This window comes from Nocardia sp. NPDC004168, from assembly GCF_040610355.1.
Taxonomy (GTDB): Bacteria; Actinomycetota; Actinomycetes; order Mycobacteriales; family Mycobacteriaceae; genus Nocardia; species Nocardia sichangensis.
This window is the reverse complement of the sequence record NZ_JBEXME010000017.1, coordinates 111,575-155,172: the sequence shown is the minus strand read 5'-3', so window position 1 is coordinate 155,172 and position 43,598 is coordinate 111,575. Positions and strand designations below refer to the sequence as shown.

General features: G+C 68.2%; 43 protein-coding genes (1 of these 43 cut by a window edge). 21 read left to right on the top strand and 22 right to left on the bottom strand.

Going from position 1 to position 43,598, the window contains the following annotated elements; all coding sequences use genetic code 11:
* From ABZW96_RS26585 to ABZW96_RS26555, 7 genes are all read right to left on the bottom strand, one after another.
* On the bottom strand, positions 1 to 730 hold a 730-nt coding region (locus ABZW96_RS26585; RefSeq protein ID WP_355078339.1), incomplete at its 3' end, for an AMP-binding protein.
* 51 nt (positions 731 to 781) lie between these two features.
* The gene (locus ABZW96_RS26580) at positions 782 to 2,419 is read right to left on the bottom strand and encodes a cation acetate symporter (protein ID WP_355078338.1); all 1,638 of its coding nucleotides are present in this window, start codon (positions 2,417 to 2,419) and stop codon (positions 782 to 784) included.
* Entirely contained in the window at positions 2,416 to 2,772 is a 357-nt protein-coding gene (locus ABZW96_RS26575; protein WP_355078337.1) for a DUF485 domain-containing protein, read from the bottom strand. The genes ABZW96_RS26580 and ABZW96_RS26575 overlap by 4 nt, the downstream gene beginning before the upstream one ends.
* Positions 2,773 to 2,925: 153 nt before the next feature.
* Positions 2,926 to 4,680: a cation acetate symporter gene (locus tag ABZW96_RS26570; RefSeq protein ID WP_355078336.1), complete on the bottom strand. Its 1,755-nt coding sequence runs from the start codon at positions 4,678 to 4,680 to the stop codon at positions 2,926 to 2,928.
* 139 nt (positions 4,681 to 4,819) lie between these two features.
* Entirely contained in the window at positions 4,820 to 5,185 is a 366-nt protein-coding gene (locus tag ABZW96_RS26565; RefSeq protein ID WP_355078335.1) for a hypothetical protein, read from the bottom strand.
* On the bottom strand, positions 5,182 to 5,979 hold the full coding sequence (locus ABZW96_RS26560; protein WP_355078334.1) for a LytTR family DNA-binding domain-containing protein: 798 nt from the start codon (positions 5,977 to 5,979) through the stop codon (positions 5,182 to 5,184). The genes ABZW96_RS26565 and ABZW96_RS26560 overlap by 4 nt, the downstream gene beginning before the upstream one ends.
* Positions 5,980 to 6,216: 237 nt before the next feature.
* On the bottom strand, positions 6,217 to 7,413 hold the full coding sequence (locus ABZW96_RS26555; RefSeq protein WP_355078333.1) for a histidine kinase: 1,197 nt from the start codon (positions 7,411 to 7,413) through the stop codon (positions 6,217 to 6,219).
* Positions 7,414 to 7,902: 489 nt separating this feature from the next.
* Here ABZW96_RS26555 and dnaE point away from each other — a divergent pair, with 489 nt between their 5' ends.
* The 6 genes from dnaE (at position 7,903) to ABZW96_RS26525 (ending at position 14,881) form a co-directional block, all read left to right on the top strand.
* Positions 7,903 to 11,451 (top strand): DNA polymerase III subunit alpha, encoded by a 3,549-nt coding sequence (dnaE, locus tag ABZW96_RS26550; RefSeq protein ID WP_355078332.1) that lies wholly within the window; start codon positions 7,903 to 7,905, stop codon positions 11,449 to 11,451.
* Positions 11,452 to 12,265: 814 nt separating this feature from the next.
* Positions 12,266 to 12,709: a hypothetical protein gene (locus ABZW96_RS26545; protein WP_355078331.1), complete on the top strand. Its 444-nt coding sequence runs from the start codon at positions 12,266 to 12,268 to the stop codon at positions 12,707 to 12,709.
* Positions 12,709 to 13,020, top strand: coding sequence for a hypothetical protein (locus ABZW96_RS26540; protein ID WP_355078330.1), 312 nt, complete (start codon positions 12,709 to 12,711; stop codon positions 13,018 to 13,020). The genes ABZW96_RS26545 and ABZW96_RS26540 overlap by 1 nt, the downstream gene beginning before the upstream one ends.
* 8 nt (positions 13,021 to 13,028) lie before the next feature.
* On the top strand, positions 13,029 to 13,922 hold the full coding sequence (locus ABZW96_RS26535; RefSeq protein WP_355078329.1) for a hypothetical protein: 894 nt from the start codon (positions 13,029 to 13,031) through the stop codon (positions 13,920 to 13,922).
* A 116-nt stretch (positions 13,923 to 14,038) separates the two neighbouring features.
* Positions 14,039 to 14,494: a hypothetical protein gene (locus ABZW96_RS26530; RefSeq protein ID WP_355078328.1), complete on the top strand. Its 456-nt coding sequence runs from the start codon at positions 14,039 to 14,041 to the stop codon at positions 14,492 to 14,494.
* 234 nt (positions 14,495 to 14,728) lie between these two features.
* On the top strand, positions 14,729 to 14,881 hold the full coding sequence (locus tag ABZW96_RS26525; protein WP_355078327.1) for a hypothetical protein: 153 nt from the start codon (positions 14,729 to 14,731) through the stop codon (positions 14,879 to 14,881).
* A 344-nt stretch (positions 14,882 to 15,225) separates the two neighbouring features.
* Here the strand turns inward: ABZW96_RS26525 and ABZW96_RS26520 are convergent, their stop codons facing one another.
* Both ABZW96_RS26520 and ABZW96_RS26515 read right to left on the bottom strand, forming a co-directional pair.
* The gene (locus ABZW96_RS26520; RefSeq protein WP_355078326.1) at positions 15,226 to 16,395 is read right to left on the bottom strand and encodes an epoxide hydrolase family protein; all 1,170 of its coding nucleotides are present in this window, start codon (positions 16,393 to 16,395) and stop codon (positions 15,226 to 15,228) included.
* A gap of 285 nt (positions 16,396 to 16,680) precedes the next feature.
* Entirely contained in the window at positions 16,681 to 17,004 is a 324-nt protein-coding gene (locus ABZW96_RS26515) for a rhodanese-like domain-containing protein (RefSeq protein WP_355078325.1), read from the bottom strand.
* Positions 17,005 to 17,089: 85 nt separating this feature from the next.
* Here ABZW96_RS26515 and ABZW96_RS26510 point away from each other — a divergent pair, with 85 nt between their 5' ends.
* A complete protein-coding gene (locus tag ABZW96_RS26510) occupies positions 17,090 to 17,551 on the top strand; it encodes a MarR family transcriptional regulator (protein ID WP_355078324.1) in 462 nt (153 codons plus the stop codon).
* 308 nt (positions 17,552 to 17,859) lie between these two features.
* On the opposite strand, the gene ABZW96_RS26505 is transcribed toward ABZW96_RS26510, so the two are convergent.
* From ABZW96_RS26505 to ABZW96_RS26495, 3 genes are all read right to left on the bottom strand, one after another.
* Positions 17,860 to 18,060, bottom strand: a complete 201-nt coding sequence (locus ABZW96_RS26505; RefSeq protein WP_355078323.1) for a hypothetical protein — start codon at positions 18,058 to 18,060, stop codon at positions 17,860 to 17,862.
* Positions 18,061 to 18,409: 349 nt separating this feature from the next.
* Positions 18,410 to 18,766: a hypothetical protein gene (locus tag ABZW96_RS26500; protein WP_355078322.1), complete on the bottom strand. Its 357-nt coding sequence runs from the start codon at positions 18,764 to 18,766 to the stop codon at positions 18,410 to 18,412.
* Between the two features lie 118 nt (positions 18,767 to 18,884).
* Positions 18,885 to 19,127, bottom strand: a complete 243-nt coding sequence (locus ABZW96_RS26495) for a hypothetical protein (RefSeq protein WP_355078321.1) — start codon at positions 19,125 to 19,127, stop codon at positions 18,885 to 18,887.
* Between the two features lie 161 nt (positions 19,128 to 19,288).
* On the opposite strand from ABZW96_RS26495, the gene ABZW96_RS26490 reads away from it, so the two are divergent.
* Both ABZW96_RS26490 and ABZW96_RS26485 read left to right on the top strand, forming a co-directional pair.
* The gene (locus ABZW96_RS26490) at positions 19,289 to 20,176 is read left to right on the top strand and encodes a helix-turn-helix transcriptional regulator (protein WP_355078320.1); all 888 of its coding nucleotides are present in this window, start codon (positions 19,289 to 19,291) and stop codon (positions 20,174 to 20,176) included.
* The gene (locus ABZW96_RS26485; RefSeq protein WP_355078319.1) at positions 20,173 to 20,382 is read left to right on the top strand and encodes a DUF397 domain-containing protein; all 210 of its coding nucleotides are present in this window, start codon (positions 20,173 to 20,175) and stop codon (positions 20,380 to 20,382) included. Before ABZW96_RS26490 ends, ABZW96_RS26485 begins: the two co-directional genes overlap by 4 nt.
* A 77-nt stretch (positions 20,383 to 20,459) precedes the next feature.
* On the opposite strand, the gene ABZW96_RS26480 is transcribed toward ABZW96_RS26485, so the two are convergent.
* Together ABZW96_RS26480 and ABZW96_RS26475 are read right to left on the bottom strand one after the other, a co-directional pair.
* The gene (locus tag ABZW96_RS26480) at positions 20,460 to 21,656 is read right to left on the bottom strand and encodes a Cmx/CmrA family chloramphenicol efflux MFS transporter (protein ID WP_355078318.1); all 1,197 of its coding nucleotides are present in this window, start codon (positions 21,654 to 21,656) and stop codon (positions 20,460 to 20,462) included.
* A gap of 73 nt (positions 21,657 to 21,729) precedes the next feature.
* Positions 21,730 to 22,302 (bottom strand): TetR/AcrR family transcriptional regulator, encoded by a 573-nt coding sequence (locus tag ABZW96_RS26475; protein ID WP_355078317.1) that lies wholly within the window; start codon positions 22,300 to 22,302, stop codon positions 21,730 to 21,732.
* A 156-nt stretch (positions 22,303 to 22,458) separates the two neighbouring features.
* On the opposite strand from ABZW96_RS26475, the gene ABZW96_RS26470 reads away from it, so the two are divergent.
* Positions 22,459 to 22,860, top strand: coding sequence for a hypothetical protein (locus ABZW96_RS26470; RefSeq protein WP_355078316.1), 402 nt, complete (start codon positions 22,459 to 22,461; stop codon positions 22,858 to 22,860).
* A 4-nt stretch (positions 22,861 to 22,864) separates the two neighbouring features.
* Here the strand turns inward: ABZW96_RS26470 and ABZW96_RS26465 are convergent, their stop codons facing one another.
* Complete coding sequence (locus ABZW96_RS26465; protein ID WP_355078315.1) at positions 22,865 to 23,482, bottom strand: class I SAM-dependent methyltransferase; 618 nt, start codon at positions 23,480 to 23,482, stop codon at positions 22,865 to 22,867.
* A 228-nt stretch (positions 23,483 to 23,710) separates the two neighbouring features.
* On the opposite strand from ABZW96_RS26465, the gene treZ reads away from it, so the two are divergent.
* Together treZ and ABZW96_RS26455 are read left to right on the top strand one after the other, a co-directional pair.
* Complete coding sequence (treZ, locus tag ABZW96_RS26460) at positions 23,711 to 25,450, top strand: malto-oligosyltrehalose trehalohydrolase (RefSeq protein ID WP_355078314.1); 1,740 nt, start codon at positions 23,711 to 23,713, stop codon at positions 25,448 to 25,450.
* Positions 25,451 to 25,563: 113 nt separating this feature from the next.
* Positions 25,564 to 26,814 carry a serine hydrolase domain-containing protein gene (locus ABZW96_RS26455; protein WP_355078313.1) on the top strand — a complete coding sequence of 417 codons (1,251 nt, stop codon included), beginning with the start codon at positions 25,564 to 25,566 and terminating at the stop codon, positions 26,812 to 26,814.
* 342 nt (positions 26,815 to 27,156) lie between these two features.
* Here ABZW96_RS26455 and ilvA read toward each other — a convergent pair whose 3' ends face one another.
* Together ilvA and ABZW96_RS26445 are read right to left on the bottom strand one after the other, a co-directional pair.
* Positions 27,157 to 28,512, bottom strand: coding sequence for a threonine ammonia-lyase IlvA (ilvA, locus tag ABZW96_RS26450; RefSeq protein ID WP_355078312.1), 1,356 nt, complete (start codon positions 28,510 to 28,512; stop codon positions 27,157 to 27,159).
* Positions 28,513 to 28,587: 75 nt separating this feature from the next.
* Complete coding sequence (locus ABZW96_RS26445; RefSeq protein ID WP_355078311.1) at positions 28,588 to 29,022, bottom strand: nitroreductase family deazaflavin-dependent oxidoreductase; 435 nt, start codon at positions 29,020 to 29,022, stop codon at positions 28,588 to 28,590.
* Positions 29,023 to 29,110: 88 nt separating this feature from the next.
* Here ABZW96_RS26445 and ABZW96_RS26440 point away from each other — a divergent pair, with 88 nt between their 5' ends.
* Positions 29,111 to 29,344 (top strand): hypothetical protein, encoded by a 234-nt coding sequence (locus ABZW96_RS26440; protein ID WP_355078310.1) that lies wholly within the window; start codon positions 29,111 to 29,113, stop codon positions 29,342 to 29,344.
* A 93-nt stretch (positions 29,345 to 29,437) separates the two neighbouring features.
* On the top strand, positions 29,438 to 30,730 hold the full coding sequence (locus ABZW96_RS26435) for a DUF2235 domain-containing protein (protein ID WP_355078309.1): 1,293 nt from the start codon (positions 29,438 to 29,440) through the stop codon (positions 30,728 to 30,730).
* Here the strand turns inward: ABZW96_RS26435 and treY are convergent.
* The 3 genes from treY to ABZW96_RS26420 form a co-directional block, all read right to left on the bottom strand.
* Entirely contained in the window at positions 30,623 to 33,031 is a 2,409-nt protein-coding gene (treY, locus tag ABZW96_RS26430; RefSeq protein ID WP_355078349.1) for a malto-oligosyltrehalose synthase, read from the bottom strand. The genes ABZW96_RS26435 and treY overlap by 108 nt on opposite strands.
* Before the next feature lie 35 nt (positions 33,032 to 33,066).
* Positions 33,067 to 35,187 (bottom strand): glycogen debranching protein GlgX, encoded by a 2,121-nt coding sequence (gene glgX / locus ABZW96_RS26425; RefSeq protein ID WP_355078308.1) that lies wholly within the window; start codon positions 35,185 to 35,187, stop codon positions 33,067 to 33,069.
* 394 nt (positions 35,188 to 35,581) lie between these two features.
* Complete coding sequence (locus ABZW96_RS26420) at positions 35,582 to 36,517, bottom strand: helix-turn-helix domain-containing GNAT family N-acetyltransferase (protein WP_355078307.1); 936 nt, start codon at positions 36,515 to 36,517, stop codon at positions 35,582 to 35,584.
* 166 nt (positions 36,518 to 36,683) lie between these two features.
* On the opposite strand from ABZW96_RS26420, the gene ABZW96_RS26415 reads away from it, so the two are divergent.
* Positions 36,684 to 37,964, top strand: a complete 1,281-nt coding sequence (locus ABZW96_RS26415; RefSeq protein ID WP_355078306.1) for an adenosylmethionine--8-amino-7-oxononanoate transaminase — start codon at positions 36,684 to 36,686, stop codon at positions 37,962 to 37,964.
* A gap of 4 nt (positions 37,965 to 37,968) precedes the next feature.
* On the opposite strand, the gene ABZW96_RS26410 is transcribed toward ABZW96_RS26415, so the two are convergent.
* Positions 37,969 to 38,340, bottom strand: a complete 372-nt coding sequence (locus ABZW96_RS26410; RefSeq protein WP_355078305.1) for a cupin domain-containing protein — start codon at positions 38,338 to 38,340, stop codon at positions 37,969 to 37,971.
* Between the two features lie 61 nt (positions 38,341 to 38,401).
* Here ABZW96_RS26410 and ABZW96_RS26405 point away from each other — a divergent pair, with 61 nt between their 5' ends.
* Positions 38,402 to 38,884, top strand: a complete 483-nt coding sequence (locus ABZW96_RS26405) for a MarR family winged helix-turn-helix transcriptional regulator (protein WP_355078304.1) — start codon at positions 38,402 to 38,404, stop codon at positions 38,882 to 38,884.
* Here the strand turns inward: ABZW96_RS26405 and ABZW96_RS26400 are convergent.
* Complete coding sequence (locus ABZW96_RS26400; RefSeq protein ID WP_355078303.1) at positions 38,871 to 39,266, bottom strand: hypothetical protein; 396 nt, start codon at positions 39,264 to 39,266, stop codon at positions 38,871 to 38,873. The genes ABZW96_RS26405 and ABZW96_RS26400 overlap by 14 nt on opposite strands.
* Positions 39,267 to 39,325: 59 nt before the next feature.
* Between ABZW96_RS26400 and ABZW96_RS26395 the strand changes: the two genes are divergently transcribed.
* The 5 genes from ABZW96_RS26395 to ABZW96_RS26375 all read left to right on the top strand — a co-directional run.
* Positions 39,326 to 40,474: an 8-amino-7-oxononanoate synthase gene (locus ABZW96_RS26395; RefSeq protein WP_355078302.1), complete on the top strand. Its 1,149-nt coding sequence runs from the start codon at positions 39,326 to 39,328 to the stop codon at positions 40,472 to 40,474.
* Entirely contained in the window at positions 40,471 to 41,145 is a 675-nt protein-coding gene (bioD, locus tag ABZW96_RS26390; RefSeq protein WP_355078301.1) for a dethiobiotin synthase, read from the top strand. Before ABZW96_RS26395 ends, bioD begins: the two co-directional genes overlap by 4 nt.
* A gap of 261 nt (positions 41,146 to 41,406) precedes the next feature.
* Complete coding sequence (locus tag ABZW96_RS26385) at positions 41,407 to 41,607, top strand: hypothetical protein (RefSeq protein WP_355078300.1); 201 nt, start codon at positions 41,407 to 41,409, stop codon at positions 41,605 to 41,607.
* A gap of 51 nt (positions 41,608 to 41,658) precedes the next feature.
* A complete protein-coding gene (locus tag ABZW96_RS26380; RefSeq protein ID WP_355078299.1) occupies positions 41,659 to 42,822 on the top strand; it encodes an alpha/beta hydrolase in 1,164 nt (387 codons plus the stop codon).
* 64 nt (positions 42,823 to 42,886) lie between these two features.
* Positions 42,887 to 43,598: the 5' portion of an ABC transporter substrate-binding protein gene (locus tag ABZW96_RS26375; protein WP_355078298.1), read on the top strand. Its footprint extends 380 nt past the window's final position; the window shows 712 of its 1,092 coding nt (coding positions 1-712); the start codon lies at positions 42,887 to 42,889; its stop codon lies beyond the right edge, outside the window.

Below are 43,598 nucleotides of genomic sequence, written 5' to 3'. Positions count from 1 at the left end.
CGGCGGTGGTGACGGTGTCGTGCCACCACAGGTCGCGGCCTTCGGTCCAGGGGACTTCGATGCCGGTGCGGCGCACCACCAGCACATGCTCGACGGTCGATGGCCCGTCACCCAATGCCTCGTCCACCCCGGCCTTGAGCGGCGCTGCCGTGCCGCGCCGCCACTGCCCGTCGGTGGTGATCACCAGGCGGGCTCGGGCGTCGTCGACGCGCTGGCGCAACGCGGTGGGGGAGAATCCGGCGAAGACGACGGAGTGGGTCAGCCCGAGGCGAGCGCAGGCGAGCATGGCGACGATGGCTTCCGGCACCATCGGCATGTAGATCGCCACCCGGTCGCCCGCGACCAGGCCCAGTTCGGTGAACGCGTTGGCGGCCCGGCAGACCTCGTCCCGCAGTTGTTCGTAGGTGATGGCGCGTGAGTCGCCGGGTTCGCCTTCCCAGTGGATGGCGACCTGGTCGCCGTGTCCGTCCAGGACGTGGCGGTCCACGCAGTTGTAGGCGACGTTGAGCTTTCCGCCGACGAACCATTTCGCCACCGGAGCCCCGCTCCAGTCCAGCACCTGGGTCCACGGCTGCTCCCAGTGCAGCCTGCGAGTCTGTTCGGCCCAGAACTCCAGCCGATCGGACCGCGCCCGGTCGTACAGCGCCTCGCTCGCGTTCGCCTGGGCGGCGAACTCCGCGGCGGGCGGGTAGGCGGTGGTGTCGCGGTCATCGGTGGTTGCGCTGGTCACGCGAGATCTCCTAACGAAAGAACAGAGGGGACGAGGAATGCCGGGCAGTGCTCAGTGCACCACCGCCTTCTCGGCGCCGACGCCGGTGAGCGAGCGGACTTCCATCTCCGCGGCCTTGGCCGGGTCCTCGGTCTTGCCTCCCACGAAGGTGCCGATGATGCCGAGCAGGAACGCCAACGGGATGGAAACGATGCCCGGGTTGGACAGCGGGAACCAGTCGAAGTCCGAACCGGGCAGCATGGCGGTCTTGCTGCCGGATACCGCGGGGGAGAACACGATCAGCACGATCGTCGAGATCAGGCCGCCGTACATGCTCCACAGCGCGCCGGTGGTGTTGAACCGCCGCCAGAACAGCGAGTACAGGATGGTCGGCAGGTTCGCCGACGCCGCGACCGCGAACGCCAGCGCCACCAGGAAGGCGACGTTCTGGCCGTTGGCCAGGATGCCCAGCGCGATGGCCAGTATGCCGATCACCACGGCGGTGATCCGGGAGACCCGGACCTGTTCGCGCTCACCGGCTTTCCCGCGCTTGATGACATTCGCGTAGATGTCGTGGGCGAACGACGCCGACGCCGTGATGGTCAGGCCCGCGACCACCGCGAGGATGGTGGCGAAGGCGACCGCGGAGATCACCCCGAGCAGCACCACGCCGCCGAGTTCGAAGGCCAGCAGCGGCGCGGCCGAGTTCTGCCCGCCCGCGGCCGCGAGGATGCGATCGGGCCCGACGATCGCCGCCGCGCCGTAGCCCAGGACCAGGGTGAACAGGTAGAACGCGCCGATCAGGCCGATGGCCCAGACCACCGAGCGTCGCGCCTCTTTGGCGGTGGGCACGGTGTAGAAGCGCATCAGCACGTGCGGCAGGCCCGCGGTGCCGAGCACCAACGCCAGGCCCAGCGAGAGGAAGTTGAGCTTCGAGGTCTCGCTGCCGCCGTACTGCGCGCCGGGTGCGAGCACGTCGCGTGCGGCGACGGCCTTGTTCGCCGAACCGGAGACCGCTTTCTGCGCGGAGCCGAGGATCTCGGAGAAGTCGAAACCGAACTTGGCGAAGACCATGACGGTCATCAGCGCCGCGCCCACGATCAGCAGCACGGCCTTGATGATCTGCACCCATGTGGTGCCCTTCATGCCGCCGACCAGGACGTACACGATCATCAGCACGCCGACGACGGCGATCACGATGGACTGCCCGGTCTTGTCGGTGACATCCAGCAGCAGCGCGACCAGCCCGCCCGCGCCCGCCATCTGCGCGAGCAGGTAGAACAGCGACACCGTCAGCGTGGACAATGCCGCGGCGGTGCGCACCGGGCCTTCCTTCAGCCGGAAGCTCAGCACATCGGCCATGGTGAATTTGCCGGTGTTGCGGAGCATCTCGGCGACCAGCAGCAGCGCGACCAGCCAGGCGACCAGGAATCCGATCGAGTAGAGGAATCCGTCGTAGCCGTAGACCGCGATGGCGCCCGCGATGCCGAGGAAGCTGGCGGCCGAGAGGTAGTCGCCCGCGATGGCGACGCCGTTCTGCGGACCGGAGAAGCCGCGCCCGCCGGTGAAGTAGTCGGCGGCGGTGGCGTTGTTCCGGCTGGCGCGGATCACCACGATCATCGTGATCGCGACGAAGACGCCGAAGATGGCGATATTGGCGACCGGGTTGCCGACGGTCGCCGCCGCGGCGTAGGTGTGCACGGTGTTCATGCCCGGTCTCCCTCGAGGTAGCCGCGGATTTTCGCTGCGCGCGGATCGAGTTCCCGGTTGGCGAACCGGACGTACAGCGCGGTGATGGCGAAGGTGGAGACGAATTGGCCGAGGCCGAGCAGCAATCCGGCGTTGATCTCGCCGAAGACGGGGCGGCTCATGAAGTCGTGCGCGTAGGCGCCGAGCAGGACATAACCGAGGTACCAGAGCAGGAACAGCGCGGTCATCGGAAATACGAAGCGGCGCAATCGCGTTCGCAGTTCCTGGAATTGGGGGCTCGCCTGGACTTCGGCGAATTCTGCTGCGCTCGGCGCTCGCCGCCCTGCGGTGTCGTCGAGTTCGGTACTGGTCATGATGGTCCTACCAAGTGACGTGGCTTACTTCTCGAGGACGGTAAGCCAGGGATAGGGGCCACCAGTAGGCTGTGGTGTGGGTCACTCCGTGAAGGTGTCCGAATCTGCGGTGAGCGGTCGGTACGGCGCGACGAACGGTCGGCGCGGGCCCGCTCAGTCCGAACGCAGGCTGCGCTCGCGGTCAGCGCCCATGCCCAAGCGCTCCGGCGCGTGCATCCGGACGAAGATCCGGCTCACCGTCCTCGCGCCGAGCCCACGGGTGAACGAACTCACCAGCACCATGGTGGCGAACGCCAGCGGCACGCTGATCGCCGCGGGATAGCTCAGCAACGCGGCGGGCCAGCCGCCCGCCACGTCGTCGGAGAAGCCGCCGGTGACCGAGACGGCGGTCGCGGCGCCCGCCGCGAGCCCGCCCGCGACCAGACCGGCCGCCGCGCCCGTCGCGGTCAGCCCGCGCCACCAGATGCCAAGGACCAGCAGCGGGCACAGCGTGGAGGCGGCCACGGCGAAGGCCAGGCCGACGGTGCGGGACAGATCCAGCGACACCACCGTCAGCGACAACGCCAGCGGTACCGAGCCCGCGACCAGTGCGGCCGTGCGGAAGTCCCGGATGCGCCCGCGCAGCATGTCGGTGCTGAGCACGCCCGCGATGCTCACCAGCAGTCCCGACGAGGTGGACAGGAACGCGGCGATCGCGCCCGCCGCGGCCAGCGCCGCGAGCAGCTGACCAGGCAGCCCCGCGACCACCGACCCGGGCAGCAGCACCACCGCGGCGTCGGAGGTTCCGGTGATCAGCAGTTGCGGCACGTACAGCCGGGCGAAAACGCCCAGTAGGACGGGGAACAGATAGAAGAGGCCGACCAGGCCGATCACCGCGAGCGCGGTCGTGCGCGCGGCCCGCCCGTCGGGGTTGGTGTAGAAGCGCACCAGCACGTGCGGAAGGCCCATGGTGCCGAGGAAGGTCGCCAGGATCAGCGAATAGACCTGGTAGCTGGGATGCGGACCGCCGAGTCCGCCGCCCGGCGTCAGCCAGCCCGCGCCGTCGGCGGGGGCGCCGGCCACCACCGGCACCGCCGCTCCGGCCTCGAGCACCAATCGCGTCCCCGCCGCCAGTTCGTGCGTGCCGGGCGTCAGCGGCACCGTGCCGTCGACGGCGTGCTCGTCGATGGTTCCCGTGATCGAAACCTGTTGCGGTGCACCGACCCGCACCACCACGTCGGTGGTCACGTCGACGGTCGTACGTTCGGACACCACCGGCGGTGCGGGCGCGCCGAGCTCCCGTTGGTCGGCGAGGAAGTGCCCGAGCAGCACCAGCGCGGGCAGTGCCACCGCGGTCAGCTTCAACCAGTACTGGAACGCCTGGACCAAGGTGATCGAGCGCATCCCGCCACCCACCACATTGGCGATCACGATCGCGCCCACCGCCACCGCGCCCACCCAGTCCGGCACCCCGAGCAGGATGTGCAGCGTGAGTCCCGCTCCCTGGAATTGCGGGATCAGGTACACCGCGCAGATGAGCACCACGACGGTGGCCGCGAGCCTGCGCAAACGCACCGAGCCCAAACGGAATTCGGCGAAGTCGGGCACCGTGTACGCGCCGGAGCGGCGCAGCGGCGCGGCGACGAACAGCAGCAGCGCCAGGTATCCGGCGGTGAAGCCGACCGGGTACCACAGCGCGTCCGCGCCGTATTTCGCGATCAACCCGGCGACCCCGAGAAACGAGGCGGCCGAAAGGTATTCGCCGGAGATCGCGGCCGCGTTCCAGCGCGGCCCCACGCTGCGGGAGGCGACGAGGAAGTCCGAGGTGGTGCGCGCGAGCCGCACGCCGTACGCGCCGATCGCGACGGTCGCCAGGGCCGCGAGGATCAGCGCCGCGACCGTCAGCGCGGGGGCCGTGCCGGAGGTCATGACATACCGATCTCGAACGCGGCGCGCGTGTTCTCGGACCAGGTGCACCGATACGCCGAGCGACGAACGAAGCCCGTCGGACCGGAGCGCATCGATACCGTGGTCCGCGCCGCGGCAGGCATTCGGGCCGGTCGCACCGTCAGTCCTCGGCCAGTTCGAGGAAGTCCTGTTCGTTGCGTTCGGCCAGGCGCACGTACGTCCGGCCGATCAGGAACAGCAGCGGGTACACCGCGCCGCCGAGCAGCAGCCAGGGCAGCCGGATGCCAAGCACTGTGAACGAGCCGATCGAACCGATGCCGAACAGTATGGGCAGCGCGCACAGCAGCGCGATCGTCACCAGGCCCACGCGCAGCGCGAGCCCGAGTTGCGCGCGGATGAGGCCGCCGATGAGCGCCTCGCCGAACTCCGTCTGCTCGGCGACCTCGACTCTCGTGCGCACTCGCCGCGCGCCGCGTCGTTCGGAGAGCACCACGCGCTCGCGCGCCGGACGCTGCGGCGCGGTCACTGATTGCCCCAGTGTTGCCGGGGCCTGTGCACCAGCCGCTGTTTCAGTTCACGCACCTGCCTTCGGCTCACCGGCAGTTCGACCGCTTGCGCGTCGCCCTCGGCCCGCAGGCACACCACCGTGCCGGAACCTATCGTGCGCAGCCCGGTGACCAGCCGCAACGCCACCAGATACGAGCGGTGCACCCGCAGGAATCCCGCGTCGTGCCAGCGTGCTTCCAACGCCGACAACGGGATCCGCACCAGATGCGATCCGGCGCTCGTGTGCAGCCGCGCGTAATCCCCGTCGGCTTCCACCCAACTCACGCTCGACCTCGGTACCAGCGTGGTCACTCCGCCCAGTTCCACCGGGATGACCTCGCTCGGATCGGCGCGCTCGTCGGCGGCAGGCCGGTGCGGCGCGCTGCGGGACGCCGCGATCCGCCGCACCGCCTCGGCGAGCCGCGCTTCGCGCAGCGGCTTGAGCAGGTAGTCCACCGCGCCCAGATCGAATGCGGCGATCGCCCGGTCGTCGTGGGCGGTCACGAACACCACGGCGGGCGGATTGGCGAACTCCGACAGGATGCCCGCCAGCTCCATACCGTCCAGGCCGGGCATGTTGATGTCCAAAAACACCGCGTCCACGGGATGAGCGCGCAGCACCCGCAACGCGCTGGTGGCATCGCCCGCCGCGTGGATCTCCCCGATCTCGGCCCGTGCGCGCAGCAGATACACCAGCTCGTCCAGAGCGGGCTTCTCGTCGTCCACGGCGAGCACGCGCAGCGCGCCCGCCGGCTTGCCGGTAACGCGGGTCACAATCGCTCCATCGTAAGGGGCTCGCGCTGGGCAGCCGAGCCGGTGCTGTCGGCGTGATGCTGCCTACTCGTGTGCGTCCGCGTTCGAGCCGGGATGCCTGGTGGGCACGGGCCCGTACTTCTGGGCGTTGCATGGGTGGTCTCGTGCCTGAGTCCGGGCATTGCGTGCGCCGGTTTCGTGGCCCGATGTGCGTTGTGGGCGCGAGCTGTCCTGCTTAGGGCGCGTCGCGCGCCGGTTTCACGGCCGGATGCCCGCGCGGAATTTGGGAACCCGCAGGCTGACCTTCGTGCCCGCGCCCGGCGCGGTCTCCACGACCAAGCCGTAGTCGTCGCCGAAGGCCGCGCGCAATCGGTCGTCGACGTTGGCCAGGCCGACGTGCGCGGCCTCTCCGGAGCCCGCGGGGCCGGTCCCGGTGTCGACGGCGTCCAGCGCGCCGGAGCGTAAGAGGTCCGGGTCCATGCCGACGCCGTCGTCCTCGACGCTGATCACACAGTCGGTGCCCGCGTCGGTGGCGACGATGCTGACGGTGCCGCCGTGGGCGGCGCCCGCCAGTCCGTGCCGCACCGCGTTCTCCACCAGCGGCTGGAGCGCGAGGAAGGGGAGGACCACGCCGAGCACCTCGGGCGCGATCCGCAGCCGGACCTGGAGGGCGTCGCCGAAGCGGGCGCGTTCCAACGCGAGGTAGCGCTCGATGTTGCGCAGCTCGTCCGACAGCACCGTGAACTCGCCCGCGGCGCGGAAGGAGTAGCGGGTGAAGTCGGCGAACTCGAGGATCAGCTCGCGGGCCCGCGCGGGATCGGTGCGGACGAACGAGGCGATGGTGTTCAGCGCGTTGTAGATGAAGTGCGGGCTGATCTGCGCCCGCAGCGCGCGCACCTCGGCCCGGTCCAGCCGGGCCCGCGACGCGTCCAGTTCGGCCAATTCGAGCTGCCCGCAGGCGTACCGCGCCACTTCGGCGACCGCACCCAGCCGCCCCGGCCCCGGCTGCCCGGTGTTCACGACGCCGAGCACACCGGCCACGCCGTTGGATTCGATCAGCAACGGTTGCGCGATCAGCGTGCGCCCGGCGTGTTCGCCGCGGCCGGGTCCGGCGACGAGTACCGGACGCTGGCCCGCGACGGCGCGTTCGGCGGCTTCGCCGAAGTACTCGGCCAGTTCGGCGTGCGGCCCGTCCCAGGCGAGCACCGTGCCGTCGGCGTCGGCCAGCGCGAGCGCCTCGGCGCCGGTGAGCGCGCGCAGATGGGGCGCGGCTTCCCGCGCGGACTCCTCGGTCAGCCCGCGCCGCAGCGGAACCGCCGCCAGCGACGCGGTGTGCAGCGCCGAATGCACCGCCCGCTCGGCGGGGGTGGTCACCACTCTGCGGGTGCGCGACCAGATCAGCAACGCACCGGCGATCAACGCGGCCGCGGCCACGACGGCCAGCGCGGTGGTCATGGCGGGCAGCGGCGCGGGGACTTCATGGGCCGATTATCGCGGTGCTCCGATCGCGCGCGGCAGGTGGCGGCCATGTGGTGCGGACGCGGTGCGCATCCGATCCAGACAGCGCTTGCGCGAACGGGCCGAATCCGGCAACGGGGGCGCGCCGAGGGCGCTGTGCGGCTTGCCGGGAGATCGTGTGCGGCATGGTGGCGGCCGTGGGCGTGAATACGGGCGGGCCACCGAGCGCGGGCGCTCGCGCCAGCCGATCGACACGGCGGTCGCCCGAACGGGCCGAGTCATCGGGGTGTTCCGGCATTCGGCACGATCGCGACACTCGCGGAAATCGGCCGCTCAGACGGCGAGTCGCCAGGACGCGCCGGTGATCTTCCCCACCGACACGCCGGGTGCCCGAGGAGCGCCCGCGAGCCGTTCCGAACCAGTCGGTGCGCCCGCCTAGAATCGGTCCAGCCAACCCCCGTCGAGACCTTGGGAGGAAGGACCGTCTTGGCCGCCTCGTCCGGATCGTTCGTCCATCTGCACAACCACACCGAGTACTCCATGCTCGATGGGGCGGCGAAGATCTCGCCACTGTTCACGGAGGCGAAACGGCTGGGGATGAACGCGGTCGGGATGACCGACCACGGCAACATGTACGGCGCCTCGGAGTTCTACAACTCGGCCAAGAAGCACGACATCAAGCCGATCATCGGCATCGAGGCCTACATCGCGCCCGCCTCGCGGTTCGACACCAAGCGCGTGCAGTGGGGCGATCCGAGCCAGAAGGGCGACGACGTCTCCGGCTCCGGCGCCTACACGCACATGACCATGGTCGCCGAGAACGCGACCGGCCTGCGCAACCTGTTCAAGCTCTCCTCGCTGGCCTCCATCGAGGGTCAGCTCGGCAAGTGGGCGCGCATGGACGCGGAGATCATCGCCCAGTACGCCGAGGGCATCATCGCCACGACCGGCTGCCCCTCCGGCGAGGTGCAGACCCGTCTGCGTCTCGGCCACGACCGTGAGGCGCTGGAGGCCGCCGCGAAGTGGCAGGAGATCTTCGGCAAGGACAATTTCTTCCTCGAGGTCATGGACCACGGCCTGTCCATCGAGCGCCGGGTGCGTGAGGGGTTGCTGAACGTCGGCAAGCAGCTGGGCATTCCGCCGCTGGCCACGAACGACTGCCACTACGTCACCAAGGACCAGTCGAGCAACCACGAGGCGTTGCTGTGTGTGCAGACCGGCAAGACGCTGTCGGACCCCACCCGGTTCAAATTCGACGGTGACGGCTACTACCTGAAGTCCGCCGAGGAGATGCGCGCGCTCTGGGAAGCCGAGGTGCCCGGCGCGTGCGACAACACGGTGCTGATCGGCGAGCGGGTCCAGTCCTACGACGACGTGTGGGCCTTCAAGGACCGCATGCCGGTCTTCCCGGTGCCCGAGGGCGAAGACCAGGATTCCTGGTTGCGCAAAGAGGTCGACCGTGGCCTGGCGCGCCGGTTCCCCGGCGGCGTGCCCGAGGAGTACTACACCCGCGCCTACTTCGAACTCGACGTCATCAAGCAGAAGGGCTTCCCCGCCTACTTCCTCGTCGTCGGCGACCTCGTCAAGCACGCGCGGGAGGTCGGCATCCGGGTCGGTCCCGGCCGTGGTTCGGCGGCCGGTTCGCTGGTGGCCTACGCGCTCGGCATCACCAATATCGACCCGCTGCCGCACGGCCTGCTGTTCGAGCGGTTCCTCAACCCGGAGCGCCCGTCCGCGCCCGATATCGATATCGACTTCGACGATCGCCGCCGCGGTGAGATGGTCCGCTACGCCACCGAGAAGTGGGGCACCGACCGCGTCGCCCAGGTGATCACCTTCGGCACGATTAAAACCAAGGCCGCGATCAAGGACTCGGCGCGCGTCCAGTTCGGCCAGCCCGGTTTCGCCATCGCCGACCAGATCTCCAAGGCGCTGCCGCCGCCGATCATGGCAAAGGACATCCCGCTGTCGGGCATCATGGACCCCGATCACGAGCGGTACAAGGAGGCAGCCGAGGTCCGCGAGCTCATCGGCAGCAACCCGGATGTGGCCAAGATCTACGAGACCGCGCGCGGTCTGGAGGGCCTGATCCGCAACGCCGGTGTGCACGCCTGCGCGGTGATCATGTCCTCCGAGCCGTTGATGGACGCGATCCCGGTGTGGAAGCGGCCCCAGGACGGGGCGATCATCACCGGTTGGGACTACCCGTCCTGCGAGGCCATCGGCCTGCTGAAGATGGACTTCCTCGGCCTGCGCAACCTCACCGTCATCGGTGACGCGCTGGACAACATCAAGGCCAACCGCGGCATCGACCTGGACATGGACAACCTGCCGCTGGACGATCCCGCGACCTACGAATTGCTCTCGCGCGGTGACACGCTCGGCGTCTTCCAGCTCGACGGCGGCCCCATGCGCGACCTGCTGCGCCGCATGCAGCCGACCGGCTTCAACGACATCGTCGCCGTGCTCGCGCTGTACCGGCCCGGCCCGATGGGCATGAACGCGCACAACGACTACGCCGACCGCAAGAACGGGCGGCAGCCGATCAAGCCGATCCATCCCGAGCTGGAGGAGCCGCTCAAGGACATCCTCGCCGAGACCTACGGCCTGATCGTCTACCAAGAGCAGATCATGTTCATCGCGCAGAAGGTCGCCTCCTACTCGATGGGCAAGGCCGACGCGCTGCGCAAGGCCATGGGTAAGAAGAAGCTCGAGGTGCTCGAGGCCGAATACAAGGGCTTCCACGAGGGCATGACCGCCAACGGCTTCTCCGAGGCCGCGGTGAAGGCGCTGTGGGACACCATCCTTCCGTTCGCCGGCTACGCGTTCAACAAGTCGCACGCCGCGGGCTACGGCCTCGTCTCGTTCTGGACCGCCTACCTCAAGGCCAACTATCCGGCCGAGTACATGGCGGGCCTGCTCACCTCCGTCGGTGACGACAAGGACAAGGCCGCGGTCTACCTGTCCGACTGCCGCCGTCTCGGCATCACCGTGCTGCCGCCGGACGTCAACGAGTCCGAGCAGAACTTCGCCTCGGTCGGCAAGGACATCCGCTTCGGTCTCGGCGCGGTGCGCAACGTCGGCGCGAACGTCGTCGCCTCGATCATCCAGGCACGCAAGGAGAAGTCGAAGTTCACCGACTTCTCCGACTACCTGAACAAGATCGACGCGATCGCCGCGAGCAAGAAGGTCACCGAATCGCTCATCAAGGCGGGCGGTTTCGACTCCCTCGGGCATCCGCGCAAGGGTCTGATGCTGATCCACTCGGATGCCATCGATGCCGTGATGGCCACCAAGAAGGCCGAGGCGATGGGTCAATTCGACCTGTTCGGCGGCTTGGACGCGGACGAGTCGGTGACCTCGGTGTTCAACGTGAAGGTGCCCGAGGACGAGTGGGAGTCCAAGCACCGGCTCGCGCTGGAGCGGGAGATGCTCGGGCTGTACGTATCCGGGCATCCGCTCAACGGCGTCGAGCACGTGCTCGCCGCGCAGGCCGACACGCAGATTCCCGCCATCCTGGAAGGCGACATCAAGGACGGCACTCAGGTGACCGTCGGCGGCATCCTGGCCTCGGTGAACCGGCGCATCAACAAGAACGGTCTGGCCTGGGCCTCGGCGCAGCTGGAAGACCTCACCGGTGGCATCGAGGTGTTGTTCTTCCCGCAGTCGTACTCGGTGTACGGCATGGACGTCGTCGAGGACGCCGTGGTGCTGGTCAAGGCGCGCGTCTCGGTCCGCGACGACCGAATCTCGTTGATCGCCAACGATCTCGCCGTGCCCGACCTCTCCGCCGTCGGCGTGGCCAAGCCGCTCGCGGTCACCGTCACCACCCGCATGTGCACACCGGACAAGATCGGCGAACTCAAGCGCGTCTTGTCCAGGCACCCCGGCACGTCGGATGTCCATATCCGGCACGTCGGCGCCCGAGACAAGACCACACTGCTGAAACTCGATGAGCGCCTGCGCGTCTCACCGTCGTCGGCACTGATGGGTGACCTGAAGGCGCTGCTCGGCCCGGGCTGCCTGGCCAGCTGATCGGCGGGTCCGTGAAGCGGGCCTGACCGAATTCAACCTGTTCTTGACCGGTCTCGACCAAGACCACGATGCTGTCGTCGCCGGTTCGCCCCTGCGTTACAGCAACGGACCCGGCGAAGGCGTCAATACGAAACGAAGCTGATCAAAACGGCAGATATACGGCTGCGCGGAATCTGCCTACTCCGGCACCGAATCCGTGGTGGCTAGTCCAGGATCCGCTACCACCGAAAATGGGACAGCGTCGAAAATGCGGCAGGGCAGTGAAACTCCCCTAGGTGAGCAGATGGTTATCCCGAGATGACGAGTCTCGCTTGGCATTTCGCCACCGCATCGACCGTGGAATGCCCGTTTGACAAGACGGTTGGGTTCCGACAGGGTAGGGAACCGGCAGGGAGATGCGAGTGGGGCGGCAAGTGGATCTTCATCCAAGGGGCGACGCCTTACTCCAGCACGAATCAGGTGAGGTTCCACTATGACTGTTGGTGGGTTCTACAACCACTACGACGATCCCAACGAATTCTGGGACGAGGAGCCCCTTGTGCCGAAGAGGTCCAACGTCGCTCAGCCGGTTTCGGAGCCGTCTCCTCCCATGCCGGAACCTCTCCTACGCCAGCGGCAGCCACCATCGCAGGTTGGGGCAAGCCTCCAGCTATCCGAGTTGTCCTCGAGTCAACCCCCTGTCGGATCATCGTTCGTCTCAATGGAACTCGGCGGCGGAAGTCTTCCAGTCCGTATCTCGATGAGCCCGCGGTGGAGTCGCTATGTTGAGCCCCATGAGGTTGGCGATGAACTCATGGCGGCATATAGAGCTGCCGTGGCGAAGCGCACGGAGCAGCTGTGCGCCGGTGGTCATTGGCCGAGTCCGCAGGAAATCTCAGATGCGGCGACTCCGGATCACCGGACGATCCTGATGGTGTTGCTCGAGACGCAGACCTGGGAACAATACAGCAGTGTGTCCAGCAGCATGATCGACAGCGGCGAGTACCAAGCATCGGGCCGAGTTTCGATTCACGGACGCCATCCTGTCACCATGACCGCCGACCGCACACATTTGCGGTCGATCGCTGTCTGGAGTGACTGGGCGGCGACCGCGCATCCCGATCAGATCGGCGACGAAATTTTGTGGTGCGCAGAAGGGATACGTGCCATGCGCCCGAAGTTCACCGCACGGGGCGACTACTCACGCTATTCAGATGCTGACCTGGAAAACGAGCTGGACCGCCACCGCCTGCGACTCCTGAATGAAAGGATGGCATGATGGCCGACAAGCTGACACTTAGTTTGGGCGCCATGAAATTGGCCGTTACCAATTGGAATGAAGCTGCCGACGACCTCGAGGCGGGGATTCGAACGACCCAAAAGCTCGAAATAACTGCTACGGAAGCGGGCACGTTCGCGGAAGCTCTGGCGAAGTATCAGCCCGCCCCTGGTTACTTCCGCGATAGACTGGCCGAAGGTGTCACCGTTTTCCGGGATATCGCCAGCGTACTCAAGTATGTGCACGACACGTACGAAGCCGAAGACCTTGCTAATAAAGGAAGGCTGGTCAAGCTCGAGGGGGATATATGACAAGCCCCGTGGACAACCGTCAAAGTCTGCTCGAGAAGGTTGAGTTTCTCAGGAAGAAGAAGGACGAAATCGGTGATCTTCCGGAAAAGGTGAACACATACGCTGGCCATCTCGTTGAGATTGTCCGCTCGCAGGCCTATGGCGGCGCTTTAACCGGAAATTTAGGTCCGGCGCTTACAGTGGAAGATACGGTCGATCAGATCTGGAGTGAGCGGGATAAAGCGAACAAGGCTATTGGCGAAACCTGGGATAAGCTTGATGTGCTCGATCCGGACCTCGAGGTTCCAATCAAGTTCATCGATATCGCAAACGAGTGGCGCACGCTGAGGGGGAACTTGCTTGCGGCAGGGAACGACTTCGGCGACACTGTCCTCAGTACCGCCGAATGGCAAGGTGACGCAGCTGTCAGGTACGGCGAAATGCGCACCAGGCAACAAGTTCCGTTGGACAGCTTGCCGCTAGAATTCGATAAAATTGCAGGAAGCCTGGAGAGAATCGCCTCGTCTGAATTGGCTCTCTACGGCGAGCTCGCCACAAAGACGCAGGACCTGATCGCGAAGGTTGAAGATGCCGCGTTGAGCAGCGTCAAGGACTTGCTTGATGTTGTCAAGATATCGGTCGGGGGTGCCGTCTCGCTCATAAAGAATCTTGTGGCAGTGGTGGAGGCTGCAAATACATTCATTATCGGCGTTGTGAAGAGTATGGCCGATGCAGCCAAGACCAATATGATCGAGGGGAACAATATCATGCAGATTGTAGCGAATCAAAAAGGTTTGCCCGACGGCAAGTGGCCGAGTGGCGTCAAGGCATCCTATGGTGCGGGAATCGGCGGAATTCGGGAAGCGATAGGCGATGCGTCGGCCAAGGACGGCGACAAATCCGACTGGACGGTGGGCCAATGAGGGTTGCCTTGGCAACCGTGGTCGCCGCTGTCGCGGTGAATGTAGTGACCGGATGTTCGTCGTCGCCTCCGGCCTCACCTTCATCGTCGTCTACTTCGACTCAGGCTCGACCGGCCATGACGCAGGGAGAGCTGTGCGATGCACTGATCAACTTCTTCACAACACAGCTGCACGCCGTTGAAATACAGCCCGACCCGCCCTTCTCCCCAGATAGCAACCTACCCGATCTGGGCGGTGGGAGGTGCGAACTCTTTCAGGGACAAGACCAGGTTGGTTACTACACCGTGCTGCAGGCACCGAACGAGCCGGACCCAACAGAGGGCATGCGCGGGTATGAGAAGAAGCCTGATCTGGGTGATGCAGTGTGGGTGTATGACATGCGAGCAGACGAAAGGAATCCCTCGAACAGGGTGCGGTTTGCCACTCGCGTTAATAGTTGGAACGCTGTTCTGGTAATCCGGGACACCGAGATCCGAACGGCTAACGGGCCCCTGCACCTGACTGACGCCGACAAGGTCGAATCCGTCCGTTTCCTTACCGAGCTGACCACGAAATTCGCCCTCCATCGATAGACGATCTTCCAAACCCACCGCCCGGATCGTGCTGTCGCTCGACGCGACGATGGGCTGCGGGGTTGCGGTCGACTACGAGCTGACGCCGGACACGGGGGTCTGCTCGATGTCGCCGGTGCTGTCGACCACGCGCGGTTCACCGTCACGCCCCAGGTCACACACCTGCTGGCAGCCCACCGGGACGACCGCGCGGACTCGGCGTTAACGGCGGCTTCAAGGTGCTGCTGAACCTGAGTGGACCGGCGGGGTGCGCGGTCGCGAATTGTCCAGGCACCCCGGCACAAGACCACACTGCTGAAACTCGATGAGCGCCTGCGCGTCTCACCGTCGTCGGCACTGATGGGTGACCTGAAGGCGCTGCTCGGCCCTGGTTGCCTGGCGAGCTGATCGGCGGATTCCGCACCGTCGGGTTCGGGTCGGCGGTCGGGCTGTCCGGCGGTTGTGTGACCCCGCAGCGATGCCGGCCCGGTCGCCGGCCGCTCGCGCCGTCGTCGGGCGGCGTGGGCCGGTGCGATCGACCCGACAGCCGCGATGTCGCCGCAATCCGAAAGCAACAGTGTCGGCGCATCCGCCGATGCGCCGACACCACGGACCCGCCGGATCCAGCCCGGCCGCGATCAGCCGCCTGTATCGCCGATCGGCCGCGTGCCAGCCTCACGTGCGCTTCGCCGCGGCGCGGAGACGGAACGGCACCCGTCAGGGCGAATGGTCACCGCTCCCGCTGTGAGCGATCACCGTTGAGCGGCAAGGCAAGCTCGTCGAGCGGCGCGGGCCTCGGCGACGAATAGTTCTGGTTGTTCCCACGCGGCGAAATGACCACCGCGCGCGGGCTGTCCCCAGTGCACGATGTTGGTGAAGCGCTTGGCTGCCCAGCGCTGTGACGGGCGGGGCACCTCGGCGGGGAACACGCTGCCGGCGGTCGGCACTCTGATCTGGTCGCCGACCGCGGTGGTGAACCACTCGGTGACTTCGGTGATGCTCTCCCAGTAGAGGCGAGTGGAGGAAGCGCCGGTCGCGGTCACCCAGTAGAGCATCACGTTGTCCAATACCCGGTCGCGGTCCAAGACGGTGTCGAGGTCATCTTCGTGGTCGCTCCAGGTCCAGACCTTCTCCATGATCCACGCGCACAGCGCGGCCGGTGAGTCCAGTAACCCATAACCCAGAGTTTGCGGGCGCGTGGCGTGGACCGCCGAGTAGGCGGATCCGGTGCGGGTGCGTTCCTCGAGATCGCTGAGCGCACGCCGTTCGGCCTCGGTGAGGTGCGCTTCGTTGTGCTCCGGTGCGGCCAGCGGTGGGATGAGGTGCAGGCCGAGCAGTCTGTGCGGTTGCTGCAACGCGATGCTGGTGGAGATGCTGCTGCCCCAGTCGCTGCCTGCGGCTATGAACTTCTCGTAGCCGAGCCGGGTCGTCAACTCGGCCCAGGCATGTGCGATGCGATGGATGCCCCAGCCCGGCTCGGTGGGACGACCGCTGAAACCGTAGCCCGGCAGGGACGGCGCGACGACGTGGAACGCGTCGGCGGGATCGCCGCCGTGCGCTGCCGGATCGGTGAGCGGGCCGAGGACTTGCTCGAACTCCAGGAACGAGCCGGGCCAGCCGTGAGTGAGGACGAGCGGGACGGCTTCCGGATACGGAGAACGAACGTGGAGCGCGTGTATCGGCACGCTGTCGATCTCGGTGACGATCTGCGGAATTCGGTTCAGCCGCGCTTCGGTGGCCGACCAGTCGTATTCGTCGGCCCAGTACCGGCACAACTCTCGCAGATACGACAGCGGTACACCTTGGGACCAGTCGGTGACCGGCTCACGCTCCGGCCACCGGGTGCGACGGAGCCGTTCGCGCAGGTCACGCAGATCAGCCTCGGCAATATCGATCCGGTAGGGACGAACGCGGTCGGTCATGGTTGTTCTCTCTGCTCTGCCGGTTGAACGGTTTTCACCAGTTGGCGCGCCAGGCCCAGGTAACGGAGTTCGATCCCGACGCCTCCGGTGCGGGGAATCCGCATCCGAGCGGATCACCACATGAACTCGGCGGCAATGGAACCGACCCCCGTCCATTGTCCAGCCACCCCTCGGCAGCGCGGTCCGGCTCTACGCTCGGTCAGGCCCGCGTTCCATCCGTGCGGTCCGACTACCGGATGCCCGGCGGCCCGAAAGGATCCGTCCGCCGGACACCCTCGGATGCGTTCAGCTCTCGACCGGAAGTCCGGCATCGGTCCAATCCTGGATGCCTTCACGGTACTTCCGGACGTTGGTGTAGCCGAGTGCCTCCAGCTTGGTGGCCACGTGCTGGCTGTTGGCGCAGGCGGTATTCGAGCAGTAGGTGACGATCGCGGCGTCCTTTGCCGGAAGCAGTTGCGGGGCTTTGGTTTCCACGTCGGCTTCGACCAGGTTGAGCGCGCCGGGAAGAGGCGCTTTGGCGTAGTACTCGGCGCCGAGCGCGTCGATGACGGTCACCGAACCCGCCTCGATCTGCTCGGCGAGTTCCTGGCGCGTGATCAGTTCGGTCATGGCAGTGCCTCCTTCAGGGGAAATTTATGTGCGTGCGCACGCTATTATATGTGTGCGTGTGCACGCAACTGGTATGCTTCGATTCGTGCCGAACTCCGTGAGCCGTTCCCACCCGGCCGTCCGCGCGTGGTCCGCGCTGCTTCAGGTACACGCCAAGCTGGTGCCGGAGCTGGACGCGGAACTACGTCGCGCCACCGCGCTGCCACTGACCTGGTACGACGTCCTTCTGGAACTCGACGGACCGCAGGGGCTGCGGGTGAGCGATCTCGGCGAACGGGTCGTGCTGAGCCGGACGCGGGTGAGTCGCCTGGTCGGCGAGCTGGAGTCGCACGGCTTGGTGCGCCGTGAGCCCAATCCGGACGACGGGCGTTCAGCGTTCGTGAGCATCACCGAGGCTGGTCGGCAGCGGCTGCGGGAGGCGGCTCCGCACTATCTGGCCGGGATCGAACGCCGGTTCAGCGGCCTCAGCCCGGACGAACTCCGAGCTCTGGCCGGGGCGCTACGCAAGGCGCTGGGCCCGGCCGACCTGTCCGATCCGAAGCGCTAGCGAGCCGGTCGCCGTCATCGCGCTGGCACCGCGCGCGGTCCTGTTCCTGTGCTGCTGCCGCCCGGCGCTGACGCCCGATCGGCTGACCGGCGCTCGAAGCCCCTCGATCAATCCCTGGCCGACGCCATCGGGCCTCGTGCAGTGGCCGCCCAGGGCCTCGCCGAGGCAGAACGGCTCGAATGCCACAGGCCGCGGCGCGGCTGGGCGCGCACACCGGTGGCATCGAGGTGCTGTGCGCACCGGCCGCTGCGTTGGCGGCGACTTCAAGGCGCTAGCCAGCCCGGGTCGACGCGGCGGGTCGTGCGCGGTCAGGAATGGAGCCACTGCTCGATCTGCTCCAGATTCGCGGCGGAGATGACGACGTCACCGTTTTCGGCGTCCAGCAGCTTCCAGTCGTGCGGTGACACCGGATCGCGCACCAGAAAGTAGCCCGCTCGCGTGGCGCGGTCGGTGAGGTCGCGGAATCGCTCGGAGTTCGGATCCGGTGCGGCCGCTGCGGTTCGATTCATGAGGGACTGCTCCATGGGCGGTGTTGTCGTGCGGAATCCGGCGTGATGCGCCCGGCGGCGACCAACGCGGCGAATGCGGCGCGCTTTCTGGCGCAGTCGTGATCGCGGTGTAACTGCATGGCGTGGTGTGCTGCGGCGACGGTCAGCGGCTGGGCGGGTGCGGCGCATGTCCACGCTTCCGGCCACCGGACCGGGCGCGAATGACTCTGCAAGCGAGTCGGTTTGCGCCGAGGAGCGAATCGGCGCGGCTGATCGGTCGGCCACACGCACCCGACGCCGAGCAGCACCGCGCCACATCCCGCGAATACCGTCACGATGCTCGACAGCAGGGCCCATATCCCCACGCGGCTCACCGCTGGCAGCCGTCGCCGGAACCGGTGCGCAGGTCCTCGGCGAGCTCGTGCAATCCGTCCAGAACCTGCTGGAACGTCCAGAGTTCCGGTGCGGTGTCGGCGTGCGGCAGGTGGTCGGTGTGGTCGGTAGGGAAGGCGATACCGCGCCGGTGAGCGCGTTCGCGCGGGCTCGACTCCTGTGGCACGATCCGGCCACGCCGTACCAAGGTGTAGAAGGCGACCCACTTCCACGCGCACCGATCGACCCGGCATCCCCGGTGCCGCCGCATAAGCCGGTGCGCCAACTCGACGTCGGCCGAGCCGCAGATTCTCGGCGGCGCGACCACCACGCCGCCTTCCTTCTGATTACGCACGATCTTTCCTATCCCTTCCTGCCCACCCGGGCTGGTGATGTCATGAGTGGCACATGGCTGCGGCATTTCGCGAGTGGGCTCTCCATCATGTGCCGCTGATCTTGAATCTCGGGGGCCTTCACGCTTCGGGTGGGTAAGTAGCCAGCGTGTTTCGGCCGCGGTGGGTGATTTCGTAGCGGTTTCTTCGGGCTCCGGTCACGATGAGGTCGTGGTTGATGAGGTTCGCCAGGGCTTGGCGGGTCTTCCATTCGGTGAGGCTGGCCGACACCTTGATCTGATGTTCGGTGAGCATCCCGCCGCAGTTCAGCGCGCGCAGGATTCGGACTTCGGCGGCGGAGAGGCTTTCATGTCGCGTGGCCATGCGGCTATGTTGCTGCAGGCCAACAGCATCCGGGCTGGGAAAACGGGCGGTCCGATGAAGTCGGCCATCCGCCCAGAGCCCGGACCGGTCCACACGTAGTTCGAAGTCCGAACCGGACCGGCATCTGGGCCGTTTCGGACCGAGCAGGGGAAAGGGGAGCGATGGGGAAGGACGATCAGCCTGGTTCGACATTGCCGCGTCGGCAACTCGGGCGGGCATTACGGGAGGCTCGGGAAGGTGCCGGGTTCACGCTCGAGCGCGCCGCGCAGCTCATGGAAATGGGCAAGACCTCGGTCGGCAGGATCGAGAAGGGGCAGAACGACAAAATAAGGCTGCGCGACGTAGATGCGTTCGGCGAGTTGTACGGGCTCGACGCGGCGCAGATCGAGGAGCTGAAAGCTCTTGCTCAGCAATCAGCGACGAAATCGTGGTGGCAGTCATCGCGGCATCTGCTTCTGCCTGGATACAACACGTATCTAGGGCTCGAAGCCGGTGCATCGAATTTGCATTTCTACCAACCTTTGGTCATGCCAGGCCTATTGCAGGTAAAGGACTATGCGACAGCTATCGAGGGACCGATTTTCCCGGCGGAGACGGCTGCGGACATCGAAAGGCGCGTGATTCTGCGGCTACAGCGGTCGTCCATCCTCACTCGCCATTACAGCCCTGTGCGGTCCGAGTTCATACTGCACCAAAGCGTGCTACACACAATCGTTGGATCGCCGCGCACAATGGGCATACAGCTACGGCACGCAGCTGACATGGGTACACGTGAGAACGTGACTGTTCGTATCCTGCCGTATTCGGCAGGCCATCCGGGGCACCACGTAGCAACTCCGTACATAGTTCTGGACTTCCCGCGAGACGCTCGCGGCTACGTGGAGCCATCCGTCGTCTACACCGAAAGCATCATCGGGCGTATGTTTTTCGAGGATGACGCCGATGTGAACCAGTTCCGTGCAGTACACGAGTCCCTCCGGGCTGCCGCCCTGGAGGAACAAGCGTCGAGGGACCTTCTCAGGAAGACAGCAAGGAGTTACGAACAGTGAACATCGACCTATCCGGCGCGCAGTGGTTCAAATCGAGCCGCAGCACCGGCCAAGAAGCATGTGTCGAAGTTGCGTGGCTCGAGGCAGGGTACGTCGGTGTTCGCGATTCGAAGAACCCAACCGGCCCGGCGCTGATCTTCGCGCCGGGCCAGTGGGATGTCTTTGCCTCCGGCATCCGTGACGGGAAGTTCGACCGATCGGCTTGAACTGGATTCCCGCCGCGAACAACAGCGGCCCCGCACCCGAGCAACGCATGGTCGGGCCAGGGCCGCTGACGGAGCTATCAGTTCACCTCCGCCAGGGTCGGGGCAGGTGTGTCGACCGACGCGCGTGAAACCTCCTTGCGGTGCAGCGCGTGGCTGCAAGCGACGACGGCGAGGGCGGCGAGGCCGAGAATCACGCCGATCCAGGCGACCGCCGGGTAGCCGAGGCCCGCGCTGATGGCCAGGCCGCCGAGCCAGGGGCCTGCGGTGATGCCCACGTTGAACGAGGAGATGTTGGTGGCTCCCGCCAGGGTGGGCGCGTTGCCCGCGAGGGTGAAGACGCGGCTGTTCAGGGTCGGGTTGATGCCGAAACCGAAGGCGCCCAACACGAACGACAGCAGTACGACGGGGACGGTGTGCTCCATCGTGAGGGCGAGTAGCGCCGAGGTGAGCACGCCGCCGGTAATGCCGACGTACAGGCTGGTCAGCGGGTGATTGTCGGCGGTGCGCCCACCGATGACGATGCCGAGGAACGCGCCGAGTCCATAGATGCCGAGTACCGCCGGAATCCAGCCGTCCGCCATGCCGGTCGTGCGGGACAGCAGAGCGCCGAGGTAGGCGAAGGTAACCATCAGGGCGGCGATCGCGAGCGCGGTGGTGGCATAGGAAAGCCAGAGCGCGGGGCGCATCATCGTGCGCAGTTCGGTGCTCAGGCGTAGCGGCGCGTCGGTCCGTCCGCCGGGGATCTTCGCCAGCACGCCGATCCCGGCCGCCGCCGACAGCAGCGCGACCGCCCAGAACGCCGCGCGCCAGCCGAGTTGTTGTCCGATCACGGTGCCCGCCGGAAGCCCGATGATGATGGCCAAAGTGAGCCCGCCCGCGACGATGCTCATCGCCTTGCCGCGCGCCGTGGGCGGCACGAGACCGATCGCCGTTGTCGCGGCAACCGCCCAGAACCCGGCGTAGACGAACGCGCCGACGACCCGCGTGGCGAACAGCACCCAGTACTCCGAGGTGAGCGCTCCGACGACATGAGTGCCGACGAACACCGCGAGGAAGGTGAGCAGTGCGGTGCGCCGCGACCAGCGCAGTGTCGCCACCGCCAGCACCGGCGCGCCCACCAGCATGCCCAGTGCGAAGCCCGAGATGAGCAGGCCCGCGCGCGGCACGGAGACGCCCAGGTCTGCGGCCATCTCGGTGAGCAGGCCCGCGAGCATCAGCTCCGAGGTGCCCTGGGCGAAGATCGACAGACCCAGGACGTAGATCGCCACGGGCATCGGTACCTCCTTATTTTGTACTGATCTATCCAAAATTAGGGCGCGGCAAGGGCGTCGCCGAAGCCGACAAGTCTCAGAGGGCGTCGAGGGCGGTGGTCGCGATGGCGGCGAGCGTCTCGCGGTCCGCGCCGCCGCGTGCGGCCACCCGCATCCCTCCGATCGTGGCGATCACGAAGTGCGCCAAGGCGGTCGGTTGTTTGTCCGGCGCGATCTCACCGGCGCGCCTGGCCGTCTCGAACACGTCCGTCAGCACGGCGAGTCGTCGCTGGTAATCGGTGGCGAGAACGGCGGCCAGTTCGGGGTCGCGCGGGGCCAGTTCGATCGTCGAGTTGACCACGAGGCAGCCGAGTGGGTCCTCCTCCGGGGCATCGACGATCTGCCACAGCAGGGTGCGGATCTTGGCACGCACCTCCGTCTCGCTGTCGAGCAGGTCGAACGTCGCGGCGTTCTTGGTCGCCATGTAGCGGCGCAGGGCGCGGCCGAACAGATCCCGCTTGCTGGTGAAGGTGTTGTAGATGCTGCTGCGGCCAAGGCCGGTCGCTGCGCAGAGGTCTTCGGTGGAGGTCGCCTCGTATCCCGCGCGCCAGAACGCGTGCATCGCCGCGTCCACCGCGCGGTCCTCGTCGAAGGTTCTGGGTCGTGGCATGGGTTTACGCTAGCACAGTTTTGAACAGCTCGTTCCAATATACTTCGAAGGGCCTTCTGGCCAGCGTTGTTCCGGAGTCCAAGCGGCTGTTAAGCGTCCGATAGGCGGGCTCGCGGATAGTTCTGAGCGAGTCCACTCCAGGAAACGAGGATCATCATGCAAGCCATCCTGCGCACCCTGCGCCTGCTCGTTCTCGGCGTCACGCTGTTCGTGCCCGCGTTCGCCGTCGCGACGGTCGGCGCGGGCGCCGCGAACGCGGGCGCGGTCGAGCTGATCGAGTTCGCGCCGGGAAGCGATCACGCGTCGGTCGGCGGAGCGGTCGTGCGCGGCGACGCCGACACCTACGTGCTCGAGGCGCGGGCGGGGCAGACCCTGACCACCGAACTCACCTCGGTCGAGGGCAACGCGCGGTTCAGCGCCACCGCCCCGGACGGACGCGTGCTGTGCGCCGAGGAGACCGGGAGCCGGATCACCTTGCCGCAGAACGGTTACTACACGATCTCGGTAGCGCCGAGCCGGGGCAACGCGACCTACACCTTGTCGGTGCGCATCGTCTGAGTCCTCAGGGCGACACCGCGACACCGAGCGTCTGGGCGACCAGGAAGCGGGGAGCGTGCTCCCCGTAGAACGACTCGGCGTCGCGGATCTCGAAACCGGCGTCTGTCACCAGGCCGCGAATGTCGCGGTTGAGGTGGCAGCCGCCGAACAGTCGTTTCTGGACCAGGTTCAGCCGGTTCTGCCACGCCCGCACCTTCTCGTCGGGCGCAAGCCCATGCTCGACGAAATGCAAGGTCCCGCCGGGGACGAGCACCCGGCGCACCTCGGTGAGCGCGGCGGCGATGTCGGGGATGGTGCACATCGTCCAGGTCGACAGCGCGCAGTCGAAGGCGTCGTCCGGGAAGGGCAGCGCCTGCCCGTCCAGCCCGGCCCGCTCGACCGGCACGGTGGCGGCGGCGACGCGTTCGCTCGCCAGCCGCCAGCCGAGATCGGCGGGCTCGACCGCGCGCACCGACGCGACCCCCGCCGGGTAGAACGGGACGTTCAGTCCCGAACCGAAACCGAGTTCCACGACCTGTCCGTGCAGTCCGGCACACACCCGCTCGCGCAGCGGAGCCAACTCCCGCAACCCGCAGGACCGGTTGACGATCCGCGGCAGCACATACTCGGCATAGGCACCCACGTCTTCACTCTGACAGGCATCGCCCATTGCGGACAGGGCTACACGGCCCCAGCCCGACAGATTTCCGCGCCTTTGCGGTCCTCTGCTCGACCCGGCCCCAGTGGCTGCACGGGACCGAGGGAAGCGGCTCCGGCCAGCCGGTCAGGAAGCCGGGACCGTACGCGCCGCTGCGCCTGAGACTGGTGTCCGTATCGGGCGGACCGGGCGTGCCCGTGGGATGCTGGCGCGGTGACTGTGTTCGAAGTCTGGGCACCGCGGCCGGAGTCGGTGCGACTGGATCTGGAGGGTGTCGTCCATTCGATGACGCGGTCGCCGGATGGGTGGTGGTGCGCCGACGTGCCCGCCGCGAACGGCGCCAGGTACGGCTTCCTGCTCGACGACGATCCGACCGTGCTGCCCGATCCCCGCTCGCCGCGCCAGCCCGACGGCGTGCACGCCCGCTCGGCGCTGCACACCCTCGATCCGGCGGGGTGGACCGATGCGGCGTGGACCGGTCGGCCGCAGGCCGGGGCGGTCTACTACGAACTGCACATCGGGACCTTCACCCCGGAAGGCACCTTCGACGCCGCGATCGAACGGCTCGACCACCTGGTCGGGCTGGGCGTCACCGTGGTCGAAGTGATGCCGGTGAACGCCTTCGATGGCCCGCACAACTGGGGCTACGACGGCGTGCTCTGGTACGCGGTGCAGGAGAGCTACGGCGGGCCCGACGGCCTGCAACGATTCGTGAACGCCTGTCATGCCCGCGGGCTCGCGGTCTGCCTCGACGTCGTCTACAACCACCTCGGCCCGTCCGGGAACTACCTGCCGCGCTTCGCGCCCTACCTGACCGAGGGCCGCAACACCTGGGGGCAGAGCCTCAATCTCGACGGCCCGCAGTCCGATCACGTGCGCGGGTACGTCATCGACAACGCGGTGCGCTGGCTGCGCGATTTCCACATCGACGCGCTGCGCTTGGACGCGGTGCACGCCCTGGTCGACCGCACCGCCACCCACCTGCTGGCCGAACTCGCCGTCGCGACCGAGCGCCTGGCCACCCACGTCCGCAGGCCGCTGACGCTCATCGCGGAGAGCGATCTCAACGATCCGAAGCTGATCACCCCGCGCGCGGCGGGCGGCTACGGCCTGACCGCGCAGTGGAACGACGACCTGCACCACGCCGTGCACACCGCGGTCTCCGGTGAGCGGCAGGGCTATTACGCGGACTTCGGTTCCCTGCGCTGCCTGGCCCACACGTTGAAGCACGGGTTCTTCCACGCCGCAACGTATTCCAGTTTCCGTGGCCGCACGCACGGCCGCCCGATCGATCGCAGCCTGATCCCGGGCAGCGCGCTGCTGGCCTACACCTGCGATCACGACCAGATCGGCAACCGGGCGCTGGGCGAGCGCCCGAGCGCCTATCTCACCGACGGCCAGCTCGCGATCAAGGCCGCCCTGGTGCTGTGCGGACCGTTCACGCCGATGCTGTTCATGGGGGAGGAGTGGGGCGCCCGCACACCGTTCCAGTTCTTCACCTCGCACACCGACCCGGATGTCGCCGCCGCCACCGCATCCGGGCGCAAGAAGGAGTTCGCCCAGCACGGCTGGCCCGAGGGCGAGGTGCCCGACCCGCAGGATGTGAAAACGTTCCTGCGCTCCAAACTCGATTGGACGGAAGCCGACGAGCCGGGCCACGCCCGGCTGCTGTCGTGCTATCGCGCCCTGCTCGCCCTGCGCCGCGATCGTGCGGAGCTCAGCGATCCCTGGTTGACCCACGTTTCGGTGGACTACGACGAGTCCGCGCGGTGGATCGTCGTGCGCCGGGGCACACTGGCCCTGGTGTGCAACCTCGGCGAGGACCAGGTCGCGGTGCCGATCGCGGGGCTTCCGCTGCTGTCCTGGGAATCCCCGACGATCGGCCGTTCCGCCACAACCGTTCCCGGCCACTCGTTCACCCTGCTGGAGACGGCGCCGCCCGGCCCGCGCTGAGCGCGTGGAACCCCAGCTCGCGGCGGCCTTTCGGGCACTCGCCCGGTAACGGGCGTACAACTGTCCGAGACAGGTACTTTGCCGGAATCGTCCCATGCCATTACCGTGGAGAGATGAGCAACGTCGCTTCCGGGGACTTTGCGGTTCTTCCCCCGGGGATGGGTGGCAGCGCTGCCGCCGAATTCGCACCGTTCGTGCGCGCTTTCGCACGGGCGTTCGGCAATCGCCGGGGCGCGGGGGCGGCGTTCACGCTGCACCGGCACGGAGAGCCGCTGGTGGACATCTGGGTCGGCTCCGGCGGTGACGTTCCGTGGACCAGGGACACCGGCACGATCATCTTCTCGGCCACCAAGGGGATCGCGGCCACCGTCGTGCACCGTCTCGCCGACCGCGGGTTGCTCGACTATTCCGCTCCGGTCGCGGAGTACTGGCCGGAGTTCGGCGCCAACGGCAAGCACAAGATCACCATTCGTCATCTGCTCACCCACCGGGCGGGACTGTCCGCGCTGGCCCCGATCGCCACCGGCGGCCTGGCCGACGTGCTGGACCACGAACTCATGGAACAGCGCCTGGCCGCGGCCAAGCCCGACCGCCTGCTCGGCGTTCCCACCTACCACGCGCTCACCTTCGGCTGGCTGGTCGGAGGCTTGACGCGCGCGATCACCGGCACCGGCCTGGCCGAGCTGATCCGCACCGAGGTCGCCGAGCCGCTCGGCATCGAGGGGCTGCACCTGGGCAGGCCGCCCGCCGGTGCGCCGATCACCTACGCCCCGCTGGCGGGCACCCAGCTGAGTGCGCTCGGAAAGCCGCTCGGCGCCGCGGTTCTCGGCCGTAGCCACCGGATTCCCGGCGCGCTGGGTGCCGCCACCCGCTGCCTGTTCCTGCCCGGTCTGGAAGGCATCCTCGAGGGCGTCAGCCCGCCGATCCTGGACACCGAACTCGGTGCGGGCAACGGTGTGGCCACCGCGCCGGCACTGGCCACCATGTACGGCGCGCTCGCGGGCGACGGCACCGTGGCCGACCACAGGTACCTCGGCCGCCGCACCATGAAGGCGCTGCGTCGCGTCGAGACCTACCAGCCCGATCGCGCGCTGTTCTACCTGCCGATGATGTGGCGTCTGGGCTACCACTCGCTGCCGATGCCGGGCGCCCACGCCGGGTTCGGGCACATCGGCCTCGGCGGCTCCTTCGGCTGGGCCGAACCCCGGCTGGGCCTGTCGGTCGGCTTCGTGCACAACCGGCTCTCCGTCGCGCAGCTCAGCTACGACCAGTCGGCAGCGTTCTGGTTGCTGCCGCTCATGCTGAACTGCCTGCGTTCGTCCCGCCGCCGGATCCCGGCCGCGCAGACGCCCAAGGCCGCGTGACGCGTCGAGTTTCGGCTGCGCAGACGCGTAAGGCCACGTGGCACGTCGGATCCCGGCTGCGCGGAGGCTCGAGGCTGCGTGGCATGTCGGATTGCGGTCGCGCGGAGGCCCGAGGCTGCGTAGCACCTCGGATCCCGGCTGCGCAGACGCCCGAGACTGCGTGACGCGTCGGATTTCGGCTGCGCAGACGCGTAAGGCCACGTGGCACGTCGGATCCCGGCTGCGCGGAGGCTCGAGGCTGCGTGGCATGTCGGATTGCGGTCGCGCGGAGGCCCCAGGCTGCGTGGCAGTCGGATACCGGTCGGTCAGACGCCCGAGGCCGCCTGACCGCCGGAGTCGGGCTCAGGTCAGGTAGCGGTAGGCCGGTGAATCGGGCTCGAGGCGCTCGCACTGGATCGGGGAGTGGTGCATCCGTTCCAGCAGCGGCGCCAGCCCGTCGGGGGCGCCCAGTTCGATGCCGACCAGCGCCGCGCCCGTCTCCCGGTTGTTGCGCTTGACGTACTCGAACAGCGTGATGTCGTCTTCCGGGCCGAGCACCTCGTTGAGGAAGCGGCGCAGCGCGCCGGGTTCCTGCGGGAAGTCCACCAGGAAGTAGTGCTTGAGCCCGCTGTGCACGAGCGAGCGCTCGATGATCTCGCCGTAGCGGGAGACGTCGTTGTTGCCGCCGGACACCAGGCACACCACCGTGGAGCCCGGCTCCACGGTGATCTCCGCCAGCGCCGTCGTGGTGAGCGCGCCCGCGGGCTCGGCGATGATGCCCTCGCTCTGGTACAGGTCGAGCATGGTCGTGCAGATCGCGCCTTCGTCGACCTGCATCATCTGGAAAGTGCCCGCGCCCCTGGGGGATTCGGTGGTGGTCAGCAACGGCAGCGAGGCGTGCGAAACCACGCGCCCGCCGAATCCGGACACCGCCGCGTACGGCACGGCGCCTACCCGGCGGACCGCGGCGCCGTCGACGAACGGATCGATCTCCGGCAGCGTGACCGGGCCGCCCGCCACCAGAGCCGCGGTCATCGAGGCCGCGCCCGCGGGCTCCACGCCCAGGATGGCGGTGCGCGGGGATCGGGCGCGCAGGTAGGTGCCGATGCCCGCCAGGCAGCCGCCGCCGCCCACGGGCACGATCACCAGGTCAGGGGTGGTGGGGAGCTGTTCCAGGATCTCCGCGGCGATGGTGCCCTGACCGGCCGCGGTGCGGGTGTCGTCGAACGGCGGCACCATGGTCGCGCCGGTGCGCTCCACGTCGGCGGCGGCGGCCGCCGCGGCGGCGTCGTAGGTCTCGCCGACCGCGATGAGCTCGACGAACTCCCCGCCGTGCACCCGGATGCGGTCACGCTTCTGCTTCGGCGTCGTGGTCGGCACGTAGATACGGCCCTTGATCCCCATCGCCTGGCAGGCGAACGCGACGCCCTGCGCGTGGTTGCCCGCGCTGGCCGCGACCACGCCGGCGGCGCGTTCCCGCTCGGTCAGCTGGACCACGAGGTTGTAGGCGCCGCGCAGCTTGTAGGAGCGGACCGCGCTGAGATCTTCGCGCTTCAGATAGACGTTCGCCCCGGTCAGCTTGGACAGCCGCTCGCTGCGCTGTAGCGGGGTCGGATCAATGACGTCGGCAATTCGCTTGGCGGCAGCGTCGATCTCGTCCGCGGTGAGGGCGGGACGAGAAGCGGTCAGTGCGTCGAGGACATCAAGCGGATCGGACACCCCGAATATGCTGCCACCCGCCGCGGCGGCGAGCTGCGGCGGGTGGCGGTGACACGCGGGCTACCTGCGCAGAAGCTACTGCGGGGTGAGAACGAAGACGGGGATCTGACGATCAGTCTTGGTCTGGTAGTTCGCGTAATCCGGCCACACCTCGACCGCGCGCTCCCACCACTGCGCCTTCTCGTCGCCGAACACCTCGCGGGCGGTGTAGTCCTTGTTGACCGTGCCGTCGCGCAGTTCGACGTGCGGTTCGGCCTTGATGTTGTGGTACCAGACGGGATGCTTCGGCGCGCCGCCCAGCGAGGCCACCACGGCGTACTCGCCGTCGTGCTCCACCCGCATCAGCGGCGTCTTGCGCAGCTTGCCGCTCTTCGCGCCCTTGGTGGTGAGCAGGATGATCGGCACACCTTGCAAGGTCGCGCCCTCGGTGCCGCCGGAGTTCTCGTACTTCTCGGCCTGTTCGCGGGCCCAGTCGGATGTACTCGGTTCGTATTCACCTGTCAGTGGCATATCTGCGGCAACGCCGCGGCGATTACTTGTGTTCCCGGCGACAAAAAGTTCGCTGGCCCGAACTTCCAATTCCGACTACCCTGAGGAGATGGCGGTCGTTCACTCTTCGGCGCGCGGCACCACGATCGACATCGCGGGTAGCGCGTGGCCGGTATACAAGCTCGACGCACTGGTCGTCGGCTTGGTGACCTGCCTCGTCCTGGCCCTGATCACCGGATCGCTGCAACTCGCGGTACTCGTCGCGGCAGCGCTCGGCGCGGCGCGGTGGCTGATCGGCATGGCGGTCGCGGGTCTCGGCGAGGGGCCCGGCGGCACGCCGTAGCGCGCCCCGCATTAACGCTTCCCCGCCGCAGGCGATGAATTCGAGTAGTCGAATACGCGGGTTTCGGTGGGATGCCGGCGGGAGGATCAGCGCATGAAACGTCTGGTTGTGTGTTGCGACGGCACCTGGAAGGCCGAATCGAGCAGCACGGTTTCGAACATAGTCAAGATCGCGCAGACGATCCGGTTCGATGCGCCCGGACCGGCGGGGGAGACGATCCAGCAGTGGGTCACCTACGTCTCCGGCCCAGGTGCCCGCGGATTCCTCAGCGATCGCCTGATGGGCGGCGCCTTCGGACTCGGACTCGAGGCGAACCTGTCGTCCGCCTACTGGCATCTGGCCTTGAACTGGGAGAAGGGCGACGAAATCTACATCTTCGGCTTCAGCCGCGGCGCCTTCACCGCCCGCAGCCTGGCCGGCCTGATCAACCGTGTCGGGATCATGACCCCCGAAGCGATGATCGAAGGCAAGTACCCCGACGCCCTGAACATCTATCGGCAGCGACCGCCCGCGCCGACGCGGGAGAACCCCGATCCGGCCGAGCCCGAGCAGTGGCAGGAATTCCGCCGGAAGCATTGTCACCGAGCGAAGATCGATTTCCTCGGCGTGTTCGACACTGTCGGCGCGCTCGGCGTCCCTGGCATCACCTCCCTGCGGCACCGCTTCCACGACGTCAAACTCTCCCGGCACGTGCACTGCGCCCGCCAGGCGCTGGCCATCGACGAGCGGCGGCGCAACTTCGAACCGGCCGTGTGGGAGGTGCCGGTCGAACCGACGGTGAAGTACCGGCGCGGCTTCGAGCGAGTCAAGCAGGTGTGGTTCCCCGGCGTGCACAGCGACATCGGTGGCGGCTACACCGAATGCGGCCTGTCCGACATCACGCTGCAGTGGATGGTCCGGGAGGCGGAGTCGGTCGGGCTGGCCTTCGACCGGGACCGGCTGGCGGCGCTGTCGAAGCGCTGCGACCACACCGACGGCGACCACATGCGGCTGCACGATTCCCTGAGCATCGGCTACCGCGTCCTGAACGTGGTTCGGACGCTGCGTAATCCGCGCAGTCGCCGGTTCCACTGGGATTCCTGGCGCCGGATGTCCATGCCCACCGATCAGGGCGTGCGGTTGTCCGCGAGCGCGCAGGACGCGCTGGACTACCATCCCGCGAATCTGCGACGCTGGCGCGAAGAACTGGGCGGTGTGATCCCGGAAGCGGCTTTCGAGCAGATCCGCGGGGTGTTCTCCAAGAAACTCGAGCAGGCGGGTGCGCCCGTGCCCGAGCCGTCAGCGCACCAGCAGCGCGACCGGCAGCCTGGCGAACATCTTCTCGAGCCTGGCCCGGCCCTGGAAGGTGTGGCCGGTCAGCCGGTCTGTCCAGCTGCCCGCGGGTAGGTCGATGAACGTGTCGCTCCAGCCGGTCTCGGCCAGGCTCACGCTGTGGCGGGTGGCGGCGACGATGACCTCGGGGGCCTCGCCCGCGCGGCCGCGGGCGTAGGACACCACCTTGGACGCGTGGTCGCCGGTGGCGAACAGCGGCCGGTACGTGCCGCCGACGAAGCATTCGGGACGTTCGCGGCGCAACCACAGCGCGTAGGCGACGATCCACATCTTCGCCGCGCCGGTGGTGTCCAGCGCGGGCGTGCCGGTGAGCGATTGCAGCATGCCCGCACGGGCGGCGAAGTCCACCGGCCTGCGGTTGTCCGGGTCGACGAGGGAGTCCTCCCACAGCTCGCAGCCCTGGTAGACGTCCGGGATGCCCGGCCCGCACAGCTGTAAGAGCTTCTGCGACAAGGCGTCCGACCAGGCGTGCGGGGCCAGTTCGTGCACCAGGTCGCCGAGTTCGGAGCCCACCGGGCCATCGATCACCGCGTCCAGCCACGCGTGCACCGCGGCCTCGAACTCGGCGTCCGGCTCCTCCCAGGAGGTCTTGCTGTTGGCCTCCCGCATCGCCTTCTCGGCGAACGCGTGCACACGCTCACGCAGGCCGGGCACCGATGCGGCCGGTCGCCCGTCCGCGGGCCATACCCCGAACATGTTCTGCAGCAGGAACAACGCCGTCGCACCGTCCGGCGCGGGGGCGGTCTCCAACCAGGAGTCGACGTTGCGCGCCCAGGTCTCCGCGGCCTGGGACAGCACGCCGATGCGGGCGCGCACGTCCTCCCCGCGCTTGGTGTCGTGCGTGGACAGCGTCGTCAGAGTGGCGGGCCAGCGTTGCGCGCGCTGGCTGTTGGACAGGTGGAACTCGTTGAGCGAGTGGCCGAAGCGCGCCGGGTTGCCGCCGACCTCCTGCAACGAGACCAGCCGCGCGGCCTGATAGAACATGGTGTCCTCGACCGCCTTCGCGGTCACCGCGCCGCAGACCTGGCTGAAGCGCATCGCCGCGGCCCCGTCGGCGGCCAGCGCCGCGACCAGGACCGCCAGCGGCGCGGTGAGTTCGCTGTTGCGCTTCTCCACCTCGGCGATCACCGCGCCCGTCATCCCGGACAGCGGCGCGTAGTCGGCCCGGTAGACCGGCATGAACGCCAGCACCTCGATGGTGGCGTTGGTCAGCGCCATGGTGTCGAAACTCTCGGCGTTCGCGTCCTGTTTGATCGCGGCCACCAGCCGCCGGACCTCCGGCGTCAGAATGGTTTCCGCGACCGCGCGCTTGATCCGGTGTTCGGTCTCGCCGATCCAAGCCCGGTCGCTGCCGTGCCCGGCCACCCGGCGCGAGAGTTCGGTGAGCGCGTGCTCCCCGCGCGGATCGATCAGCACGCCGCCGAAGTCGGCCAGCGCCTCGTAGCCGGTGGTGCCGTCGATGGGCAGCGTCGCGTCCAGCGGCTCGCGGTTGGCCAGGATCTTCTCCACCAGCAACAGCCGGTGCGGGCCGATCAGTCTGCGCAGCCGGGTGAGGTAACCGGCGGGATCGGCCAGACCGTCCGGATGGTCGACCCGCACGCCGTCGATCAAGTCGTGCTCGCACCACGCGGCGAGCTCGCGGTGGGTGAGCTCGAAGACCTCCGGGTTCTCCTGACGGATCGCGGCCAGGCTGCTCACCGCGAAGAAACGCCGATAGGTGCACAGCCCGGCCTTCCAGCTCACCAACCGGTAGTGCTGTTTGTCGTGGATGCGCAGGGCGTTGTCGCCGTCGGTGCCGGGCGCGATCGGGAAACGCAGATCGTGCAGCGCGAGCATCGGCTCGGCGCCGGTGCGGTCCACGGTCAGGGCGGCCGGGTCGTTCTCGCTCTGCAACACCGGCAGCGCCAGCCTGCCGCCCGCGCCGTTGCCGGGGCTCCAGTCGATGTCGAAATACGGCGCGAACCGCGACTCCTGGCCATTCCGCAGCACGTCCCACCACCAGGCGTTCTGTCGCGGATCGGCGACGCCGACGTGATTGGGCACCAGGTCGACGATCAGTCCCATGCCGCGGCTGCGCACCTCGTCGGCGAGTGCCTTGAGCCCCGTCGGCCCGCCGAGGGCGGCGGAGACCGTGGTCGGGTCGGTGACGTCGTAACCGTGCGTCGAACCGTGCGCCGCGGTCAGGATCGGCGACAGGTACAGGTGCGAGATGCCCAGCTGCTGAAGGTATTCCGCGATGGCGCGGGCCTCGGCGAAGGTCAATGCGTCCGGTCGCAGCTGTAGCCGGTAGGCGCTGCGGATCGTCGTCTGGCGGGCGGGCTTGCGTCGGAGGGACACCGGGTCGGTCACGTGCATCTCGGTGGGATCGGGTGCGTTCATCGGCATTCGGGTCAGGCGGCCTGGCGGAGGACGAGGAGACAGCGAGCTTCGACGGTGACGGCCGCGCCGCCGGGATACCTGGCGTCGGTCATGCCGGTCGGGGTCGAGCAATCCAGTGCCACCGACCATTCCGCGCCGTCGCCGGTGCTCGGTAGCACGAAGTCGATAGCCGCGTCGTGGGCGTTGAAACACAACAGGAACGAGTCGTCGGTGATCCGCTCGCCTCGCGGGCCCGGCTCGGGGATCGCCTCGCCGTTGAGGTAGACCGCCAGCGACTTGCCGAATCCGCTGTCCCAGTCCGCCCCGGTCATCTCCTCGCCGGACGGGGTGAGCCAGGCGATGTCGCGGGCGTTGTCCGCCGAACGGACCGGGCCGCCCGCGAAGAAGCGACGGCGCCGGAAGACGGGGTGCCGGGTGCGCAACGCGACCACCGCGCGGGTGAACTCCAGCAGATCGGCGTTCTTCTCCCGCAGCGACCAGTCCATCCAGGCCAGCGGCGAGTCCTGGCAGTAGACGTTGTTGTTGCCGTGCTGGGTGCGGCCCATCTCGTCGCCGTGCGCCAGCATCGGCACACCCTGGCTGAGCATGAGCGTGGCCAGCAGGTTGCGGCTCTGCCGGTCGCGCAGGGCGAGGATGTCCTGGTCGTCGGTCGGGCCTTCGACACCGCAGTTCCAGGAGCGGTTCCAGCTCTCGCCGTCGCGGTTGTCCTCGCCGTTGGCCGCGTTGTGTTTCTCGTTGTAGGACACCAGATCCCGCAGCGTGAACCCGTCGTGCGCGGTGACGAAGTTGATGCTCGCGCTCGGCCTGCGGCCGGTGGCCTCGTACAGGTCCGAGGAACCGGTGAGCCGAGAGGCGAACTCGCCCAGCGTCGCCGGTTCGCCGCGCCAGTAGTCCCGCACGGTGTCGCGGTACTTGCCGTTCCACTCCGTCCACAGGCCGGGGAAATTGCCCACCTGGTAGCCGCCCTCGCCGACGTCCCACGGTTCGGCGATGAGTTTGACCTGGCTCACCACCGGATCCTGCTGCACCAGGTCGAAGAACGTCGACAGCCGGTCCACGTCGTGCAGTTCCCGCGCCAGCGTCGCGGCCAGATCGAAGCGGAAGCCGTCGACGTGCATCTCCAGGATCCAGTAGCGCAGGGAGTCCATGATCAGCTGCAAGGTGTGCGGGTGGCGCACGTTGAGACTGTTTCCGGTGCCCGTGTAATCCATGTAGTGCGACGGATCGTCGTCGACCAAGCGGTAGTAGGCGGCATTGTCGATGCCGCGGAAGCAGATCGTGGGGCCGTTGTGGTTGCCCTCGGCGGTGTGGTTGTAGACGACGTCGAGGATCACCTCGATGCCCTCCGCGTGCAGCGCGCGCACCATCGCCTTGAACTCGGTGACCGCCGACCCGGCGCGATCCATCGTCGCGTACTCGCTGTGCGGCGCGAGGTAGCCGAAGCTGTTGTAGCCCCAATAGTTCCGCAGTCCCTGGTCCAGCAGCACGCGGTCCTGCAGGAACTGGTGCACCGGCATCAGTTCGATCGCGGTGACCCCCAACCCCTTCAGATGGTCGACGACCGCCGGGTGCGCGATGCCGGAATAGGTGCCGCGCAATTCCTCGGGCACCTCGGGATGCGTCATCGTCATGCCCTTGACGTGCGCCTCGTAGATCACCGTCTCGTGGTACGGCCGGTTGGGCGGCCGGTCGGCGCCCCAGTCGAAGTACGGGTTGATCACCACGCCGGTCATGGTGTGGCCGAGCGAGTCGAGCCCGTGGGTGTAGAGCGAGGGGTGATCGTCGAAGTCGCCGTCGAAAGCCTTGCCGTACGGATCGAGCAGCAACTTGCTCGGGTCGCAGCGCAACCCCCGGTCGGGGTCGTATGGGCCGTGCACGCGGAATCCATAGCGCTGACCAGGGTCGATTCCGGGCAGGTAGGCATGCCAGACGTACCCGTCCACCTCGTCGAGCGCGATCCGGTTCTCGGCTCCGTCGGCGTCGATCAGGCAGAGTTCGACCGCGTCGGCAACCTCGGAGAACACCGAGAAATTGGTGCCTGCGCCGTCGTAGGTGGCCCCGAGGGGATAGGCGGTGCCGGGCCAGACACCCAGAGGTGCCGCGTCACCGGGCGCTGCGTCGGGCTGAGCCATGGCAACGACAGTAGCGTCAGCCGGGCGTCCAGCGGTGCGGGTGGTTGTGGGTGACCGGATCGAACGAGGTCCGAGGCATTTTTCGCGCCATCGGGGAATGGTGCGAGCACCGAGCACGGCCCGCGGTGGCAACGCCGCGCAGTCTCGCGGCACAGCACGGGCGAACGGACCCAACGCCGCGTCGGCCTTGCCCCGAGCGGGGCGCGCGGTGGTCGCGAGCTCATCCGTAGCGGCGGTTGCGGTGACGCGAGCCCTCGCCGGACGCGTCCGAGGTGCCGCGGCACGCGGTGCGTCGATACGGATCACTGACAGCGACGGGCCGTGTGGTGCTCGACATAGCGGAAGCGCATGCGACCCGGCGCATCGTGCAGCGGCTCGTGAGCGGGCGCGCGGCTCACTTCGCGGATGTGAGCGACCGCCGCCAGGTCTGGCCGACCAGGTCGTGCCCCCAGCTGTGATGCGGGCTCTGGTCGACGAGCTCGAATCCCGCGCGCTGGTAGACGCGCCGCGCGGCGGTGAGCACGTCGTTGGTCCACAGCACGATCTCCCGGTAGCCCGCCGCCGTGGCGAAGCGCAGGCATTCGTCCACCAGCGCCGAGCCGACGCCGAGACCGCGGACGGTCGGCTCGACCAGGAGCAACCGCAGGCGCGCGGTGGTGTCGTCCTCGCGAACGCAGAAGACGCTGCCCACCGGGCGGCCGTCGGATTCCGCGATCCAGGCGCGCTCGCGCTGCTCGTCGCGGGAAGTCAGGTAGTCGGCCACGATGCGCACGATCAGTTCCTCGTAGCTCGCGTCCCAGCCGTATTCGTTCGCGTAGAGCTCCGCATGACGCTGGATCACCCAGCCGTAATCGCCGGAGCCCGGGCGTCGCAGCGAGAAAGCAGGTGCGTCTGCGGGCCGGTCCAAAATCTGCTGAATGGTTCGCATCGCCGTGATCAGGCGCGCGCGGGTCGCTTGCGGCTGCGCGTCGAGCAGCGCGCCCACTTCGTCACTGGAGCGCTGATCGAGCGTCGCGAAGATCTCCCTGCCCCGGTCGGTCAGCCGGACCTCCTGGCGGCGGCCGTCGCTGCCGGAGCGGTTGCGCCGCACCAGGCCGGACTGTTCGAACCGGGCCAGAATGCGGCTGAGGTAGCCCGCGTCGAGGTCAAGGGCGTGCCGGAGCGCGACCACTTCGGTGGCGTCGGAGGCGGCCAGCTTGAACAGGATCCGCGCCTCGGTGAGCGAGTAGCGGCTGTCGTGCAGTCCCTCGCGCAGCACGCCGATCACGCGCGTGTAGTGGCGGTTGAACTCGCGGACGGCGGCGATGTCGGCGGGCGCGGCAGCGGTCACGGCGGCTCCAATCTTTGACTTTGTCAAAGAATATTCCGCCGCGTCGCCACCGGGTAGGGAAACGGCCGAACTCGGCCCACCCTTGCGGGCCCCGCCTGCTCGGCTGCTAACTTGAACGGTGTTCAAGCCGCCCAGGGGAGACCCGGGCCGTGACGCGAGGATTCCTGTGGCACTGACCCCCGACCAGATCACCGCCCTCGACGCCGAGCACGTCTGGCATCCGTACGGCGGCTTCCCCGCGACGACCGAACCGCTGGTGGTGGCCGCCGCCGCGGGGACCAGGCTGACCCTGGCCGACGGACGCGAGCTGGTCGACGGCATGAGTTCCTGGTGGGCCGCCATCCACGGTTACCGGCACCCGGTGCTCGACGCCGCGCTGGTCGACCAGTCGCGGCGGATGAGTCATGTGATGTTCGGCGGGCTCACCCACGAGCCGGCGGCCCGGCTGGCCGAGCTGCTGGTCGAATCGACACCGGCCGGGCTGGACAAGGTGTTCCTGTGCGACTCCGGCTCGGTGTCGGTCGAGGTCGCCGTGAAGATGTGCCTGCAGTACTGGCGTTCGCTGGGCAAGCCGGAGAAGCGGCGGCTGCTCACCTGGCGCGGCGGCTACCACGGCGACACCTTCACCCCGATGAGCGTGTGCGACCCCGAGGGCGGCATGCACTCGCTGTGGACCGACATCCTGGCGAATCAGCTGTTCGCGCCGGTGCCGCCGAGCGAGTACCACCCGGAATACACGGCGGAACTGGAGCGCATGATCGCCGCGCACGCGGGCGAACTCGCGGCGGTCATCGTGGAGCCGATCGTCCAAGGGGCGGGCGGGATGCGCTGGCATCATCCCGGCTATCTCGCCGACCTGCGCAGGTTGTGCGACGAGCACGGGGTGCTGCTCGTCTTCGACGAAATCGCGACCGGATTCGGCCGCACCGGAACGCTTTTCGCGGCCGACCTGGCCGGGGTGAGCCCGGATGTGATGTGCGTGGGCAAGGCGCTGACCGGCGGTTACCTCACCCTGGCCGCCGCGCTGTGCACCACGCGGATCGCCGAGACGATCAGCGCGGCGCACGGCGGGCTCATGCACGGCCCCACGTTCATGGGCAACCCGCTGGCCTGCGCGGTCGCCGTCGCGTCGATCGAGTTGCTGCGCTCGCGCGACTGGCGCGGCGAGGTGACCCGGATCGAAGCGGAGCTGGCTGCGGGCCTGGCCCCGGCGCGCGAGCTGCCGGGCGTGATCGAGGCGCGTGTGCTCGGTGCGATCGGTGTGGTCGAGCTGGACCACCCGGTCGACATGCGCGCCGCGACCGACGCCGCGGTGGCGGCCGGGGTGTGGCTGCGTCCGTTCCGCAACCTCGTCTACACCATGCCGCCGTTCATCAGCACGTCCGGCGACATCGCCACGATCACCGCCGGCATGCGCGCCGCGGTCGCCGCGGGGATCGGTCGGTGACCGGTCAGGCGATCCAGGGCGGGACGATGGTGCCGTCGCTGTCCGGTGTGCCTGCCCGCGCCCCCGCGGGCGCGGTGACGATGGCGGTGAAGCCGTCGCCGGTGTGCACCTGTCGCAGCGTGTTCGGCGGGAGGATCACCGTATCCCCTTCGGCCGCGGTGAGTTCCGTGCCGTCGAGCGTGACGTCGAGCCGTCCGGCGAGGACGGTCCAGATCTGCTCGGCGTCGATGAAGTGCAGCGGTCCCGCGGTGTCGGCGGGCACCTCGACCCGCCACACCGCGAGTCCGGAGCCGCCCTGGGTGGGGGAGGCGAGCGTGGTCATGACACCGCCAGGGGTTTCGGTGCGGCGGGTGTCGGAGTGTCGGATGACGGTCATCGGGCTACCACCTCTATAATAGACAACATGGTTGTCTATATAGTCAACGAGGTTGTCCATCATGTCAAGTGACAGGGGTGGCTATGAGCTGCCGCTGCGCATGCTGCTCGGCTTCCGGGCTGTGATCGACGAGGTGCACGCGGATCTGGCCGAGCACGGTCACGCCGAGTTGCGGCCGATGCACGGCTTCGTCTTCCAGGCGATCGGCCGCGCGGGCGGGCCGCACGGTTGCACGGCCGCCGACCTGGGGCGCGCGCTCGGTGTCTCGAAACAGGCCGCGGGCAAGCATATCGAGGCGTTGGAGCGGCTGGGCTACCTTCGCCGCGGGCACGATCCGTCCGACGCGCGGCGCAAGGTCTACACGCTCACCGAACGCGCCGATGACGTGCTGACCCGATCGGCGCGAACGTTCGACCGGATCCACGATCGCTGGTCGGAACTGCTCGGCGCGGATCGGCTGGCCGAACTGGAGCGCGATCTGCGCTCGCTGACGCCCGGCGAGGTGTTCCGGCTGGATACGCCGAACTGGTTCACCGGTCCGTGAGCCGATCGGACGAATTAGGGCGGCCGTCGGCGAGGTCGGGACGATCGCTGTCGGACAGCATCTCCCACACCCGGAAGATGCAGTGGTAGTCGTCCGACCAGCCGCGCACCATCAGTAGATAGGTGTCACCGTCGCGGAGCACGACGCGGCGACCGCGCAGCTTGGGATGCTCCGGGGTGTAGGTGGGCAGCACTCCGGCCAGTTTCGCCAGCGCTTGTGCGCGCGTGCCGACCACTTCCGTCAGGATTCGGGGTGACCAGCGCTTGTGATCGCCCGAGCCCGTTGTTTCCTCGACGACTATCGCCCACCGCGGCATCCGGCCGTGTACCTCCCGGTGCAGCTTGTCACCGCGGGCCGGTGACACCACCAACGATGGGCTCAACGGTACCAGCGGACCTGCGGGAGAGTGCCCTGAACGGTGTTCAAGTATGCTTCGGAGCTGTGACTACCGATCCGTTGAGCTGGTTGGACGAACGCGCTTCCGCGCGCGTGGCCGCGGGACTGCGCCGCGAGCTGCGGCCGCGCGCCCCGCAGGCGCCGTCGATCGATCTCGCCTCCAACGACTATCTCGGCCTGGTGCGCCACCCAGAGGTGATCGAAGGCGCGATCGAGGCGGTGCGCCGCTGGGGTGCGGGGTCGACCGGGTCGCGGCTGGTCACCGGCACCACCACCGAGCACGAACTGCTGGAGACCGAGTTGGCCGAATTCGTCGGCGTCGAAGCGGGACTCGTATTCGCCTCCGGATACGCGGCCAACCTCGGCGCGGTGACCGCGCTGGCCGGGCGCGGCTCGCTGGTGATCTCCGACGCGGGCAGCCACGCCTCGCTGGTGGACGCGTGCAGGCTCTCCCGCGCCAGGGTGGAGATCGCGCCGCATCGCGACGTCGCGGCGGTGGAGCGGCTGCTGTCGGAGCGCGTCGAGGAACGGGCGCTGGTGCTCACGGATTCGGTGTTCAGCGCCGACGGCGATCTCGCGCCGTTGACCGAACTGCACCGGGTGACCAGGGCCAACGGGGCGGTGCTCGTGGTGGACGAGGCACACGGCATCGGTGTGCGCGGGGCGGGCGGACGCGGGTTGGCGCACGAGTCGGGCCTGGCGGGGGCGCCGGATCTGGTGATCACCGCGACGCTGTCGAAATCCCTTGCCGCGCAGGGCGGTGTGGTGCTGAGCAGTGGCCGGGTGCGCGCCCACCTGATCGACGCCGCGCGCACGTTCATCTTCGACACCGGTCTCGCGCCCGCCGCCGTCGGCGCCGCGCGGGCCGCGTTGCGGGTGCTGCGCGCCCAGCCGGAGCTGGCCGAGCGGGTGCTGGCGCGCGCCGCGGACATCGCCGGGATCGCCGGTGTGCCCGCGCCGCCTTCGGCGGTGGTGTCGGTCGTGCTCGGTCCGGCGCAAGTGGCCTTCGACGCCGCGCAGGCGTGCCGAGCGCACGGGCTGGACGTCGGCTGCTTCCGTCCGCCGACGGTTCCGGAAGGCACGTCGCGACTGCGCTTGACCGCGCGGGCGAATCTCACACCGGCCGAACTCGACTCCATCGCGACGGTGCTCGGCGAAGTGCTGGCGCAGGCGCGAGAGGGGGTGCCGGCATGACCGTCCTGCTGATCACCGGAACCTCCACCGATGTCGGCAAGACCGTCGTCACCGCGGCCGTCGCCGCCGCGGCGATGGCGAACGGCCGTTCGGTGGCGGTGTGCAAGCCGGGCCAGACCGGTGTCGCGGTGGGCGAACCCGGAGACCTCGCGGAGATCCAACGGTTGTCCGGCGTCACCCGCACGCTCGAACTCGCCCGCTACCCGGACCCGCTGGCGCCCGACACCGCCGCCCGCCGGGCCGGGCTGCCGGAGCTGACACTCGCCGAGACCGCCGCCGCCGTCGATTCCCTGACCGACGCCGACCTCGTCCTGGTCGAGGGCGCGGGCGGATTGCTGGTGCGCCTAGGCGATTTCACCCTGCTCGACCTCGCCCAGAAACTCGGCGCGCCCGTCCTGCTGGTCACCGCGGCCGGGCTGGGGACGCTCAACCACACCGAACTGACCACCCGCGCACTGCAATCGGCGGGCGTGCGGTGCCAAGGCCTGGTGATCGGCTCTTGGCCCGCCGAACCGGATCTCGCCGCCGAATGCAATCGCATCGACCTGCCGCGCGTCAGCGGCGTCGACCTGGTGGGTTCGGTGCCGCAAGGCGCGGGCGGCTGGGAGCGTGCGCGATTCATCGCCGCCGCCCCGGGTTGGTTCGAGCCCGCCTGGTCGCCTTTCCGCTGATCGATGGCGTTTCCGCGACGCGAGTCTCCCCGAACGTGTCGGTGACCCCGCTGAGTGCGGACGCGCGACCCGTGTTCGGTGGCATCTGCGCGCGGAAGCGGTGCGGCAGTGAATGGTGCCAGACGGCAGGACCGGACACGTGCGCGAATTCGATACCTGGGGAGGTCGGCGTGTTCCGAATCACGCTCGCTTGCGCGACGAGTCCACGGTAGCGGCAAGGCCACCGCGCACAGCATTTCGCGCGGCCCGCACGAGCACGTGGTGCAGATCATCGAATTCACGACCTGCGATCCGTCGGTGGCGACGAGCACACTGTCAGCTACCTTGCACTATGTCGAGGGCGGCACCGACATCCAGGAGGTACCCGACGGTCTGTCGAGCTTAATCGCGCTCGACGACAACAAACTCGGGCGGCGGAACTCGCTGGGCAAACTCGCGGCCAAGGCCGAGGCGGCACGCTGAACGATAGCGGGCTCATGGCGACCGCCCGCACCCGTGCCTACAGTGGGATGGATGTCGCCGATGGACGAGAGGCACCCGTCCACCGTCTCCGACTGGGACGACGCGCGACGCCGATCTCGGCTGCGGGACACGAGCCTGGGGCACGGGTGGAAGACGTTGCGCCGCACCAGGGTGACGCTGCTTCGGGTGGCCGCACTGCTGCTGGCCGGACTCGTGGTGTTCGCGCAGTACTGGAAGTACGACGTCGCGCCGGAACAGGCGCGACTGGCGCGCACCGAGCCCGCCATCCTGCCCGTCGCCCCGCCGGTGGACCCGCAGAACTGGGACACCGTCGTGGTGGATCTGGTCGGGCTCGGCGGGCTCGACGCCAGTGACACCGCCGCCGCGCTGCCCGCTCTGCGCAGGATGGGCATGGTGTGGGCGATCCGCTACGACAATCAAGGTATCGACACCAAGGTGATCGCCGACCTCGTCGTGCGCGCCGCCGAACTGTCGGGCCTGCGCAACATCGTGCTCGTCGGCCACAGCATGGGCGGCGTGATCGCACTGGAGGTCGCCGAGCACATCCACCGGGACAGCGACCGCAGACTGGTCGGGGTGATCCTGGACTGCACGCCGGTCGACCTGAACGCGGTCCGTCCGGAAAGTCGCGGGCGCGGTGAGGACATGCTGCGGTGGATGGGCTGGCTGCCCGGTGCGCGGGAAAGCCGCATGCTCCGGCTGGCCGTGGAGACCTACGCTCGCCGGGACCGTTTCGTCGACCGGGGCGACGGGCTGCCCGGCATCCGGTTCGGCCAACTGGGCCAGGTGCTGGCGGAAGTGATGCGGGAGAAGATCGTCTCGCGCGACGCGGCGAGCAACGGTCTGATCGAATCCCAGTTCACCGCAATCGTGGCCGGTGGCGCGACGGACGACCTGCGCGCCCTCGCCCAGCCCGTGGCCGACAAGCCACGGCCCGCCATCGTCTTCATCCGGCCGCGCGACGCGAGCGCCGACCGCGTGGTCGACGTCGAGTACTCCCATCGGGTGCTGATCGAGCGGTCCGGCGGAGTGGACGGCACGCTGCTGGTGGTGCTGGCGCGAAACACCGGGCACGCGAATCCGATGCAGCGGCCCCGGGAATACAACACGGTGATCGAGCAGCAGATTCTGCCGTTCGTGCAGCGCTACCAGCAGCAGGTCCGGTCGATGACGGTGGCAGCGCCGCCCCGCTGAGGGGTTCGAACCAGGCTGAGACAAACCGTTTTCGCGCCGGTTTCGTCTTGTTCTAATTCGCCTTATGTTCCGACCAAGTACGTTCCGGTCCGGCCTCCGTGGCCGCGCGACCGCCGCATTGCTCGCCGTGGCGACCGTTGCGACCCTCGGACTCACCGGCTGCGCGAAGGACGACAAGCCGGTCGGTCCCACCGCCGAAGGACCACTGCCGACCGAGGTTCCCGCAGGCACCACCCTCGTGGTCGCCGACCAATCCGAGCGCCTGCAATCGGTGCTGCGCATCTCCGGCGAGCTCGACAAGCTTCCGTTCAAGGTGGAGTTCGCCAACTTCGTCGGCGGTCCCGCCATCCTGGAGGCGTTCCGGGCGGGCGCCGCCGACGTCGCCCAGGTCGGCGACGTCCCGCCGATCCACGCCTTGGTGGCCGGGCAGGACGTCCCGATCATCGCGTCCTATCAGACCAGCACCACCGCCCTGAAACTCGCGGTGGCGCCGGGCAAGTCGGTGACGAAGCTCGCGGATCTGAAGGGCAAGAAGATCGCCTACGCGGAGGGCACGGCACAGCAGGCCGCCGTGCTGCGCGCCATCGACAAGGCCGGGCTCACCACCTCCGACGTGCAGCTGGTCCGGCTGCAACTGGCCGAGTTCCTCGATGCCGTGCGCACCGGCCAGGTCGACGTCGCGCCGCTGATCGAGCCGAACGTCACCCGGTTCCTGCGCACGCCGGGCACCTCGCTGGTCCCCGACTCCGAGACCGTAGGTCTCTACGGCGGTCTCG

Excerpts from the sequence above, each read along its gene's own strand:
- ABZW96_RS26580 (WP_355078338.1), bottom strand. The coding sequence starts at position 2,419 with ATGAACACCGTGCACACCTACGCCGCGGCGGCGACCGTCGGCAACCCG.
- ABZW96_RS26575 (WP_355078337.1), bottom strand. The coding sequence starts at position 2,772 with ATGACCAGTACCGAACTCGACGACACCGCAGGGCGGCGAGCGCCGAGC.
- ABZW96_RS26570 (WP_355078336.1), bottom strand. The coding sequence starts at position 4,680 with ATGACCTCCGGCACGGCCCCCGCGCTGACGGTCGCGGCGCTGATCCTC.
- ABZW96_RS26555 (WP_355078333.1), bottom strand. The coding sequence starts at position 7,413 with ATGACCACCGCGCTGGCCGTCGTGGCCGCGGCCGCGTTGATCGCCGGT.
- ABZW96_RS26540 (WP_355078330.1), top strand. The coding sequence starts at position 12,709 with ATGGCCGACAAGCTGACACTTAGTTTGGGCGCCATGAAATTGGCCGTT.
- ABZW96_RS26530 (WP_355078328.1), top strand. The coding sequence starts at position 14,039 with ATGACGCAGGGAGAGCTGTGCGATGCACTGATCAACTTCTTCACAACA.
- ABZW96_RS26520 (WP_355078326.1), bottom strand. The coding sequence starts at position 16,395 with ATGACCGACCGCGTTCGTCCCTACCGGATCGATATTGCCGAGGCTGAT.
- ABZW96_RS26515 (WP_355078325.1), bottom strand. The coding sequence starts at position 17,004 with ATGACCGAACTGATCACGCGCCAGGAACTCGCCGAGCAGATCGAGGCG.
- ABZW96_RS26505 (WP_355078323.1), bottom strand. The coding sequence starts at position 18,060 with ATGAATCGAACCGCAGCGGCCGCACCGGATCCGAACTCCGAGCGATTC.
- ABZW96_RS26495 (WP_355078321.1), bottom strand. The coding sequence starts at position 19,127 with ATGGCCACGCGACATGAAAGCCTCTCCGCCGCCGAAGTCCGAATCCTG.
- ABZW96_RS26490 (WP_355078320.1), top strand. The coding sequence starts at position 19,289 with ATGGGGAAGGACGATCAGCCTGGTTCGACATTGCCGCGTCGGCAACTC.
- ABZW96_RS26480 (WP_355078318.1), bottom strand. The coding sequence starts at position 21,656 with ATGCCCGTGGCGATCTACGTCCTGGGTCTGTCGATCTTCGCCCAGGGC.
- ABZW96_RS26475 (WP_355078317.1), bottom strand. The coding sequence starts at position 22,302 with ATGCCACGACCCAGAACCTTCGACGAGGACCGCGCGGTGGACGCGGCG.
- ABZW96_RS26470 (WP_355078316.1), top strand. The coding sequence starts at position 22,459 with ATGCAAGCCATCCTGCGCACCCTGCGCCTGCTCGTTCTCGGCGTCACG.
- ABZW96_RS26455 (WP_355078313.1), top strand. The coding sequence starts at position 25,564 with ATGAGCAACGTCGCTTCCGGGGACTTTGCGGTTCTTCCCCCGGGGATG.
- ABZW96_RS26445 (WP_355078311.1), bottom strand. The coding sequence starts at position 29,022 with ATGCCACTGACAGGTGAATACGAACCGAGTACATCCGACTGGGCCCGC.
- ABZW96_RS26440 (WP_355078310.1), top strand. The coding sequence starts at position 29,111 with ATGGCGGTCGTTCACTCTTCGGCGCGCGGCACCACGATCGACATCGCG.
- ABZW96_RS26435 (WP_355078309.1), top strand. The coding sequence starts at position 29,438 with ATGAAACGTCTGGTTGTGTGTTGCGACGGCACCTGGAAGGCCGAATCG.
- treY (WP_355078349.1), bottom strand. The coding sequence starts at position 33,031 with ATGCACGTGACCGACCCGGTGTCCCTCCGACGCAAGCCCGCCCGCCAG.
- glgX (WP_355078308.1), bottom strand. The coding sequence starts at position 35,187 with ATGGCTCAGCCCGACGCAGCGCCCGGTGACGCGGCACCTCTGGGTGTC.
- ABZW96_RS26410 (WP_355078305.1), bottom strand. The coding sequence starts at position 38,340 with ATGACCGTCATCCGACACTCCGACACCCGCCGCACCGAAACCCCTGGC.
- ABZW96_RS26405 (WP_355078304.1), top strand. The coding sequence starts at position 38,402 with ATGTCAAGTGACAGGGGTGGCTATGAGCTGCCGCTGCGCATGCTGCTC.
- bioD (WP_355078301.1), top strand. The coding sequence starts at position 40,471 with ATGACCGTCCTGCTGATCACCGGAACCTCCACCGATGTCGGCAAGACC.
- ABZW96_RS26380 (WP_355078299.1), top strand. The coding sequence starts at position 41,659 with ATGTCGCCGATGGACGAGAGGCACCCGTCCACCGTCTCCGACTGGGAC.